At 57.9% G+C, this 55,388-nt stretch carries 59 protein-coding genes and 1 pseudogene (1 of these 60 running past the window's edge); 25 read left to right on the forward strand and 35 right to left on the reverse strand.

Annotated elements, in window-relative coordinates:
* Positions 1–70 precede the first annotated feature (70 nt).
* From B2590_RS07405 to hisF, 5 genes are all read left to right on the forward strand, one after another.
* Positions 71–532, forward strand: a complete 462-nt coding sequence (locus tag B2590_RS07405; protein ID WP_075194381.1) for an SRPBCC family protein — start codon at positions 71–73, stop codon at positions 530–532.
* A gap of 113 nt (positions 533–645) precedes the next feature.
* Positions 646–1,239 carry an imidazoleglycerol-phosphate dehydratase HisB gene (gene hisB, locus B2590_RS07410; RefSeq protein WP_007153401.1) on the forward strand — a complete coding sequence of 198 codons (594 nt, stop codon included), beginning with the start codon at positions 646–648 and terminating at the stop codon, positions 1,237–1,239.
* Positions 1,240–1,290: 51 nt separating this feature from the next.
* Positions 1,291–1,932, forward strand: a complete 642-nt coding sequence (hisH, locus tag B2590_RS07415) for an imidazole glycerol phosphate synthase subunit HisH (protein ID WP_075194383.1) — start codon at positions 1,291–1,293, stop codon at positions 1,930–1,932.
* Positions 1,926–2,663, forward strand: a complete 738-nt coding sequence (hisA, locus tag B2590_RS07420; RefSeq protein WP_075194384.1) for a 1-(5-phosphoribosyl)-5-[(5-phosphoribosylamino)methylideneamino]imidazole-4-carboxamide isomerase — start codon at positions 1,926–1,928, stop codon at positions 2,661–2,663. Before hisH ends, hisA begins: the two co-directional genes overlap by 7 nt.
* A gap of 8 nt (positions 2,664–2,671) precedes the next feature.
* Complete coding sequence (gene hisF / locus B2590_RS07425; protein WP_036208768.1) at positions 2,672–3,445, forward strand: imidazole glycerol phosphate synthase subunit HisF; 774 nt, start codon at positions 2,672–2,674, stop codon at positions 3,443–3,445.
* 9 nt (positions 3,446–3,454) lie between these two features.
* Here hisF and B2590_RS07430 read toward each other — a convergent pair whose 3' ends face one another.
* From B2590_RS07430 to gpmM, 4 genes are all read right to left on the reverse strand, one after another.
* Positions 3,455–4,264, reverse strand: coding sequence for a divergent polysaccharide deacetylase family protein (locus tag B2590_RS07430; protein WP_075194386.1), 810 nt, complete (start codon positions 4,262–4,264; stop codon positions 3,455–3,457).
* Complete coding sequence (locus B2590_RS07435) at positions 4,261–5,661, reverse strand: S41 family peptidase (RefSeq protein WP_036208773.1); 1,401 nt, start codon at positions 5,659–5,661, stop codon at positions 4,261–4,263. Before B2590_RS07435 ends, B2590_RS07430 begins: the two co-directional genes overlap by 4 nt.
* A gap of 104 nt (positions 5,662–5,765) precedes the next feature.
* Positions 5,766–6,872, reverse strand: coding sequence for a murein hydrolase activator EnvC family protein (locus tag B2590_RS07440; RefSeq protein ID WP_286847917.1), 1,107 nt, complete (start codon positions 6,870–6,872; stop codon positions 5,766–5,768).
* Positions 6,873–6,898: 26 nt separating this feature from the next.
* Positions 6,899–8,446: a 2,3-bisphosphoglycerate-independent phosphoglycerate mutase gene (gene gpmM / locus B2590_RS07445; RefSeq protein WP_286811511.1), complete on the reverse strand. Its 1,548-nt coding sequence runs from the start codon at positions 8,444–8,446 to the stop codon at positions 6,899–6,901.
* A gap of 161 nt (positions 8,447–8,607) precedes the next feature.
* Between gpmM and B2590_RS07450 the strand changes: the two genes are divergently transcribed.
* Together B2590_RS07450 and secB are read left to right on the forward strand one after the other, a co-directional pair.
* The gene (locus B2590_RS07450; RefSeq protein WP_007153393.1) at positions 8,608–9,024 is read left to right on the forward strand and encodes a rhodanese-like domain-containing protein; all 417 of its coding nucleotides are present in this window, start codon (positions 8,608–8,610) and stop codon (positions 9,022–9,024) included.
* Between the two features lie 142 nt (positions 9,025–9,166).
* On the forward strand, positions 9,167–9,667 hold the full coding sequence (secB, locus tag B2590_RS07455) for a protein-export chaperone SecB (protein WP_007153391.1): 501 nt from the start codon (positions 9,167–9,169) through the stop codon (positions 9,665–9,667).
* 55 nt (positions 9,668–9,722) lie between these two features.
* Here secB and B2590_RS07460 read toward each other — a convergent pair whose 3' ends face one another.
* The 6 genes from B2590_RS07460 to B2590_RS07485 form a co-directional block, all read right to left on the reverse strand.
* The gene (locus B2590_RS07460) at positions 9,723–10,469 is read right to left on the reverse strand and encodes a substrate-binding periplasmic protein (RefSeq protein ID WP_286811510.1); all 747 of its coding nucleotides are present in this window, start codon (positions 10,467–10,469) and stop codon (positions 9,723–9,725) included.
* On the reverse strand, positions 10,447–10,911 hold the full coding sequence (trmL, locus tag B2590_RS07465; protein ID WP_286811509.1) for a tRNA (uridine(34)/cytosine(34)/5-carboxymethylaminomethyluridine(34)-2'-O)-methyltransferase TrmL: 465 nt from the start codon (positions 10,909–10,911) through the stop codon (positions 10,447–10,449). Before trmL ends, B2590_RS07460 begins: the two co-directional genes overlap by 23 nt.
* A 7-nt stretch (positions 10,912–10,918) precedes the next feature.
* On the reverse strand, positions 10,919–12,097 hold the full coding sequence (locus B2590_RS07470; RefSeq protein WP_286811508.1) for an acetyl-CoA C-acetyltransferase: 1,179 nt from the start codon (positions 12,095–12,097) through the stop codon (positions 10,919–10,921).
* A 107-nt stretch (positions 12,098–12,204) separates the two neighbouring features.
* Positions 12,205–12,750: an SDR family oxidoreductase gene (locus B2590_RS07475; RefSeq protein WP_286811507.1), complete on the reverse strand. Its 546-nt coding sequence runs from the start codon at positions 12,748–12,750 to the stop codon at positions 12,205–12,207.
* Between the two features lie 8 nt (positions 12,751–12,758).
* Positions 12,759–13,868, reverse strand: a complete 1,110-nt coding sequence (locus B2590_RS07480) for a multifunctional CCA tRNA nucleotidyl transferase/2'3'-cyclic phosphodiesterase/2'nucleotidase/phosphatase (RefSeq protein WP_286811506.1) — start codon at positions 13,866–13,868, stop codon at positions 12,759–12,761.
* Positions 13,869–14,001: 133 nt separating this feature from the next.
* Complete coding sequence (locus B2590_RS07485; RefSeq protein WP_286811505.1) at positions 14,002–15,261, reverse strand: conjugal transfer protein TraF; 1,260 nt, start codon at positions 15,259–15,261, stop codon at positions 14,002–14,004.
* A 255-nt stretch (positions 15,262–15,516) separates the two neighbouring features.
* Between B2590_RS07485 and B2590_RS07490 the strand changes: the two genes are divergently transcribed.
* Both B2590_RS07490 and B2590_RS07495 read left to right on the forward strand, forming a co-directional pair.
* Entirely contained in the window at positions 15,517–16,059 is a 543-nt protein-coding gene (locus B2590_RS07490) for an LPP20 family lipoprotein (protein WP_286811504.1), read from the forward strand.
* Positions 16,060–16,073: 14 nt separating this feature from the next.
* A complete protein-coding gene (locus tag B2590_RS07495) occupies positions 16,074–17,270 on the forward strand; it encodes a flagella assembly protein FlgT (RefSeq protein ID WP_286847915.1) in 1,197 nt (398 codons plus the stop codon).
* An 11-nt stretch (positions 17,271–17,281) separates the two neighbouring features.
* Here the strand turns inward: B2590_RS07495 and B2590_RS07500 are convergent, their stop codons facing one another.
* Genes B2590_RS07500 through sufB form a run of 7 tightly spaced genes read right to left on the reverse strand, consistent with a single transcriptional unit; the run spans position 17,282 to position 23,534 of the window.
* Entirely contained in the window at positions 17,282–17,743 is a 462-nt protein-coding gene (locus tag B2590_RS07500; protein ID WP_007153381.1) for a SufE family protein, read from the reverse strand.
* Positions 17,743–18,285, reverse strand: a complete 543-nt coding sequence (sufT, locus tag B2590_RS07505) for a putative Fe-S cluster assembly protein SufT (RefSeq protein WP_007153380.1) — start codon at positions 18,283–18,285, stop codon at positions 17,743–17,745. Before sufT ends, B2590_RS07500 begins: the two co-directional genes overlap by 1 nt.
* Before the next feature lie 40 nt (positions 18,286–18,325).
* Positions 18,326–18,679, reverse strand: coding sequence for a HesB/IscA family protein (locus B2590_RS07510; protein ID WP_075194396.1), 354 nt, complete (start codon positions 18,677–18,679; stop codon positions 18,326–18,328).
* 13 nt (positions 18,680–18,692) lie between these two features.
* Positions 18,693–19,946, reverse strand: a complete 1,254-nt coding sequence (locus B2590_RS07515; RefSeq protein WP_286811502.1) for an aminotransferase class V-fold PLP-dependent enzyme — start codon at positions 19,944–19,946, stop codon at positions 18,693–18,695.
* Positions 19,947–19,952: 6 nt separating this feature from the next.
* Complete coding sequence (gene sufD, locus B2590_RS07520; RefSeq protein ID WP_091642885.1) at positions 19,953–21,239, reverse strand: Fe-S cluster assembly protein SufD; 1,287 nt, start codon at positions 21,237–21,239, stop codon at positions 19,953–19,955.
* Positions 21,240–21,251: 12 nt separating this feature from the next.
* A complete protein-coding gene (gene sufC, locus B2590_RS07525; RefSeq protein ID WP_286811501.1) occupies positions 21,252–22,025 on the reverse strand; it encodes a Fe-S cluster assembly ATPase SufC in 774 nt (257 codons plus the stop codon).
* 60 nt (positions 22,026–22,085) lie between these two features.
* Complete coding sequence (sufB, locus tag B2590_RS07530) at positions 22,086–23,534, reverse strand: Fe-S cluster assembly protein SufB (protein ID WP_075194399.1); 1,449 nt, start codon at positions 23,532–23,534, stop codon at positions 22,086–22,088.
* Positions 23,535–23,987: 453 nt separating this feature from the next.
* Between sufB and B2590_RS07535 the strand changes: the two genes are divergently transcribed.
* Positions 23,988–24,341, forward strand: coding sequence for a helix-turn-helix transcriptional regulator (locus B2590_RS07535; protein WP_041334002.1), 354 nt, complete (start codon positions 23,988–23,990; stop codon positions 24,339–24,341).
* A gap of 62 nt (positions 24,342–24,403) precedes the next feature.
* Here the strand turns inward: B2590_RS07535 and fabB are convergent, their stop codons facing one another.
* The 6 genes from fabB to B2590_RS07565 all read right to left on the reverse strand — a co-directional run bounded on the left by fabB (position 24,404) and on the right by B2590_RS07565 (position 29,231).
* Positions 24,404–25,615, reverse strand: coding sequence for a beta-ketoacyl-ACP synthase I (fabB, locus tag B2590_RS07540; RefSeq protein WP_085679192.1), 1,212 nt, complete (start codon positions 25,613–25,615; stop codon positions 24,404–24,406).
* Between the two features lie 10 nt (positions 25,616–25,625).
* Complete coding sequence (gene fabA, locus B2590_RS07545) at positions 25,626–26,135, reverse strand: bifunctional 3-hydroxydecanoyl-ACP dehydratase/trans-2-decenoyl-ACP isomerase (protein WP_007153372.1); 510 nt, start codon at positions 26,133–26,135, stop codon at positions 25,626–25,628.
* 159 nt (positions 26,136–26,294) lie between these two features.
* Complete coding sequence (locus B2590_RS07550) at positions 26,295–27,125, reverse strand: ion transporter (protein ID WP_036208834.1); 831 nt, start codon at positions 27,123–27,125, stop codon at positions 26,295–26,297.
* 79 nt (positions 27,126–27,204) lie between these two features.
* Positions 27,205–27,660 (reverse strand): EVE domain-containing protein, encoded by a 456-nt coding sequence (locus B2590_RS07555; protein WP_286811500.1) that lies wholly within the window; start codon positions 27,658–27,660, stop codon positions 27,205–27,207.
* Positions 27,661–27,739: 79 nt separating this feature from the next.
* On the reverse strand, positions 27,740–28,429 hold the full coding sequence (trhA, locus tag B2590_RS07560) for a PAQR family membrane homeostasis protein TrhA (RefSeq protein ID WP_081899296.1): 690 nt from the start codon (positions 28,427–28,429) through the stop codon (positions 27,740–27,742).
* A 91-nt stretch (positions 28,430–28,520) separates the two neighbouring features.
* The gene (locus B2590_RS07565; RefSeq protein ID WP_085679204.1) at positions 28,521–29,231 is read right to left on the reverse strand and encodes a Crp/Fnr family transcriptional regulator; all 711 of its coding nucleotides are present in this window, start codon (positions 29,229–29,231) and stop codon (positions 28,521–28,523) included.
* A gap of 147 nt (positions 29,232–29,378) precedes the next feature.
* Here B2590_RS07565 and B2590_RS07570 point away from each other — a divergent pair, with 147 nt between their 5' ends.
* Positions 29,379–30,299, forward strand: a complete 921-nt coding sequence (locus tag B2590_RS07570; protein WP_127401853.1) for an AEC family transporter — start codon at positions 29,379–29,381, stop codon at positions 30,297–30,299.
* On the opposite strand, the gene rrtA is transcribed toward B2590_RS07570, so the two are convergent.
* On the reverse strand, positions 30,289–30,876 hold the full coding sequence (rrtA, locus tag B2590_RS07575; RefSeq protein ID WP_127401852.1) for a rhombosortase: 588 nt from the start codon (positions 30,874–30,876) through the stop codon (positions 30,289–30,291). The genes B2590_RS07570 and rrtA overlap by 11 nt on opposite strands.
* A 93-nt stretch (positions 30,877–30,969) precedes the next feature.
* Here rrtA and B2590_RS07580 point away from each other — a divergent pair, with 93 nt between their 5' ends.
* On the forward strand, positions 30,970–32,631 hold the full coding sequence (locus B2590_RS07580) for a M12 family metallo-peptidase (protein ID WP_127401851.1): 1,662 nt from the start codon (positions 30,970–30,972) through the stop codon (positions 32,629–32,631).
* Here the strand turns inward: B2590_RS07580 and B2590_RS07585 are convergent.
* From B2590_RS07585 to thpD, 3 genes and pseudogenes are all read right to left on the reverse strand, one after another.
* A complete protein-coding gene (locus B2590_RS07585; protein WP_041334016.1) occupies positions 32,603–33,253 on the reverse strand; it encodes a cation transporter in 651 nt (216 codons plus the stop codon). The genes B2590_RS07580 and B2590_RS07585 overlap by 29 nt on opposite strands.
* Before the next feature lie 80 nt (positions 33,254–33,333).
* On the reverse strand, positions 33,334–33,786 hold the full coding sequence (gene cadR / locus B2590_RS07590) for a Cd(II)/Pb(II)-responsive transcriptional regulator (RefSeq protein WP_085679212.1): 453 nt from the start codon (positions 33,784–33,786) through the stop codon (positions 33,334–33,336).
* 33 nt (positions 33,787–33,819) lie between these two features.
* A pseudogene (gene thpD, locus B2590_RS07595) lies at positions 33,820–34,733 on the reverse strand (ectoine hydroxylase).
* Positions 34,734–35,015: 282 nt separating this feature from the next.
* On the opposite strand from thpD, the gene B2590_RS07600 reads away from it, so the two are divergent.
* Positions 35,016–35,609: a DUF2845 domain-containing protein gene (locus tag B2590_RS07600; RefSeq protein ID WP_036208860.1), complete on the forward strand. Its 594-nt coding sequence runs from the start codon at positions 35,016–35,018 to the stop codon at positions 35,607–35,609.
* Positions 35,610–35,611: 2 nt separating this feature from the next.
* Positions 35,612–37,300, forward strand: a complete 1,689-nt coding sequence (locus tag B2590_RS07605; RefSeq protein ID WP_286811497.1) for an HAD family hydrolase — start codon at positions 35,612–35,614, stop codon at positions 37,298–37,300.
* A gap of 2 nt (positions 37,301–37,302) precedes the next feature.
* Here B2590_RS07605 and B2590_RS07610 read toward each other — a convergent pair whose 3' ends face one another.
* A complete protein-coding gene (locus B2590_RS07610; RefSeq protein WP_127401849.1) occupies positions 37,303–38,550 on the reverse strand; it encodes a substrate-binding periplasmic protein in 1,248 nt (415 codons plus the stop codon).
* 141 nt (positions 38,551–38,691) lie between these two features.
* Here B2590_RS07610 and B2590_RS07615 point away from each other — a divergent pair, with 141 nt between their 5' ends.
* From B2590_RS07615 to B2590_RS07650, 8 genes are all read left to right on the forward strand, one after another.
* Positions 38,692–39,408, forward strand: a complete 717-nt coding sequence (locus tag B2590_RS07615; RefSeq protein ID WP_091642905.1) for a response regulator — start codon at positions 38,692–38,694, stop codon at positions 39,406–39,408.
* Positions 39,395–40,864, forward strand: a complete 1,470-nt coding sequence (locus B2590_RS07620) for an ATP-binding protein (RefSeq protein WP_127401848.1) — start codon at positions 39,395–39,397, stop codon at positions 40,862–40,864. Before B2590_RS07615 ends, B2590_RS07620 begins: the two co-directional genes overlap by 14 nt.
* 109 nt (positions 40,865–40,973) lie before the next feature.
* A complete protein-coding gene (locus tag B2590_RS19250) occupies positions 40,974–41,480 on the forward strand; it encodes a carbohydrate porin (RefSeq protein ID WP_267285177.1) in 507 nt (168 codons plus the stop codon).
* 10 nt (positions 41,481–41,490) lie between these two features.
* Positions 41,491–41,838 (forward strand): carbohydrate porin, encoded by a 348-nt coding sequence (locus tag B2590_RS07630; RefSeq protein WP_267285176.1) that lies wholly within the window; start codon positions 41,491–41,493, stop codon positions 41,836–41,838.
* 41 nt (positions 41,839–41,879) lie between these two features.
* Positions 41,880–43,139, forward strand: a complete 1,260-nt coding sequence (locus tag B2590_RS07635) for an ABC transporter substrate-binding protein (protein WP_127401847.1) — start codon at positions 41,880–41,882, stop codon at positions 43,137–43,139.
* A 54-nt stretch (positions 43,140–43,193) separates the two neighbouring features.
* Positions 43,194–44,120 (forward strand): carbohydrate ABC transporter permease, encoded by a 927-nt coding sequence (locus B2590_RS07640; protein WP_036208877.1) that lies wholly within the window; start codon positions 43,194–43,196, stop codon positions 44,118–44,120.
* Positions 44,113–44,982, forward strand: coding sequence for a carbohydrate ABC transporter permease (locus B2590_RS07645; RefSeq protein ID WP_036208880.1), 870 nt, complete (start codon positions 44,113–44,115; stop codon positions 44,980–44,982). The genes B2590_RS07640 and B2590_RS07645 overlap by 8 nt, the downstream gene beginning before the upstream one ends.
* A gap of 6 nt (positions 44,983–44,988) precedes the next feature.
* Positions 44,989–46,104, forward strand: a complete 1,116-nt coding sequence (locus tag B2590_RS07650; protein WP_127401846.1) for an ABC transporter ATP-binding protein — start codon at positions 44,989–44,991, stop codon at positions 46,102–46,104.
* A 22-nt stretch (positions 46,105–46,126) separates the two neighbouring features.
* Here B2590_RS07650 and B2590_RS07655 read toward each other — a convergent pair whose 3' ends face one another.
* Together B2590_RS07655 and moaA are read right to left on the reverse strand one after the other, a co-directional pair.
* Complete coding sequence (locus B2590_RS07655) at positions 46,127–47,659, reverse strand: cryptochrome/photolyase family protein (RefSeq protein ID WP_127401845.1); 1,533 nt, start codon at positions 47,657–47,659, stop codon at positions 46,127–46,129.
* Between the two features lie 100 nt (positions 47,660–47,759).
* Positions 47,760–48,752 carry a GTP 3',8-cyclase MoaA gene (moaA, locus tag B2590_RS07660; RefSeq protein WP_127401844.1) on the reverse strand — a complete coding sequence of 331 codons (993 nt, stop codon included), beginning with the start codon at positions 48,750–48,752 and terminating at the stop codon, positions 47,760–47,762.
* Positions 48,753–48,937: 185 nt separating this feature from the next.
* Between moaA and B2590_RS07665 the strand changes: the two genes are divergently transcribed.
* Positions 48,938–49,375 (forward strand): RrF2 family transcriptional regulator, encoded by a 438-nt coding sequence (locus B2590_RS07665; RefSeq protein ID WP_127401843.1) that lies wholly within the window; start codon positions 48,938–48,940, stop codon positions 49,373–49,375.
* On the opposite strand, the gene B2590_RS07670 is transcribed toward B2590_RS07665, so the two are convergent.
* On the reverse strand, positions 49,372–50,466 hold the full coding sequence (locus B2590_RS07670; RefSeq protein WP_127401842.1) for a fatty acid desaturase family protein: 1,095 nt from the start codon (positions 50,464–50,466) through the stop codon (positions 49,372–49,374). The genes B2590_RS07665 and B2590_RS07670 overlap by 4 nt on opposite strands.
* 68 nt (positions 50,467–50,534) lie before the next feature.
* Entirely contained in the window at positions 50,535–51,638 is a 1,104-nt protein-coding gene (locus B2590_RS07675; RefSeq protein ID WP_127401841.1) for a ferredoxin reductase, read from the reverse strand.
* 182 nt (positions 51,639–51,820) lie between these two features.
* Between B2590_RS07675 and B2590_RS07680 the strand changes: the two genes are divergently transcribed.
* Positions 51,821–52,447 (forward strand): TetR family transcriptional regulator, encoded by a 627-nt coding sequence (locus tag B2590_RS07680; RefSeq protein ID WP_036208900.1) that lies wholly within the window; start codon positions 51,821–51,823, stop codon positions 52,445–52,447.
* Between the two features lie 19 nt (positions 52,448–52,466).
* Here B2590_RS07680 and B2590_RS07685 read toward each other — a convergent pair whose 3' ends face one another.
* Positions 52,467–53,060, reverse strand: coding sequence for an HD domain-containing protein (locus B2590_RS07685; RefSeq protein WP_127401840.1), 594 nt, complete (start codon positions 53,058–53,060; stop codon positions 52,467–52,469).
* 13 nt (positions 53,061–53,073) lie between these two features.
* On the reverse strand, positions 53,074–53,844 hold the full coding sequence (locus tag B2590_RS07690) for a class II aldolase/adducin family protein (RefSeq protein WP_007153342.1): 771 nt from the start codon (positions 53,842–53,844) through the stop codon (positions 53,074–53,076).
* 110 nt (positions 53,845–53,954) lie between these two features.
* Here B2590_RS07690 and B2590_RS07695 point away from each other — a divergent pair, with 110 nt between their 5' ends.
* Positions 53,955–54,647 carry a Crp/Fnr family transcriptional regulator gene (locus B2590_RS07695; RefSeq protein ID WP_007153341.1) on the forward strand — a complete coding sequence of 231 codons (693 nt, stop codon included), beginning with the start codon at positions 53,955–53,957 and terminating at the stop codon, positions 54,645–54,647.
* Positions 54,648–54,674: 27 nt separating this feature from the next.
* Here the strand turns inward: B2590_RS07695 and B2590_RS07700 are convergent, their stop codons facing one another.
* Positions 54,675–55,388, reverse strand: the final stretch of a protein-coding gene (locus tag B2590_RS07700; protein WP_286811492.1) for a WS/DGAT/MGAT family O-acyltransferase. 744 nt of this gene lie beyond the right edge of the window; 714 of the gene's 1,458 nt are visible here — the last part of the coding sequence; its start codon lies beyond the right edge, outside the window; its stop codon occupies positions 54,675–54,677.

Consider the following 55,388-nt stretch of genomic DNA (forward strand, 5'->3'; position numbering starts at 1 on the left):
GGTTTAGCGGGGGCAACTACACTACACAACGATATAAAGCGCGTCTTACAACGATAAAAAGGAGCAAACAGTGGCTATTACTGTCTCTATTGAGCTTAACCGGGAACTGGATCTGCCCGCCGGATATGACGAAGTATTCGAGCTGCTGGCGGACGTGCCCGCATCGGCAAGCCATTTTCCCAAGGTGCATAACCTGGTGGATCTGGGTGACAACGCCTATCGCTGGGAAATGGAAAAGGTGGGCGTGGACAAGCATGCCATCCAGTCTGTATACGCGTGCAAATACTTCGCGGACAAGGACAACGGCAGGATTACCTGGGAGCCGGTGAAAGGCGAGGGTAACGGTGTGGTAAAAGGCTCCTGGACCCTCAAGAAGAAAGACGACAGCACTACTTCGGTGAAATTCCAGACCAGCGCCGAGTTGACCGTTCCGCTGCCGAGCCTGTTGAAACTGGCCATCAGCCCCGTGATCAAGCACGAGTTCAATAGTCTGGTCGATACCTACATGAGTAACCTCAAGAAAGCGTTCTGATGGTCGTCGCTATCAAGGCTATAAAGGCCATTGCGGGACGCGGGGAATCATAAAAGGTATAATGCGCGCAGACACTTTTCCGGCATGTGCCGACTGATGACTTTGGAGTCCCCATGGCCGAACGCAAGGCTCGGGTAGAAAGAAATACCCTGGAAACACAGATCACCGTCGAGATCGATCTCGACGGCACCGGCAAGTCCAGCTTCGACACGGGCGTGCCTTTCCTTGAGCACATGATGGATCAGATTGCCCGCCACGGGCTGGTGGACCTGAACATTGTCTCGAAGGGCGATCTGCACATTGATGACCACCACACGGTGGAAGATATTGGTATCACCCTGGGCCAGGCTTTCAAGCAGGCGGTTGGCGACAAGAAGGGCATCCGTCGTTACGGCCATGCCTACGTGCCGCTTGACGAAGCACTGTCCCGCGTGGTGATTGACCTGTCTGGCCGTCCCGGCCTGATGATGGATGTGCCCTATACCCGTGGTGCTGTAGGAGGCTTCGACGTCGACCTGTTCGAGGAGTTCTTCCACGGCTTTGTGAACCACTCCATGGTCACCCTGCACATTGATAACCTGAAGGGTAAGAACACCCACCACCAGATCGAAACCGTGTTCAAGGCCTTCGGTCGTGCCCTGCGTATGGCCATTGAAATGGACGAGCGAATGGCGGGTATTACCCCGTCCACCAAGGGGTCGCTGTAAGCGGCCCTGGGCTCAACTAAAAGAACCACGATTCAGGAAGTTTCTCTTCGCATGAAAACCGTTGCCATTATCGACTACGGCATGGGTAACCTTCATTCCGTCAGCAAAGCGGTGGAGCACGTTGCACCGGATACCCGTGTTCTGGTCACCGACAACGCCGAGCTGATCCGCAGCGCGGACCGGGTGATCCTCCCTGGCGTGGGCGCCATCCGCGACTGCATGGCGGAAATCCGCCGCCTGGGAATTGATGAGTTGGTGCGGGAAGTCTCCGCTGACCGTCCGTTGCTCGGCATTTGCGTAGGCATGCAGGCGCTGATGTCCCGCAGCGAGGAAAACGGCTGGGTGGATTGTATCGACCTGTTCCAGTCGGAGGTGCGCTTCTTCGGTGACAATCTCACCGAGAACGGCGAACGCCTGAAAGTGCCTCATATGGGCTGGAACGAAGTGCGCCAGACCATGGATCACCCGCTTTGGCACGATATTCCCGACGGCGACCGCTTCTATTTCGTGCACAGCTACTACGCTGAAGCCGAGGGCAACCCGGATATTGCCGGCTGTACCCATTACGGCGTTGACCTGGCTGCAGCCGTGGCGAGAGACAACATCTTTGCGGTGCAGTTCCACCCTGAAAAAAGCGCTCGGGCGGGGCTGCAGTTACTGAAAAACTTTACCAACTGGACTGGAACATGCTGATCATCCCGGCCATAGATCTTAAAGACGGCAAATGCGTAAGACTGCGCCAGGGCCGTATGGACGACTCCACCGTTTTCGGTGACGATCCTGTTGATATGGCAACCCGCTGGGTGGATGCTGGCGCCCGCCGCCTGCATCTGGTGGACCTGAATGGCGCCTTCGCCGGTGAACCCGTCAACGGCGAAATCGTCCAGGCCATCGCTCGCAAATTCCCGGATTTACCCATCCAGATTGGCGGCGGTATTCGTTCGGCGGAAACCATCGAGGCCTATCTGAAAGCCGGCGTACAGTGGGTCATTATTGGTACCAAGGCGGTGAAAGAACCGGAATTCGTTACCGAGATGTGCAAGCGCTTTCCCGGCCACATTATCGTGGGCCTGGACGCCAAAGACGGCCGCGTTGCCACTGACGGCTGGGCGGAAGTGTCTGAAGTCATGGCGACCGATCTGGCGAAACGTTTTGCCAACGACGGCGTCGAGTCCATTGTTTACACCGACATCAGCCGCGACGGCATGATGCAGGGCGTGAACGTGGAAGCCACTGCTGCACTGGCGGAAGAAGGCGGCATTCCCGTGATCGCTTCTGGCGGCGTTACCAACATGGACGATCTCAAGCGCCTTGCTACCGTGGCTGACAAGGGCATCCTCGGTGCGATTACCGGCCGAGCCATCTATGAAGGCACCCTGGATGTGGCCGAGGCCCAGGCCTTCTGCGACAGCCTGAAGGGGTAACGCGAATTATGGCTCTGGCAAAACGCATTATTCCCTGCCTGGATGTCGATAAAGGCCGCGTTGTAAAAGGCGTGAACTTCGTCGATATCCGCGATGCTGGTGACCCGGTGGAAGTGGCCCGCAAGTACAACGAACAGGGCGCCGACGAAATCACCTTCCTGGACATCACCGCCAGTCACGAAAGCCGCGATACCACCTATGAAACTGTGGAGCGCATGGCGGCTGAAGTGTTTATCCCGCTGACGGTGGGTGGTGGTGTGCGCACCGTTGAGGACATCCGCAAGCTCCTGAATGCAGGCGCGGACAAGGTGTCAATCAATACTGCGGCGGTGTTCAATCCGGACTTCGTGCGCGAGGCTTCTGACCGTTTTGGTAGCCAGTGTATCGTTGTCGCCATTGATGCCAAGCGTGTCAGTGGTGAAGGAGAGGAGCCCCGATGGGAGATCTTCACCCACGGTGGGCGCAAGCCGACAGGGCTGGATGCCGTTGAATGGGCTCGCAAGATGACCGCGATGGGTGCCGGTGAGTTGCTGCTGACCAGCATGGACCGTGACGGCACCAAAATCGGATTCGACCTGGGGCTGACCCGCGCCATCAGCGACGCTGTATCAGTGCCGGTCATTGCTTCAGGGGGTGTGGGCGAGCTGCAGCATCTGGCAGACGGTGTGACCGAAGGTCGCGCGGATGCCGTGCTGGCGGCGTCCATCTTTCACTTCGGTCAGCATACGATTCCCGAAGCAAAGGCATTTATGAAGGCCCAGGGGATTGTGGTGCGGGATTGAGGTCGGGCCTCATTCCTGCTTCGCCAGCGCGGGCCGAATCGCCCGCTTTTCCCCTTCCGCAAACATTGGTCGGTTGCCATTCCTCATCGCCCATACGCCGCTGACGGTCGCTACGGCAATTCCCTGCTCGTCCAGCTCTGGCAGACGTTTCTCTAGATAATCCACCGTTACCTTGTGAGGATGGCCAATGCCGATGGCGCTGCCGTTTTCCTTTGCCCGCTTGATAAGAAGCTCGAACTGCTGATCCACGAATTCCTCGGTTTGCTCGTGATCCAGGAACACGTCGCGGGTGAGGGTGGGTATGCGGTAAGCGGCTGCGACTTCGCCCGCAATGGAGGAAGCGATGGTGCGGCTGTCCACGAAATAGACCGGGTAGTGATCGAGTTCAGACATCACCCAGTCCATCGGCTGAAGTTGTTGAGTTAGCAGGCTGCCCATATGGTTGTTCACGCCCTGCACATGGGGAATGGACTGGAGCGCTCGCCGCAAGGTAGTGGCTATGCTGTTCTGGTCCATGTCCGGGTTCAGGCCGCCGGGCCCAAGGCCGATGTTACGGGTATTGGCCATTGGCGCATGCAGCATGATTTCCTTGTGCTTTTGGTGGGCCAACTCCGCCAGTCTGGTGGTGTATCTGCGGTAGGGCAGGAAAGCCAGGGTGATGGGCTGATCCAGGGCGATCAGGCGCTCACCTTCCACCAGGTTATGCCCCATGTCATCGATGATGATGGCGATAGTGGGCGGGAGTTGCCCCTCATGCTCCCCGGCAACAACCGGGGAGGTGGCCAAAAGGGCGGCAATCAGTGTTGCTAGAACTTTCAATCCGCGCTTTCCTGTGTCGGCTTGTTACGCTTGTTGAGAATGCTCATGCCTTTCAGCAGGTTCAGTGCAGAGCGTAGCTGGAAGTCCTTGTTCGCCGGCGACGTGCTTTGTGCGTCCTCCTGCTTTTGCGGTTCTTCCTGCTGCCCCTCATCCTGCCCCTCAAGGTGGCCGCTGAGATCCGCCTCGGTAAAGAACGGCTGACTGTCGAGCTCAGTCAGCTGCGCCGGCTTCACTTCAATATCCGGTTTGATCCCCTTGGCCTGGATGGAGCGCCCATCCGGGGTGTAATAGCGGGCGGTGGTCATCTTGATGGCGTGAGTCTCATCCAGGGGGATGACAGTTTGCACGCTGCCTTTGCCGAACGACTGGGTGCCCATGACCACGGCACGCTGGTGATCCTGAAGCGCGCCCGCAAGAATCTCGGATGCAGAGGCGGAACCGCCGTTAATCAGAACAACAATGGGCGTATCCGGCATCACATCTCCGGGTTTGGCATTGAAGCGCAGGCGCGAGCTCTGGATGCGGCCTTCCGTGTAGACGATCAAGCCGCTATCCAGCAGGGCATCGGCCGCTTCAACCGCCGCCTGGAGAATGCCGCCGGGGTTGTTGCGCAGGTCAATCACCAGGCCGTCCAGGTCGCTGCCATGTTCCTTCTCCAGGGCTTCCAGTGCCTTGGTGAACTGCGTGCCGGTATCCGCCTGGAACTGAGTTATGCGGACGTAGCCATAGCCGTTCTCGATGATGCGGGATTTGATGCTGGTGACCTTGATGATGTCGCGTTTCACATCAATCTCGATCGGCGCTGATTCTCCCTCACGCATAATGGTCAGGGTGAGGACGGTTCCTGGCTTGCCGCGCATCAGTTTAACGGCTTCTTCCAGCGACATGCCTTTCACCGGCTGGTCACCCAGTTTGATGATCAGGTCGCCCGCCTGTACACCGGCCTTCTGAGCAGGGGTGTCATCGATGGGAGAGATAACTTTTACGAAGCCATCTTCCATGCCTACTTCGATGCCCAGGCCGCCAAACTCGCCGGAGGTGCTCTCTTCGAGCTGTTCGTAGTCTTTCGGGGCCAGATAGGTGGAGTGCGGGTCCAGGTCAGATAACATGCCTTTGATCGCGCTTTCGAGGAGCTGGCGGTCGTCCACCTCTTCCACATAGGCATCCTTGATTCGGCCAAACACTTCAGCGAATTTGCGAAGGTCGTCCAGTGGCAGCTGTTCTTCCGGATCAGGCAGCTGTATTTCCACCTGCTCACCGTGCTGGATGCCTTCCAGCAGGCGTCGGGTTTCTTCATCGGCTTCCTGGGCATGAATAAGGCCGGGCAGAACGGTTAAGCAAGTGGCAAGGGCGAGTGCGCGTGTGCTGGCGTGGTGTAGACTTCTTACCCGTCTCATTCACATGTCCTGTGTTAATCCGATGACTGGTTGTTCCCAAGTATTGCCGGACAGTATGGCGTTACCGGGCTGATTTGTCAGCCTTTGGGGTAGCGTGAACCCGTTCAGCGGTTGCCGAGCCAGCGTCGGGGATTGTCCGGTTTTCCATTGTGGCGGACCTCAAAATACACCGCGGGGTCATTGGTCCCGCCGGTTCGGCCAGCCTGGGCAATTGCCTCGCCCGCTTCAACCCAGTCTCCGGGGCTGGTGAACAGACTACTGCTGTGGCCGTAGAGCGTCATGTAGCCGTCGCCGTGGTCGAGGATGGTGATCAGGCCAAACCCGCGCAGCCAGTTGGCGAAAACAACGCGGCCATAGTGAACGGCTTTTACGTCGCCTTCCTCGGCGGTGTTGATCAGCAGTCCGTTGTGCTTGAGTTTTCCGCTGGCGTAGCTGTCTCCGAAGTTGCGAACGATTTTGCCTTCCGCCGGCCACGGCAGTTTGTTCTTGAGTGATCCGAACGGATCTGACTCATTGGGCGTGGGGATGTTGGCGATGGCCTCTTCGACCTCCCGCAGCAGTTTTTCCAGGCGCTTGCGATCCTCTTCCAGTTCCTCGCGTTCGCTCAGTCGATTGCTGATGTCGGTTTTCAGGGCCGCCAGGGTCTGTTCCCGTTCCTTTTTGCTGCTGCTCAGCTTTTGTTGGCGGTCGGCGACATTCTCTTCCAGTTCTGCCAGCCGCATCCGCCCGGCCTTGACCTGCTTCTGCGTTTCTTTCAATTGCCGGAGATTGGCAGCGAACGCCTCGAGGCGGTCAATGGTGTCCCGGCTGAGGTACTCGTAGTAGGTCATCGTGCGGGCGACCTTGTCCGGGTCGATCTCGTTGAGCAGGACTTTGACGGCGGGCGCGTCGCCTTCCATCCAGGCGGCGCGGATCTGTTTCTTCAGGCTGTCGCGCTGGCTTTCCAGCACGCGGGTGAGTTCGGTCTCTTCCTTGCCGAGCTCGGTCAGGCGCAGTTGCTGTTCCCGTGCCTGCTGGCGGAGCTCCCGGCGTTCGCGGGTGAGCCGGCCTATTTCCTGTTCGAGCCCGGAGAGCTGTTGCTCCAGCGAGGAACGGTCTTCCTCGGCGTCGGCAAGCCACTCATCAATATTGGCAATCTCTTCCTTGAGATCTTCTATCTGGCCAGGTGTGACCTGTTGCTCCGCCAGTGCTGGCGTGACGACTGCAAGCATCGCCACCGCCAGCCAAAGACGCAGAATCAACCGATCTCCACCAGGCTGTGCCCGGTCATTTCAGCCGGTTGTTCCAGGCTCATCAGGCTCAGCAGGGTGGGCGCCACGTCGCTGAGGCTACCGTCGTCCCTGAGGTTGACCTTGCGTGGGCCAACGTAGATAAGCGGCACGGGGCCGATCGTGTGGGCCGTGTGTACCTGGCCGGAATTGGGGTCGGTCATCTGCTCGCAGTTGCCGTGGTCAGCGGTGATCAATGCTTCACCACCCACTTCCTGCAAGGCTTCGGTAATACGGGCTACGCACTGGTCGATGCATTCCGCGGCCTTGATGGCGGCATCCAGCTTGCCGGTGTGGCCCACCATGTCGCCATTGGCATAGTTACAGACAACCAGGTCGTATTTCCCGCTCTTGATTGCCTCGACCAGCTTGTCAGTGACCTCGGGCGCACTCATTTCCGGTTGCAGGTCGTAAGTCGCCACTTTGGGCGAAGGAACCAGGATTCGGTCCTCACCTTCAAACGGTGTTTCGAGACCGCCGTTAAAGAAGAAGGTAACGTGTGCGTACTTCTCGGTTTCGGAAATCCGCAGCTGGGTTTTGCCGAGGTTGGCCACATACTCGCCCAGACCATTGGTCAACTGCTCCGGAGGGTAAGCGCACGAGGTATTAATATCGGCTGCGTACTCGGTCAGCATGACGAAGTCAGCCAGTTCCGGATGTTTACGACGTTCAAAACCGTCGAAGTCCTTTTCCACGAAGCAGCGTGTCATCTCGCGGGCGCGGTCGGCACGGAAGTTCATGAATATAACGGTGTCGCCGTCACTGATGGTGCCCTCGTTTTCGCCGCTGGTCATGATACGGGTGGCTTTTACAAACTCGTCGTTCTCGCCGCGCTCGTAGGCTTGCTCCAGCGCGGACACCGGATCAGCTGAAGTGAACTCTGCTTCGCCCAGGGTCATAACGTTGTAGGCTTCTTCCACACGGTCCCAGCGATTGTCTCGGTCCATGGCGTAGTAGCGGCCAACAATGGAGGCCACCCGGCCCACGCCCAGGTGCTTGAGTTTGGTGGCGGCTTTTTCCAGTGACGCTTTTGCACTGCGGGGAGGCATGTCGCGGCCATCGAGGAAGGCGTGGATATAGACTTCCTTCGCGCCGCGCTTGGCTGCCATCTCAGCGGCCGCCAGTACGTGGTCTTCATGGCTGTGAACGCCGCCGGGGGAAAGCAGGCCCATCAGGTGCACAGCACGGTTGCTGCTGACGGCTTTATCAATGGCGGCGCAAAGTACGGAATTTTCCGTAAAACTACCTTCTTCTACATCTTTGTCGATGCGTGTCAGGCTCTGATAAACCACCCGGCCAGCGCCCAGGTTCATGTGCCCAACCTCGGAATTACCCATCTGTCCCTGGGGCAGGCCGACAAACATGCCGGAGGTGTTGATGAGTGTTTTCGGCTGATTTTCCCAGAGCTTATCCCAACACGGGGTGTTGGCATTGCTGATGGCGTTGTCTTCAGCCGGGTCACGGTGGCCCCAGCCATCAAGAATGATCAGTGCGGTAGGCTTACGCGTGGCAGTCATCACTTAATCCGATGGTAGTTTGGTAAATTTACTAAAAAGAACATTGATTCTAAACATTTTCGCACCCTCCGGCCAGTGGCGTCACCTTCGGCCTGGTCACCTTCTGTCCTTGGGGAAGGGTGTGTATAATCCCGCCACAAACTATTCAGCAAGGTGTTTTCATGGAAAGGGTGTTCGAGTTCGCGGTTAACCATTACATTCTGGTATCTCTGTTTGTCGCTTTCCTGCTGGCCATATTGGTGCTTGAGTCTCGCCGTGGCGGCAAGAAAATCTCTGCGCAGGGAGCCGTGAATCTGATTAACCGCGACGAAGCTGTCGTCGTCGATATCCGTGATCGCAAGGATTTTAACGAGGGCCGGATAACCGGTTCAATCAATATTCCCCTTAATAGTATCAAAAGTCGTGCGTCGGAACTGAAGAAGTTCAAGGACAAGCAGATTATTGTAGCTGACAAGATGGGCCAGCATTCCGCCATGGCGGTCAAGCAGTTGAATGCGGAAGGCTACGCCAATGTGGTTCGCCTCAATGGTGGCGTTGCGGACTGGAAAGGCAGCAATCTGCCGTTGGTGAAGAAGTAACGGCCCTGCCAGGCCTTGAACTGAACGGTAAACTGTCGCACTGTTTCACATCAGCCGGCGGAGCCAGGCATTACACTGTTCCGGCAGCACTGACATAGCAACGGGCCCTGGTTGCCCCTTATCGAGAATGAAAGGATTGAACATGGCTGAAAATGAGCAGGCCGCAGCAGGCAACGAAAACCAGAATCAACCACAGTTCGCGCTCCAGCGTATCTATGTGAAGGATCTGTCGTTCGAGTCGCCGAATTCCCCAACGGTTTTTCAGGACCAGTGGAAACCTCAGGTTAATCTGGATCTGAACACGTCCCACAACAAGATCAGCGATAACCAGTACGAAGTGGTCCTGTCTCTGACTGTGACCGCGAAAGTCGATGAAAAAGTGGCTTACATCGTCGAGATTCAGCAGGCAGGTGTTTTCCTGGTGAAAGGTATAGAAGGCCCACAGCTTGGCCAGATGCTGGGTGCCTATTGCCCCAACATCCTGTTCCCCTACGCTCGGGAAGCCATTGACGGTGTGGTTGGCCGGGGTAGCTTCCCGGCACTGATGCTGGCACCGGTTAACTTTGATGCCATCTATGCACAGGCATTGAAGCGCAAGCAGGAAGAGGCGTCAGGGGAAGCGAAGGAAGAGCAGACTCACTGATACGCTCTCGGCACAAGCGTCAGAAAACCCCGCCAACTCAGGTTCGCGGGGTTTTTTATTGGACGGTTTCCGGCTCGATACCGTCACTGATTATCTGGTCGATCTCACCGGACGTCTTCATGGACTCCAGCGCCTGGGACAGGCAGGGGATATCGTCTTTGCGGGATTCATGCACCCAGTGGTAGATGGGGGCTTCCAGCAGTGGCTCGCCAATAGCCAGTTTTGGGTTCTTGCGTTTGGCGGCCAGAGCGTCCCACTCCAGGGTCAGTGCCACGTCGATACGGTCTCGTTCGAGCAGATCGATCAATTGAAAGCTGTCACTGGTGGTTATCTGTGTCGCATCCTCGGGCAGGACTGCCGCGACCATTCGATAGCCATTGAGGAAGCCAATCCGTTTTCCCTTCAAAGACGCCTTTGAGTCACCGGTTTCGCCGTTGAGAGCCATCGAAACCAGGCGCGCGTCCAGGATCGGCGTAGCCAGGGGTAGCAGGGGTGCATTGTCTTTGACGGCCATCGGTATCCGTGCAAGCTCGCCGTCTGACTGGCCTTTCTCTGCCATGAGCACGGCTCGTGCAGCCGGGGCATCCAGATATCTTATGTCCAGCCCGCAGCTGTCATAGAGCTTTCGGATGATCTGTTTGCCCAGTACCACAGACACTTCTGAGGTTGTCGAGGGAGTGGTGATAACCCGGGTAGCCTGCGTATCGCTATTGGACCAGGCGTTGCTGGCGGTCAGTACGAGCGAAATGGCAAAAGTGGGCCACATATCCCGGATATGGCTATTGTGCCCCTTCGAATCCAAGTTGCCTCCACGCTTCATAAACCACCAGTGCTACCGTGTTGGATAGGTTAAGGCTCCGACTTTCTGGCCGCATGGGCACTCTCAGGCGATGCTGCTCCGGCATCGCATTGCGGATGTCCTGCGGTAGCCCGCGGGTTTCGGGGCCGAACATCAGATAGTCACCACTCTGGTATTCAACATCATGATAACCACGGCTACCTTTGGTAGTCAGCCCGAAGAGCCTTGAAGGTTGCTCATTTTCCAGAAAGGCCTGGTAGCCGGAGTGCACCGTTACCGTTGCGTATTCGCTATAGTCCAGGCCTGCCCTGCGCATCTGTTTGTCCTCGAGGGTAAAACCCAGGGGTTCAATCAGATGCAGCCGGCAGCCGGTGTTGGCGCAGAGCCGGATGATATTGCCGGTATTCGGCGGTATCTCCGGCTCGAACAGCACCACGTTCAACATCCTGTGATCAACGCTCCACGGCGAGGGCAACACCCATGCCGCCGCCAATGCACAGGGTGGCAAGGCCCTTCTTTGCATCCCGGCGAGCCATCTCGTGGAGCAGGCCGACCAGGATTCGGCAACCGGAAGCCCCGATTGGATGGCCCAGTGCGATGGCACCACCGTTCACATTGACCTTCGCGGTATCCCATCCCAGGTCCCGATTAACGGAAATAGCCTGGGCGGCGAAGGCTTCGTTCGCTTCCACCAGATCCAGATCGTCCACCGACCAACCGGCCAGTTTCAGGCAGCGCTGGCTAGCAGGGATCGGGCCGGTGCCCATAATGGCCGGGTCGACACCGGCATTGGCGTGAGCCCTGATGGTGGCCAGCGGCTCAAGACCAAGTTCTTTGGCCTTGTCGGCGCTGCATACGATGACGGCCGCCGCGCCGTCGTTAAGGGAAGACGCATTGCCGGCGGTGACGGTTCCATCCTTTTTGAAGGCGCCACGAAGCTTGCCCAGGCTGTCCGCGGTTACGCCAGCACGCGGGTTTTCGTCCGTGTCGACGATCAGCGGATCGCCCTTGCGCTGAGGAATAGTGATGGGGACAATCTGGCCCTCGAAGTAACCCGCGTCGATCGCGGCGGCCGCCTTCTGCTGGGACGCGGCAGCAAACTCATCCTGTTCTTCACGGGTGATGCCGTACTTCTCCACAATGTTTTCCGCGGTGACACCCATGTGGTAGTCATTGAAGGCGTCCCAAAGGCCATCGGAAATCATGGTGTCTACCATGTTCCAGTTACCCATGCGCTGGCCGTTGCGGCTGTTAGGCAGCACATGGGGAGCCTGGCTCATGCTCTCCTGGCCACCGGCAATCATCAACTCGGCGTCACCGCAGCGAATGGCCTGGACCGCCATGTGCACTGCCTTCAGTCCGGAACCACACACCTTGTTGATCGTCATTGCCGGTACCGATGCGGGGATGCCGGCGTTGATGGATGCCTGGCGTGCCGGATTCTGGCCGCAACCGGCCGTCAGAACCTGGCCAAGGACTACTTCGTTGACTTGATCGGCGGCGACGCCGGTCTCCTCAAGCAGGGCTTTGATAACGGCGCTGCCCAGCTTATCGGCACTCAGGCTGGACAGCCCGCCGCCGAAGCTGCCGACGGCGGTACGTTTGGCGGCTACGATAACTACATCACGCATGGAGTCTCTCCGGTTTGCACGCAGATTTTAAAAGTTGGCTTCATTGTATCGGAAAGCGAGAGTGGGCCAAAGCAGGCAGCTGCGATGGTCTTAAATATTGAGGGATCTTACATATTAAGGCTGCGTCCGCCATCCACCGCGAGGATCTGGCCGGTGATAAACGGGGCGTCGCACAGCAGGAAGGCGATGGCGCCAGCAATGTCCTCCGGTTTGCCGGTGCGGGCCAGGGGCGTCTTGGCCAGTATGCTCTGCTGGTAGGCATGGTCTATCACAGCATCACCCTCTGGCCAGAGGATGGCGCCTGGTGAAACCCCATTCACGCGTACCTCGGGTGCCAGGTCCTTCGCCCAGGACAGGGTCAGTGAAGCGAGTCCGGACTTGCTGGCGCAGTACAGTGGATGGTTGGCCAGCGGCCGTTGGCTGTAGATGTCGATAAGATTCACGATGGCGCCCCGTGACAGTTTCAACGCTGGCAGGCAGGCCTGGCCCAGAAAGAAAGGCGCCCGCAGGTTGGTGTTCATGTTCGCATCCGCCTCCCGCGAACGGTAATGAATGACCACGCTCCAGCCGCGCTGGTGGAGATGTCTGGCGGTATGGGAGCCAAGTCGATGCGCTGCGCCGGTAATGAGGGCTACAGGTGTTGATGATGCCATCGCGTGTCTTACTCTTTGTTGAGGAATGCGAGGATACGCCGTAACCGCTCATTGTGGATTGCTTCACCCAGTTCTTTTCCACGAAACCCCTGTTCCATCAGGGTTTTCGCCTGTACCCCGGTGGCGGCATGTTGCGCGGATTCCAGCCAATCCACCTTGTGCCGTTCTGGCTCCGGCAGCGCGCATCTCAGGGCAGCCAGTAGTCCGGAAAATCGGTCCGCCCGACGCCACACGTCTGCTCCATCCAGCATGTCCAATAACAGCTCGGCGTCGTGAGACGTCATAGTGCGGACCGTTGGTATCAAGTCGGTGGTGAGGCGGGTGAGATCCTGACAGTCGTTGGGGGCTTTCAGTGCCCTGGCTCGATTCCGGGCACCGGCCGGCGCCAGGGGGGAAAGCAGCGCCGCGAAGCGGACACTGGTGTCGTCGCTGCTTTCGTGGGCACGGCGCAAGGCGCCGATGGCGTCTGAAAATGCCTCGAGTGGCTCCAGTTCCGGTATAAGGACAGCCAGTGCACCGCATTCACGCAGGACCTCGAAAAAGGTACCGGGTTCCTGCTCACGCAACGCTCGCTGGATTTCCTGCCATACCCGCTCCGGTACCAGGTGGCTGACCTCGCCCTGGTCCACCATCTGCCGCATCATCGCCATGGTGGGTTCGGCAATGGTGAATCCCTGCGGCTGCAGGCGGGCAGCAAAGCGTGCGGTGCGCAGTATGCGCAGCGGGTCCTCGGCGAAGGCCTCGGAAACGTGGCGTAGTTTGTGATCTTGCAGGTCCTGGCGGCCGTGGAAGGGGTCGACAATTTCACCTGCGGTGGACTTTGCCATGGCGTTGATGGTCAGGTCACGGCGCTTCAGATCGTCCTCAAGGGGCACGTCCGGGGCGCTGTACACGGTAAAGCCGTGGTAGCCTCGCCCCTGCTTTCGTTCCGTTCGTGCCAATGCGTATTCCTCCCGGGTGTCTGGGTGAAGGAATACCGGAAAATCTGCGCCTACCTGCTTGAAGCCCTGTCGCAACATGTCGTCCGGCGTTGCACCGGTGACCACCCAGTCCCGGTCTTTGACCGGCAGACCAAGAAGTTCATCACGGACGGCTCCGCCCACCAGATAGGTTTTCATGGATCGGGTTCTGCTCCTTGAGGGATGTTGCTCTGGGGATTATCCCGGCAAGGCTGGCCACAGGCAAACCGGTTGGCCACAAAAAAGCCCGGTATCAAACCGGGCTTGGTGGAGTTGCTTCTAGGAAACGGGCTCAGAACGCAGCGCCGAGCTCAATCGCCGCGCCCAGATCGGCATCACTGATCAGGCCGCCGATGTCGAGGCGGGCACCGAAGGGTGACAGGCCGATACCGGCCGTAAACTGGGTGTCTTCCTCGATACCGTCATTGTCGTCATTGCTGGCCAGGTTCTGGCGCACGCCGAAGCGAAGTTGCGCGTAGCGGAAAGCGTCGAATTCCGCGCCGAGGGCCACCCACTGGGTGTCATCTTCGTAGCCGAAGGCTTTCTTTTCCGTCAGGTCCACTTCTGCCGTCAGCACATGGAATTCGCCTTTGTGGGCGATGCCAGCGGTTACCATCGGGTCGAGTTCCAGGGTGCGTTCCTCTTCATCAGGGTGGCTGGCCGCAGAATCCAGTTCCATGGGGATCAGGTTCTTGACCGCGATGCCGGCATTCCACTGGTTGCGAGAACCGAAGGCGTAGGCGGCGCCCACGTCGAGGTTAAACCCGCTCTTGTCGGTCTGGTACTCGTCGCTGTCGAACTCGTCGTCTTCAAACCCGGAGACGGTTTCGGTGTACTGGAAGGTGCGCAACTGGACGTATTTCGGGGAGACGCCCAACTGCAGCCTTGAACTGTCCTGAAGCTCTATGGAAGTGGCGATGGAAAGGCCTACTTCGGCGACAGCGGAGGCCAGGATGCGGCCACGGGATTCCAGGTCACGGTCGAGATCGGCGGCAATCAGTTCCGGGATGGTTGCATTCTCCAGGTCCGCCAGAAACTGCTCATCATCTTCGTCAAACTCCCCGCGGACGGTGGCGCGGATGTTGCCGTTGGTGAAGAAGCCGACGGCAAACGACTCCGAGGGCACCGCCAGGGCGAGACCCAGGCCACCGTCAATCCGGACGGTGTCGCGATCAAAGTCATTCAGCTGCCGTCTCAGGTCGCCGGCGGCTTGGCGGGCATCTTCCGGGTTCGACGTCTTGTCCAGTTCCTGAAAGCGATCAATGGTGTCCTGAATATCGTCGATCTGATCAACGGTTTCCTCTTCGTCCGCAAAGCGGGCGTTGACGGAGGGTAGCATCAGGCCAAAGTCGTTGGACCATTCATGGTGGTCCGCAGCCATCATCGCTGGGTTAGTGGCACCGGCCGCCGCCGGGTGGGCGACGGCGACACCGGTGCCGCCCATGGCAAACGAGCGTGATGACATGAACGCTTGCGCGCTCGCGATGGCGGAGGTGGTGGCGATGGAAAGGCCGATGGCCAGTGATAGCTTGGTCAGACGCTGTGGGGTCATGATGTGTCCTGATGAAGCGATGATGCTGCTAAGTTAAAGGTGACATGCAGTTCAGGTTAATCCAGTTGCTGCCGTGACTCACCGGTGATGCGGTAACGGTTTGTTTTTCTACTGTAAATAGCGGTAGTTTTTTGCCGCATGGATTCTGTGTGGCGGGCAGTGTGAGAAATGAAATTATGGAATTCAGTCGGTTACAAAGGTTGGCGTGAATTTTTCATAAGGGCAGTGAACAGATGTTTTTTGCGGAGAACCAACATGACCCTGCGGCGGATACTGATACCTGCGCTGGTGCTAACAATGATCGGCTGCGCCCCCGTTGGCCAGCACCGGAACGCCGGTGCCGACCGGCAGCAGACCGAACTGGACCCGATTACCGTGCGGGTTAGCGGCTTCGGGACCTATGAGGAAGTGTCGAAAGATCGCCTGAACACGCGCAAGCGCCTGCTTGCCCGGCGTGCGTCCCAGTTGGATGCCTATCGCAATCTGGCGGAACGGGTCTATGGGACCGTGATCTACGGCAGCTCAACGGTGAACGATTTCGTATTGCAGAACGATATGTTCCGCACCTACGTTGATAGCTACATCCGTGGTGCCAAGATGGTTGCCGTGAATGAACACAGTGACGGAGTTGTGGAAACCGTTATGGAGCTCAAGCTGGAGCCCAGGTTCCGTGCCTGTGTTTCCCGCGTAACCGATCGGGAAGTGCAGGACCTGTGTCCAATCCCTATGCCCAGAGGCAATGACAGCACCGGAGATTTCCAGAGCCGGGGCGTTGATTCCCTCTACTACCTCGAATAAGGGAACGATTTCCCATGAAATTGGCTATTTCCGTTGTCACAGCGCTGTTGGTGTTTGCGTGTGGCGGTGCCCAGGCAGAGGTGCTAGAGGGCGTCGGCCACGCCACCATCTATAACGATGATGTTGACAGCGCACGGCAGGAAGCGAAGAAGGCGGCGTTAAGGGATGTTTCCCTGCAGTACGAAGCCAGGATCAGTAGCCGCGACACCATGGAAAACGGTGTGGTGACGGAATCCCGCCTGCAGGTAGCTTCGTCGGCGCGGGCAAAGTCCGTTGAAGTGGTGGACGAGTACCGGCGGGGGAATCTGTTACGTGTCACGGTTCGTGCCGATATGTCGGCCAGCGGCCAGTGCCAGGCCGGCGATGCCGCGGAGTTGAGAAAACGCGTGGCCGTGACAGGCTTCCCCATGGTGTATCCGGATCAGGCCCGGATAGGGCGCATAGGGGATGCCGGCGAAGTCTTGCCGCAATTGCTGCAGGCGGATCTCCGGCGCGGCGGCAATCTCCAGGTCTTCGGCGCAACCACCCAGCGCCTGTTTGATGACCTGCTTAATGCTCCGACGCATCAGAAATTCAACAATCGATTGAGCAACGTGATTCAGGTCGCTCGCGAGCTTGGGGTGCAGTTTGTGGTTACCGGTGTGATCCGTGATGTTGGCGTGTCTGACCCGGACGCCTGGGGAAGTTCTGTTATCGACCGCCTGCAACGGGGCATTGGTGCGGCGAACCAGAACCGGCGGTTTGTGGTGGACATGATGGTTTATGACGGCTTCAGCGGCGCACCTGTCTATCAGGAGCGGTTTTCGGCGGAGGCACGTTGGAATGCTGGGCCGGGGTCTTCTGATGGGTTCGGGTCGGCGGGTTTCCGGGAAACCGAGTACGGACAGGCTGTTGCGGGATTGATGAACAACATGGTGTCCGCGGTCAATGATGCGCTGGCTTGTCAGCCATTCATCACGCGGGTGACGAGAGTCGACGGCAACAAGGTCACGCTGGATTCCGGAGCCACGGCAGGCTTGCGCCCGGGGGATGAGCTGAAGCTCTATCGCAGTGCCAGCTTCTTCGATTCACCCGGGGCGACCCCGGAACTGGTGGACAGCCGCGCCACCATGACAGTGAACAACGTTCACCCGGATTTCAGTAACGGCAGCATTCCTGTCTTTGGCGGGCTGATCAATATACAGCGGGATGACGTGGCCATCGTCTGGTAGGGACTGGTCAATCAGGCTGCGGCAGTTTCCGCCGCCACGTCCCGGATCTTGCCAACCATGGCCCTCAGGCCGTTGCCCCGTGTGGGCGAGATGTGGCGGAACAGATCCAGTTGTTCGAACAGTTCGTCGATGTCCGTAGCCAGCAGGTCCCTGGGGGACTTGCCATTCAGCGCCACCAGGATAATGGCGGCAAGACCGCGAACGATGATGGCGTCGGAGTCAATCAGCAGGTACAGCTTGCCACTTTGCTCATCGTAATGATGGATCAGCCACACCTGGCTCTGGCAGCCGTGGACGTAATTCTCTTCCCTGCGCTCGTCGTCCGGAAATGCCGGTAGCTGCTTGCCAAGGTCGATAATGAACGCGTAACGCTCTTCCCAGTCGTCCAGAAATTCAAAGCCATCCAGGACGTCTTCGAGGGTGGTATCTTTCCCGAGCGGGTTGTTCAAAAATTCCTGTTCAGCGGCAGTCATCACAGCATCCCCAGTTCAAGCTTGGCTTCGTCGGTGAGCATGTCATTGTTCCAGGGCGGATCGAAGGTCAGTTCGACGGTCACCTTGTCCACATTGGGTACATGCTCAAGCTTGGTCTTGACGTCTTCAGTGATCACCGGGCCCATGCCACAGCCGGCGGCCGTCAGTGTCATCTTGACGTACACATGGTTGCCGTCTTCCGTGCCATTCTGTATTTCACACTCGTAGATCAGCCCCAGTTCCACCACGTTGACCGGAATTTCCGGGTCGTAGCAGTTGCGCATCGCTTCCCACACCTGGTTTTCGTTCACTGTACCGTCTTCGGGGGTGTCGAAGCTGCTTTCAAGGGGCTTCTTGCCCAGGGCATCGGCATTGTGGCCTTCAATACGAGCGAGGTTGCCGTTCACCGCCACGGTGAAGCTACCACCGAGTGACTGTGTGATGGTGACGAAGGTGTCCGACGGAATCATGATTTCGGTTCCGGCGGGCACCAGGCGTGCCTCTACTTCGCGTTTGGTCAGGACCACTTCCCGTTCTTGCATGCCTTAATGGGCCTCGTATTCTCTATCTGGTTTGTCGGGTTCAGGCGACTGTAAAGCTCTCGCCACAACCGCACTCTGCCGTCGCGTTCGGATTCCGGAACTGGAACAGGGAGTTAACCCCTTCAGTCACGAAATCAATTTCAATGCCGTTCACCAGAGGCAGATGCTCTTCCTTCACGTATACGTCCACGCCATCAATGTGAAACACCTTGTCGTCCGACGCGGCTTCTTCCACCCACTGGGTTTCATACTTGAAGCCGGAACAGCCGCTTTTCTTGATGGCCAGGCGAATACCTTTCGCCTCAGGCTTCTTGTCCAGTTGTTTGCGAACGTGTTTTACCGCTGTCGGGGTCATGGTGACCGCCACGGTTGGTGTGAAGACTTCGGCTGTCATATTTCCACCTCCATCAGGCAAACAGACGCTGGATTTTCTGCAGGGCAGTGAATAACTGTTCCACTTCCTCCAGCGTATTGTAAAACGCAAAGGATGCCCGGGCTGTACCGGGAACCCCGTAAAAGTCCATCAACGGCATGGCGCAGTGGTGGCCAGTGCGGATCGCAATGCCCTGCTGATCCAGCAGTGTTCCTATATCACTGGGGTGCAGGCCGGCGATTTTAAAGGACATGACTGGCACCTTTTGGCTGGCCGTACCGATGATTTCCATGCCCGGGACTGACTCGACGAGTTCGTTGGCGCGGGTGAGAAGCGCGTTTTCCGCCGCTTCCATGCCATTGCGATCGAGGTCGCCCAGATAATCAATGGCTGCGCCCAGGCCAACGGCCTCGGCAACCGGTGGTGTGCCGGCCTCAAACTTGTAAGGCAGCACGTTCCAGGTGGTGCGCTCGAACGACACCCGCTCGATCATCTCACCGCCCCCCTGGAAAGGAGGCATCTCTTCCAGCAACTGGGCCTTGCCGTACAGTACGCCAACGCCGGTTGGTCCGAACAATTTGTGGGATGAGAACACGTAGAAATCACAGCCCAGCGCCTGTACGTCCGGCTGGAAGTGCGGCACCGCCTGGGCACCATCGATAACGGTGATCACGCCGTGAGCCTTGGCCTGCTCAATCAACGGTGCAATCGGGTTCACGGTGCCCAGGACGTTGGACACATGCGTCAGTGCCAGTACCCGGGTGCGCTCGCCCAGCAAGCTGTTGAACGAGTCCAGATCCAATTCACCCTGTGGAGTGATCTGGATGGGAACCACCTTCGCGCCCGTGCGCTCGGCCACCATCTGCCAGGGCACGATGTTGGCGTGATGTTCCATATGGCTGACGAGAATTTCGTCATCAGGCTTGAGGCGGCCGGCCAGGCCATTGGCCACCACGTTGATGGCCTCGGTGGTGCCACGGGTCCAGATAATCTCGCGGGTGCTGCCAGCGTTCAGGAACGCGCGAACCTTCTCCCGGGCGCCCTCGAAGGCGCTGGTGGCGCGGTCGCCAAGCGTGTGGGCGCCGCGATGGACGTTGGAATGCATTTCCCGGTAATAGCGATCCATGGCGTCCAGAACGGCGATGGGCTTCTGTGACGAAGCGCCGTTGTCCAGATACACGAGGGGCTTGCCGTTGATCTGCTGATCAAGAATCGGAAAGTCCCGGCGGATCGCCTCGACGTCGAACGCCGCAGTGCCCGCCTTTTTGGCCATGGAAAGGTCTGTCATAACCGGTCAGGCCTCCTGAAACGTCTGATCGAAAAATTCATTCAGCCGGAGCTGGGCAGCGTCTTTGACCGCCTGAACCGGAATCTGTTCAACAAGTTCGTTAATGAAGGCCATTGTCAAAAGGGTATTGGCCTCGCGACGCCCGATGCCGCGGGATACCAGGTAGAACAGGGAAATCCTGTCAAGCTGGCCGATGGTGGCACCATGGGCACATTTGACGTCGTCCGCGTAAATCTCCAGCTCGGGCTTGGTATCGATCTCAGCACCGGTGGAGAGCAACAGGTTCTTGTTGTTCATGTTCGCGTTGGACTTCTGGGCATCCTCATGGATATGGATGCGGCCATTGAACACGGCGTGGGATTCGTCCGCAGCGATGTTGCGATAGGTTTCCTCGCTGTCGCAGTGGGCGGCCACGTGTTCAATAGAGGTATGGTTGTCGTAGTGCTGCTTGCCCTGGGTGACAACCACGCCGTTCAGCTTGCACTCACCGCCTTCGCCTTCCAGCCGAACCTGCAGGTCATGGCGACGCAGTGGCCCACCGAAGCCCACGCAGTGACTCTCGAAACGGGAGTTGGCGGCCTGGCGAACACCGGTAGCCCCGATGTGCTGTACATTTTCGCCTTCCATGACCAGCCGCACATTCGTGACCTGGGCCCCGTCTGCCAATACAAACTCGGTGACGGTATCCACCATGACCGGCTCCTCGCCGCTGGAGAGATATTCCTCTACCACCGTAATCTGACTGTGACGTGCGGCATCCACATAAATACGCGGGTACGCCGAGCCTGAAGCCGTGCCGGTTACTTCGTGCACGATGAACAGGGGCTGATCAAGAACCGCTTCCTTGTCCAACTGGATGTACAGGCCGTCTTCAAAGCGGGCGGAGTTCAGTCGCGCCATCTGTACGGCACGAGTGTCCAGTGTGTTGTCCAGGCGCTCGGCCAGGCCCGCGGCCTCGTCATCGTCCAGATCGGCGAAACGTTGAATGCGGATGCCGTCCAGGTCCGGAAAGTCCGAGGCTTCTGGAATCATCACGCCGTTATGGAACACCACGCGATAACCGGGAATCGACAAGCTATAGCCATCCTTGCCGGTCGCGGGCAGGGTGTTGGCCAGTTCGTCGGTCAGCTTCAGGTGCCGGCTGGAGTATTTCCAGTTTTCGGTTTTGCGGGTGGGCAATGGCATATCCACCAGTGCCGTACCCCGTTGTTTGCGCAGCTCAAGCAACGGCTCGGGCAGCGAATGCCCGCCCGGCTCGAGGAAGGCGCTGGAAATGGTTGGTGCTGGTTTCATTCCACGGCCTCCTTAGCTGGCTGCACTGGGGGTGGCTTCTTCGTCTTTCACGCCGAGCCAGCCGTAGCCACGCTCTTCGAGCTCGAGGGCCAGCTCTCGACCCCCGGATTTGACGATCCTGCCACCGGCCAGTACGTGAACATGGTCTGGCACAATGTGGTTCAGCAGGCGCTGGTAGTGAGTCACCATCAGAATGGCACGGTCTTCGGCGCGCAGGGCGTTCACGCCCTTGGAAACTACCTGCAGGGCGTCAATATCGAGCCCTGAGTCTGTCTCATCCAGAATGGCCAGTTTTGGCTGCAGCAACAGCGCTTGAAGAATCTCATTGCGCTTCTTCTCGCCACCGGAGAAGCCTTCGTTGACGCCACGTTTGAGGAATGCCGGGTCCAGATCCACCTGTTTGGAAACCTCTTTGGCCAGCTTCATGAACTCCGCGGCGTTCATTTCCGGCTCGCCACGGTGTGTGCGCATGGCGTTGACGGCGGTGCGCAGGAACTGCAGGTTGCTGACGCCGGGAATCTCCACCGGATACTGGAATGCCAGGAAAATACCTTCACGAGCCCGCTCTTCGGTTTCAAGGTCCAGCAGGTTCTCGCCGTTCAGGCTGATTTCGCCCTGGGTTACCGCAAACGTCTCATTGCCCGCCAGCACCTGGGACAGGGTACTCTTGCCTGAGCCGTTCGGGCCCATGATGGCGTGAACTTCCCCGGCCTTGATCTCCAGGTTGATGCCCTTGAGGATCTCTTCACCCTCAACGGATGCGTGCAGGTTCTTGATGCTTAGCATTTCTGGCGTCTCTCTATAATCTGAAAACTGGTATCTGAAAATTTGTATATGAGCCTGGGCTTAACCAACGGACCCTTCAAGGCTGACTTCAAGCAACTTGCCAGCTTCCACGGCAAACTCCATCGGCAGCTCCTTGAACACCTCTTTACAGAAGCCGTTCACAATCATGGAAACCGCCTGCTCCGGGTCGATGCCACGCTGGCGGCAGAGGAACATCTGCTCGTCGCTGACCTTGGAGGTGGTTGCCTCGTGCTCAACGATGGCCGACTTGTTCTTGCTCTCGATGTACGGGAAGGTGTGGGCGCCACAGCGGTCGCCGATCAGCAGCGAATCACACTGGGTATAGTTACGTGCACCTTCCGCACCCGGGCCGAACTTCACCAGCCCGCGATAGGCGTTGGAGCTCTTGCCGGCGGAAATGCCCTTGGAAATGATGGTGCTGGACGTGTTCTTGCCCAGATGAATCATCTTGGTACCGGTATCCGCCTGCTGGTAATTGTTGGTCAGTGCCACCGAGTAGAATTCGCCCACGCTGTTGTCACCACGCAGCACGCAACTCGGATACTTCCAGGTCACCGCGGAACCGGTTTCGACCTGGGTCCAGGAAATCTTGGAGTTCTTGCCAATAGCGGCGCCTCGCTTGGTGACGAAGTTGAAGATGCCGCCTTTGCCATTCTCATCGCCCGGGTACCAGTTCTGCACCGTGGAATATTTGATCTGTGCATCGTCCAGGGCCACCAGTTCAACAACGGCAGCGTGAAGCTGGTTTTCGTCGCGCATCGGCGCGGTGCAGCCTTCCAGATAACTGACGTAGCTGCTGTCCTCGGCGATGATCAGGGTGCGCTCGAACTGCCCGGTATTGGCCGCGTTAATGCGGAAGTAAGTGGACAGTTCCATGGGGCAACGAACACCCTTGGGTACGTACACGAACGTGCCATCTGAAAACACGGCGGAGTTCAGGCCCGCGAAAAAGTTGTCGCCTGCAGGAACCACAGAGCCCAGATACTTTTTCACCAGTTCCGGGTAGTCCTGAATGGCCTCCGAAATGGAGCAGAAGATTACGCCAGCCTTGGCCAGCGGCTCCTTGAAGGTGGTCGCCACGGAAACGGAGTCGAATACGGCGTCAACAGCTACGCCGGCGAGCTTTTCACGCTCGTGTAGGGGAATGCCCAGTTTCTCGTAGGTCTTGAGCAGCTCAGGGTCGACTTCGTCGAGGCTCTGGGGCATGTCTTCCTTGCGCTTGGGCGCGGAGTAATAGGAAATCGAGTTGTAGTCGATTTTCGGATAACCCACGTGTGCCCAGTCCGGCTCGTCCATTTCCAGCCAGCGACGGTAGGCCTTCAGGCGCCATTCCAGCATCCATTCCGGCTCTTTCTTAATGGCGGAAAGGCGGGCAATGACGTCTTCGTTCAGGCCGGGCTCGAACGTGTCGGCTTCGATGTCTGTTACGAAACCGTGTTCGTATTCCCGTTTGATCAGCTCGTTCACCTCTTTATCGGTGGTCGCCATGATCGTCGCTCCGTATTCTCTCATCTCGGGCCTTGCAGCCCCTGGTGTCGCCGGTAGTCTCGTGTTCAGGGCTGCCGGGCGGATGTCATAAATTCATGCGTCGCAGTGATCGCCCCAGATCTGGGTGCGCCCTGCAATCGGTTTTTGGATGACGGATTGGGTGCGGCCCTGTTGAAAATCAAGGGCAATATCCGTTTCTTCTGGTGAGTGAGTATACAATACCAGAGTAAAATAGTCAGGTATTAAATTGCGCGTGTCGTGATTATACCTTAATCGACCCTTGTGGCACTAAGGGTGCGGTAATCGGGTCGATAGCCCGGCTCTTTGTGCTATTAGGCGGAGTGTGTCTTCCTGTCTGCGACTAAAGCCCAATATGGTTATTTTCGGCTAACATGTGTACGCTGACCAGCGCAGGTAAAGCGTGCCTGCAGGGAATGATCAGGAGACCGTGACATGCACTCAGAACCGATGAAGCCCCGCGCGGCTATGGCACCGTTCAGTGCGCGAGTGACTTCGTTGATTGCCGGGCATCTGGAGCGAGGTCGGGTAGGGGTGGAGGCTGTTGCCTCTCAACTGCACATGAGCCGGCACACGCTCCATAAAAGATTGAAAGAAGAAAACCTGACCTTTGCTGCGTTGCTTGAGGACATCCGGCGTGAACGGGCGCTGGCCTACCTGAAGGATCGCAGTAAGCCCCTGGTGGAAATCGCTGAACAGCTCGGGTTCTCCGAACTCAGTGCTTTCAGCCGTGCGTTCAAACGCTGGATGGGTAAATCGCCAGGAGCCTACCGCTCGCGGGTTGCTTAAGGAATATTGAAAACGCCGGGGCCGCAAATTTGTGCGTGCCCCGGCGGCTTGCTGCTGGGTGGTCAGGCTTTCTTGAAGATCAGCGTGCCATTGGTGCCGCCGAAGCCAAAGCTGTTGCTCATCACCAGGGGCAGATCCACGTTGTCCTGCCGTTCCCGCACGATGGGGTAGCCTTCGGCGCCCTCATCCAGGTTCTCGATATTGGCTGACGGAGCAATAAAGTTCCCCCGCTGCATGATCAGGCTGTAGATGGCCTCGTGCACACCGGCTGCGCCCAGAGCATGGCCGCAAAGTGGCTTGGTTGAGCTCAGTGGCGGTATCTTGTCGCCAAAGGTTTCCTTCAGGGCTTTGAGTTCGGTGACATCCCCCGCTGGCGTGCTGGTGCCGTGGGTGTTGATGTAGCTGATCTCGCCATCGATGTTTTTCATCGCCTGCTGCATGCAGCGAATGGCGCCCTCACCGCTGGGCGCCACCATATCGGCGCCGTCAGAGGTTGCGCCGAAGCCCACCAACTCGGCCAGGATGTTGGCTCCGCGAGCTTCCGCATGCTCCAGGGCTTCCAGTACCAGGATGCCGCCGCCGCCAGAGATGACGAAACCGTCCCGGTCCCGATCGTAGGTGCGGGAGGCTTTTCCGGGGGTGTCGTTGTATTTGGTGGAGAGCGCACCCATGGCGTCGAACATCAGGCTCAACGTCCAGTGGATGTCTTCACCGCCACCGGCAAACATCACGTCCTGGCGGCCCAGGGCAATCATATCGGCGGCATGGCCAATGGAATGGGCGCTGGTGGCGCAGGCTGAGGTGATGCCGTAGTTGATGCCGGTAATGCCAAATGCCGTGGCAAGAGAGGCGTTGATAGCGCTGCCCATGGTGCGGGGCACACGATAAGGTCCTACCCGGCGGATGCCTTTCTCACGGTGGGTGTCGATGGCGTCCATCAGCTCCACCGTTGATGCACCGCCAGCGCCGGTAATGACGCCGGTAGAGTTGGCGCGGATATGCTCTTCTGTCAGCCCGGCTTGTTCAATGGCTTCTTTCATCGCCAGGTAGGTGTAGCCGGAGGCCGGGCACATGAAGCGCATCAGTTTGCGGTCGATCAGTTCCGGCAGATTCAGGTCAATCTGTCCGCATACATGGCTGCGCAGACCGTTGTCCTTGGCTTCCTGGCTAAAGCCAATGCCAGGAATTGAATCCCGCAGGGACCGGGTTACTTCGTCTTGATTGGTTCCGAGGCTGGAGACGATTCCCATGCCTGTAATAACAACACGACGCATTTAATGGCTCCTAGAAGTCATCCGTAGAATTGAACATGCCGACCTTCAGGTCTTTGGCGGTGTATATTTCCCGGCCATCCACTTCCATACGGGCATCGGCAATGGCCATGGTGAGCTTGCGGCGGATGACCCGTTTGATGTCGAGGTGATACCGAACGAGTTTGTTCGTGGGTAGCACCTGGCCGGAAAACTTCACCTCACCGCTTCCAAGCGCGCGCCCCTTGCCTTCACCTCCGGTGGCTGCCAGGAAAAAACCCACCAACTGCCACATGGCGTCCAGGCCCAGACAGCCGGGCATGACCGGATCGTCCACAAAATGAACCTTGAAGAACCAGAGGTCCGGGTTGATGTCCAGCTCCGCAACGATGCTGCCTTTGCCATAGAGCCCGTCGGTTTCGCTGAAATGGGTAACGCGGTCCATCATCAGCATTTCATTGATGGGCAGTCGCATCTTGCCGGGGAAGAGCGTGCCTTGTCCGCAGGCTTCCAGATCGGCTTTGGTAAAGTGATCAGGGGTCATAATGCCAGTGTTCCTGTTACAAAATGGTTTCTTATACTTTAGCTGGTATTACCGCTAAGGCTATTGACCATTGGTTGCAGTTTGCAGTCGGGCACAAATTTTCTGAGACGATTCCCCACTTCGCCATGGCGACGCCACCCTGGCCAACGACTCCGGAGGTCAGCGCCCCCCGGATTTCTCAGATACCTGCTTAGTCAGTTCCTGCAACTGTTGCTGAACCGCCTTTAACTGGCGTGCGATCTCGTCCCGTTCATCGTGGGCTTTTTGGGCCTGCTCCGCATTCTGTTCCTCACTCATGACTTCCAGGATAGCCCCGATCATCATGTTGAGGAATACGAAGGCCGTCAGGAATATGAACGTCAGGTAGTAGAGCCAACTGAGCGGGTAGGATTCCATCGTGGCATACATCACATCCGTCCAGTCCTCGAAGGTTGCCACCCGGAACAGAGTAAGCATGGCTATGGCGACATCGCCCCAAAGGGTCTCGTCCACGTCGGCAAAGAACATTGAGCCCATGGCCGCATAAATGTAGAAAATGATAAACATCAACAGGGCGATGTAGCCCATGCGCGGGATGGCTTTCAGAAGAGAGTTGATCAGGAAGCGCAGCTCGGGCACCACAGAGACCAGGCGCAACACCCGGAACACTCGCAACAATCGGCCAAGCAGCACGGCGTCGGAGTTGTCCAGTGGAATAAGGCTGCCAACCACGACCAGTGTGTCGAACAGGTTCCAGCCGTCCATCAGAAAGCGTTTCTTGTTGGGGCAGGCAGCAAAACGGAACAGGATTTCTATCAGGAAAAACAAGGTGATGGCGTTGTCCATCACGCTAAGGGAAGCCTCCACCAGTGGCGGAAGCTCATAGGTCTTTGCGCCAATGGTGAGCGCCGACAGGATGATGATGCCGATAACCACGCTCTGGAAGATCCGGCTGGACTCAATGCGGCGCAGTTGTTCGAATCCGGTTGTGGGGCTTGGTTGGTCGGACATGGGAAAACAGCAACTCCATAACGATCGCGGAGCCTGAATTCTAAAGGGAGTGGGCCGGATTGGGTAGCGGGAACTGCGCTCAGGCGTTGGCGAGTATGATCCGCCACTGCTCTTCAGTAACGGGCATCACCGACAGGCGGTTGCCTCGCCTGATCAATGCCAGACCCTCAAGCCCTGGCAGGGACTTGATTTCATCCAGTGGGATCAGTCGCGGGAGCTTTTTCTCAAAGGCCATATCCACGGCCTGCCAGCGCGGTTTTTCCGGTGTGCTTTTGGGGTCGTAGTAGGGCGAATCTTCCCGGAACTGGGTCGGGTCCGGATAGGCGGAAGTCACGACGCGGACAATCCCCGCCACGCCAATGTGTTTGCAGCTGGAGTGGTAAACAAACACGTCGTCCCCCTCGGCCATTTCCCGCAGGAAATTTCGCGCCTGATAGTTGCGCACTCCGTCCCAGGGGATGGTCTGATCCTTCGCGTTCTCAAAGTCATCGATGCTGCATTCGGTCGGTTCGGTCTTGACCAGCCACTTTGCCATTGTTCGGCTCCCGACATGGTGAGGTTATACAGTATAACCAAAATCCGGCTCGTCTGGCCGTTATGGCACGGTCACGCTGTCACAGGGTATGGGGCAGGACGCCGTAGTAGATTGCGCTGAAGTGCAGGGCGCTGCCGCCGATGACGAACAGGTGCCATACCGCATGCATGTAGGGAATGCGGTCCGCAAGGTAGAAGCCGACGCCGGCTGTATAGACCACGCCACCCGCGATGGTCAGGTAGAGGGCTGTCTCGCTGATGCTCGCTACCAGGTCCGATGAGGCGAAGGTGATCAGCCAACCCATGGCAATGTAGATACCTACACGTGCCAGTTTGAAGCGGTTCTGGAAGATGACTTTCAGAACCACGCCGGTAGCCGCCAGGGACCAGATGATGGCAAACAGGGTCCAGCCGCTGGTACCGCGCATGTTGACCAGCAGGAAAGGGGTGTAGGTGCCGGCGATCAGCACGAAGATGGCGCAGTGATCCAGGGTCTTGAACAGCGCTCGCATCCGGGGATGGCGAGCACCATGGTAAAGCGCCGATGCCAGGTAAAGCATGATCAGGGACGCGCCAAAAATGCTGAAGCTTACAACCTTCCAGACATCACCCAGTTGGCTGGCCGCGACGATCAATGCAACCGTGCCGATCACGCTAAGAAGGGCGCCGAGGCCGTGGGTGGCACTGTTCAGCCATTCCTCGATACGGTGATGGACGGATTCTTCGGGGTTCTCGCGAGCTTTCATGGGTACCTGGTTCGGTTCTGTCATGCCGCTACGGTACTTCAGCGTACAGGTGTACGCAATAGACGAAGTGTGACGTGTTGTTCAGCTCGAACCTGTAATGACACTGTTCGATGGATTATCCCGAGCTGCGGCCGTTGCCGGACGCCTTTTTCAGCCTTGAGAAGGTTGCCGGCACCACGCCCAGCCACGACGCCAGCTGGTTGTCCGGCACCCGCTTGATCAGCTCGGGATACTCGTCCAGCAACAGCCGGTAACGCTCCTGGGCCGGCATGGTTTGCTTGCGGAACTCCCTCATGCTGGTCAGCTCGGCGACTTCCTCCGTCAGCACAATGGCGAACTTTTCCCAGGCGCCATCCCCCTGTGCCTGGACTGCTGCCCGGAACGCGGAAAAATCGGCCACCCAGAGTGTTGCGGGGGTAACGGCTGTGAGGCACAGGGTGTTGCGGGAAGTTCGGCTTCTGCCAAAGACAGGCCAGATCAGATCCCCTTCCGTGAAAAAATGGTGGATGGCCACCTTTCCCGCCAGTGATTCCCGGAACAGTCGAAGCACACCGTGCTGGATCAGGTACACGTTACCCCAGGGGCGGTTGTGTCGCTCCAGATCGGTTTCAGCGTCCACCCGGCATTTCTGGAACAGTCCGCCCAGTTCACTGACGAAGCGCTGTTGGGGGTTGTCGCTGTCGTTGCTCAGATGAATGCCAAAGCAGTGGCTGAGCCCACTGAGTAACGCATGGGACTCCGGCGCGGGCTCATGCCAGATAATATCCCGGTGTCGCTCTGCCAGCATGCAGGGGGGCGATGAGCTGGCAATCGGTTCCTGTTTCATGGGAGCACCTTGGCTGAGTCGGTTGTCGGAGTTTGGCATCTGGATAGGTACATTCAAAATAAATTAAACCAGTTTGTCTTAGCGGCTGAATCAATATTCCTGCTGGTGTTAAACTCGGTGCCTTTCTTGCCCTGTACCGGAGTCAGCATGGCCGCGGCCCTCGCACTGTTCTACAAACTGCTCCCCCTGTATATCACGGTTGCCCTGGGTTGGGTTGCCGGGCGTTATCTTCAGGCCAGCGGTAAACACATCGCCGGTATCATGCTCTACATTGTAACGCCCTCTGTGGTGTTTTCCGGCGTTATGGCGGCACCGCTCTCGACGGAAGTGATCCTGTTGCCACTACTGGTTTTTACGCTGTGTTCGGTGCTCGGTTTTGCGCACATGAGGATTGCCCGCGGAATAATCTCGGACGGCAGTGCCAGTCTTATTCCGTTGTCGGTGGGCACGGGCAATACCGGTTATTTTGGCATACCGGTGGCATTGCTGCTGTTTGGTCAGGAAGGACTGGCGCTTTATATCGTGTGCATGCTGGGTACGACGCTGTTCGAGAATTCCGTGGGCTTCTATCTGGCCGCCCGGGGACGGTACAGCCTCAAGGATTCCCTCGTGAGGGTGGCGCGGCTGCCTTCGGTCTACGCCTTTATGTTGGCGGTTGTGCTGAACCTGAACGGATTTTCCATCCCGGATGTTTTCACGCCGCTTTTCGACAACCTTCGTGGGGCCTACAGCGTCCTCGGCATGATGATTATTGGCATGGGGATTCTCAGTTTTCGCGGGCTGGCGGGCAACCCGCGTTTTACCGGCCTGGCGTTCTTCGGCAAGTTCGTGTCCTGGCCGCTGGCAGCCATCCTGCTCTGGTGGCTGGATGCCCGTTTCTTCGGTATCTATAACCTGGCCGTCTACCAGGCGATTTTCCTGATTTCCATAACGCCCATTGCCGCCAATACGGTGGTCATAGCCACGCTGCTGGACACCGCGCCAAAACAGGCCGCCGGCACTGCCTTGCTGAGCACCTTGTTTGCCCTGGCGTTTATTCCGGTGATGGTGGCCCTGGTTATGCCGTAACCCGGGGAGCGGTGCGTAAGGTGAACAAGCCCGCTATCAGGCCGGTGAGCGCGCCAAGCCAGTGGGATTGGACGATGACATGGCCCCCAATCAATGGGTTTTCGCCAACCGCCGGGTATAGAAACACCTCCGTTGCCATCTTCAGCAGAATGAATGCCAGTATGGTGATGCTCCAGCGGGTATCCGTTTTGATATTGAACAAGGCCGTAAACACCAGAAGCCCATGAAGACAGCCTGAAAACCCCCGATACCAGTCAACCTCGGGCGCCGCCAGAAACAGGCCTGAAGAGATGGCGAGAGGGGAGAGAATCAGGTAGCTTATCCAGCTCGGCAGGGGGGGATGCCTTGTGAACAACAGGCCGGTTACCAGTAGCCCCGCCAGGTTGAGTAGCAGGTGGTTCGGGCCCAGGTGGGTCCAGTGGCCGGTGAGCAGCCGCCAGTACTCGCCGCCAGGAATACCCTCACGAGACCATTCCAGAGCGCTTGCCGGCCACAGGAATGCAGCCGCCAGCAGCGCTGCCAGTACCGTGAATCTCGGCCAGTAAGGGAACAGTTGTGGTGATCGTGTGTGTGTCATAAATACACGGCGTTACGCAAAACGCCTGGTGCCCTGTTTGCGAAGTGATTAGATTTTGTGCACCCCCTTTAAACAACAAAACAGGGATGTTCAATGCAGTTCAAGTTTATACAGGTTGTTGCGGCCATAATCACCCTCATGCTCCTTGCTGTAACCCCTGTGGTTGCGGACACCAGCACGGCTCGTGATATCTGGATCGACGGCCATGATTACGCAGCGGTGTTGGAGGAGAACTTGCGGGTGGACAACACCCGGGATTCCGACCTTGCCGGCACTCACTATAAAGGGCACTTCCCGGAAGACCCGGACAGTTGGGTGAGGGTTTCCCGCCTGGACAGCGGTTGGGAAGGCTTGGCGTACGTTTTCGGGCGTATGCATGCCATCGGCGATGCCCCTCGTGCCAGTCGCGTGACCAGTTTTAGTACCAGCCAGTTGGAGGCGCCGCAGTGCGGTCTTGATCATCTCCATGGCCGAACATTCATCACTCCGCAAAGCTTGACCGGTCGTGCCATGGCGCAGGCGGTCTCCGCCAGTTACGACACACTCTGCGCAAACAAGGTAGACGGCGCCTGCTTGATGCTGGAACTTGAGCTGGCATTTGACCAGCAGTTCCAGGATCGCTTCCCGGGCGACTTCCAGGGCCGTGCAGGAGCCATACTGAATATGGTGGAGGGCTTCTACGCCGATCAGTTCGGGATTGTGTTCGATACCTTATCGCTGACGTTCACCGGGCCGGGGACGTTCGACAGCACCACGGATGCGGGAACCCTGCTGGACGACGTAACTGCCCGGAGAGGCAGCCGAATTTTACCGTTCCTGGAAAGCGAACGGTCGATATTTCACCTGATCAGTGGTCGCGATTTTGCTGGCTCCACGGCAGGTCTGGCGTGGGTTGGTACGGTGTGTTACTCGCAAGGCTATGCCTCCGGTATTACCAATGCTTATAACTCTAACGCAACCACTGCGGTTGTGATCGCCCACGAGATTGGCCATAACCTGGGGGCAAGCCACGACTCGCCAGATAATGGGTGCGATGAAGGCGTAAATATCATGAGCCCTTATGTGGTGTCCTCGGCCACGCAGTTTTCCCAGTGCTCCGACGATGCCATTACCAACAGGATTTCCCAGCTAAATTCGGTCGAACAATGTTTTAACTTCCCGGCGGATGCGGGGCTCACCGCCGTCTCCGGAAACCCGAGTGAGGTTCAGGCTCAGTCGTCGTTTCAGGCGCATTTCGACATTGCGTATCGCCGGGCTGCCGAGCCAGCAGACGGCCTTGTCGTTGCAGGGGCTATCGGTGATCAGGAGGGGCGCTTGCTTGGCGTCAGTGTAGGTGGCGCAGCCTGTACCTTGCTGGGCACCGATGCCTATGACTGTGGTGAAATACAGGCTAGAACGGGGCTTCAGCTCAGCGTTCACGCGGTTGCCGGCGATCGCCCGACTTTCAGTTTGCTGCAGAATGTGAGTCTGGCCAGCAACAGCGGTGACGTTAAGGATATCCGGCCGATAAACGATTCGATACTGACGGAAATTGCGGTTACCGACAATGAGTCTGGGACGACGGGAGATCCGGACGACGCTGAACCGACATCAGGCACGCCGGAAGCCACCGGCTCGGATTCCGGAGGCGGTGGTGGCGGTGGTTCCGTTTCCTGGTGGTGGCTTGTGGCCGCAGTATTCGCGGCAGGCCTTCGTGGTCAGGGCCGTGTGGGCCAGCCAGTACGAGTTATCGGACTTCCGGGCTGGCGGAACTGACTGACGCCTGTTTGGCGCCTTCAATATCCTTCCGGGCATGACGCACTACGCTGACACCCGCGGTAATAGCCAAGCCGCCCATGATGGTCGCCACGGCCAGGTCAGGCCACGCGGTGCCAGTACCAAATACCCCCAGGGCGGCCACCATGACAGCGACATTGCCGATAGCATCGTTGCGACTGCACAGCCACACCGAGCGCATGTCAGAATCACCGTCCCGATAGCGGAACAGTATCAGTGCCACAACGACGTTTGCCACCAGTGCCATAAGGCCCACGACCCCCATGGTCAGCGGCTCCGGTGTGATGCCGCTCTGAAGTACCCAGATGGCCCGGGCGAGTACGATGACACCGAAAACGGCCATCGTAATACCTTTCACCAGGGCGGCCCGGCCGCGCCAAAGCATACCCATGGAAAGTACGGTCAGGGACAGCACGTAGTTGGCGCTGTCGCCAAAGAAGTCGATGGCATCGGCCATCAACGACACCGACCCGGATTGAAGGCTTGCGATGCCTTCCACCAGAAACATTGCAAGGTTGACCCAAAGCGCAATCCACAATGCCTTTCGAAAGCCTGGAGCGGGGGATTTTGGGTTGGGGGCGGAGCAGCTACTGCAGGCCATGAATACCTCCTTATGTGAGACTGTATTCATTAAAAACCCTGTAGCTACTACAGAGTCAAACCCCGTCGCGAAAATGGTGTTCAACGAGAGCCGTGAGTGCCGGGAATATGGTTGTGGTTGCCGGAGGACGCTTCGTGGGCCGGCTCCGAAGTCAGTCCGCCGAGGATGCCGCACTCGCTGACTGTACGGCCTTCGGAGCAGGCATGCTGCAGTTGTTCAAGGGTATCTTCCAGGCTTTCAAGCTCCTGCAAACGCTCGCGTACATGGCTGAGGTGCCGAGCCAGAAGGGCATCCACCTCACTGCAATCAGAGTCCGGCTGGTCGGCCAGGCGTATGAGCTCCCGGATTTCGTCCTGTGCCATATCCAGGTTACGGCAACGTTTGATGAACAGCAGACGATCAAGGTGGCTTTGCCGGTATTGGCGATAGCCACTGGCCAGGCGGTCGGGTGCCGGCACCAGCCCGATTTTTTCGTAGTAGCGAATGGTTTCTACCGGAATGCCTGTGGTTTTCGAAATTTCGCCAATTTTCATGGTTGTTCGCCTGCCGTTTGTCCGCCAAGACCGTTATGGGTTCCTGACCGGCTTCAATGGTTCCAGATTTTTCCGGTTGGCCAGAAATTCAGGCCGTGGTTTATTGCCACAATAAGGCTCTTCCAGAGTATTGTGAACGCTGTTGTAAACGAAAAACAGGTTGCTTCGCGGCCAGCACGACATATTCACGTTGGAACCATGCAGCGTGTTGCACTCGAAGATGATCAACGACCCCGGTGGGCCCTTCGGTGCCTCAATGGCGTTCTCGTCCATCAACCGGGTCAGACTGGCGGCGTCCGGCACCCCGAGATCCTGGCTCTTGAGGGATTCCTTGTAGTTGTCCTCCGGCGTGCGACCGACGCAGGGGATAAAATACTTCTGGGAACCCGGAATCAGCATCAACGGGCCGTTGAACTCGTTGTTGTCGGTCATCACGATGGAACAACTGAGGCTGCGCATGCGCGGCATGCCATCCTCGCTGTGCCAGGTTTCGAAATCGGAATGCCAGTTGAACCCCTTGCCTTTGAAACCGGGCTTGTAGTTGATCCGCGACTGGTGAATGTAGACCTCGCTGTCCAGCAACTGACGCACGATGTTGAGAAGGTGAGCATCACGGGTCAGCCGGTCAAAGCGCTCCGAAATGTCATGAATGCCGAAGATGGATCGAATCTCCTCCTTTCCGGGCTCAAGAATGGTGCCCTCAGACAGCTTGAGGTCGTCATCGTCCTCGTAGTCTTTAAGCTCTTTGATAAACCCGTCCATCTCGTCCTTGGAGAAGAAGGAATCAAAAAACAGAAACCCCTCTCGTCGAACTCTCGCACCTGCTTGGCGGACAGTGGGCCGTCTGACAGGCGCTCCGAAGGGGTGTGTACCACAGGATCCAGTCGCTCAAACATGCCCAGTTTGCGTTCGAGGCGTGTCGGAAACAGGTCTTGTGGGCGTGCCATATGTGTCCTCCTTATTGCGTAGGTAACCTGATTCGTTGGGGTCTTAAGATGTATTTCAACCGTTGATATGGAGGAGACCCTTGAAACATCTTCGAGCGAGGCCGCAGTTTGAAAAGTCCACTACCAACCCAACCGGCCATGAGTCGTGGTCCTTTGAACAGTGAACGTTGATTGCCGAGGATCAGACGGTGGTTGTTTACGTGTTTTTTACGATTTACGGGTGCCCAACTCCTTTTCATGCTTCTACTATGGAAGGTTAGGAGCGTTCAGGGGAGGAAAGGTATGCGGTTGCCGTTATCAATCAGAGTGTTGTTACTTTTGGTTCTTCCGGGGTTGGCTGCCTTGCCGGGTGCCGCCAATGGTGCTTTTCGCTGTGGCTCGTCACTGGTGGACGTCGGCGACTGGCCAGTGGAGGTTGAAGAGCGCTGCGGTGCGCCGGATTACGTAGCGACCTACCCAACGGCCACCGTTCCCGGAATAGGTGTTGTGGGCGAAGTCGAGCATTGGTACTACAACCCCGGCCCACAGGGATTTATTCGCCGCCTTGAATTCAGGAATGGCAAGCTCCGGCATGAGCACAGCCTGGGCTATGGCTTCGCCGGCGACAGTGCCGGTGACTGCTCTCCGGCGCGGCTGCAAAGCGGGCTCAGCGAATTCGAAATGGTGGCCTATTGCGGCGAGCCGCTTTCCCGGCGGGTCACCTGGGAACCCGTTGGCCGTGGATCAACGGTCGCCGGTCACTACCGTGCCGATCAACTGGTGCCTGTGGAAGAGTGGCTGTACGAGACTGGAAAGACCCAGTTCCGCCGCATCGTCAAGTTGCGTAATGGGCGGGTGGTTCACGTGGAGACCGCGAAGAAACCAACGGGAAACTGATTATGGCCCGATTCAGCGATGGACTGCCCGCACCCTCGGTATTGATGTTTGACTGGCATGGCACGCTGGTGGATACGCACGACGCCATGTTCAGCGCCATGGAAGAGGTGCTGCCGCAGCTGGAAGACCTGGGCCTGGTGGACCGGCTGCTGCCCGAGGACAAATGTCGCACCTCAGACGATGCTCGCCTGGTCCGTTACATACGGATCCTCAGGCGGCTGCACCCGCGCATTCTGGCGGAACGGCGGGTATCACGAACCGATATCTTCAACGCCATCTTTGGCGACGATAAAGACGCCAAGCTGATTGCCCATAAAGCCTACAATGATTGTTACCGGAAATACTTCGGCAAGGTGCGGCCCTTCCAGCAGGGCGCCTACGAGTACCTGACCGCCATGAAGGAAATGGGCATCCAGCTGGCGGTGTCCACCAACCGCAACCGGGAGTTCCTGGACAAGGAGCTGAGCATGGTGGACGAGGGGCGCTGGAGCAACCTGTTTGACGCTACGGTGTGCGCTGACGATGTCACCGAGTACAAGCCCGACCCGGAAGTGATTACCCGCGTGCTGGAGAAACTGGGGCTGCCAGTCGACGAACAGGCCTGGTATGTGGGCGATAGCTACGTGGATATGCTCACGGCCAACCGTGCCGGGGTATCGGGTGTTTTCTACAATGGCGCCTGTTGGGAGCCGGATCGAATTGACAGTTGGTTCAGTTATCGCGACGCTCCGGCCGCCATACTGGACAGCTTCGAAGACCTCATAGACCTGTTGGCGTTGCTGGAGCGACATCAGCCAAAGGCGTTTCGGGCCACTCCGGCGGAAGTCCGGCCACGGCCCTATCCTCGGCCGGAACCGCCACAGCCCCGCATTGAGCCGGATTGGCATCCTGCCGTTGTCAGCCTGATCCGCCCGTCGGTGGTGTTGTTCGACTGGCACGCCACGCTGGTGGATACCCTGGACGCCATGTATCACGCGGTGGATGATATGTTCCCGGAATTCGAGGAACTGGGCCTGGTCAGCCGTATGCTGGCGCCGGAAGACAGCAAGACACCGGAAGACGCTCGGCTGGTGGCTTACGTGCGGGAGTTTGCCAAGCTTCACCCCAAGGTTCGGGCCGACCGCAAGATTTCGCGCACCGATATTTTCGAGGTCTTGTTCGGGGAGGATCAGGAGGCCAAGCAGATCGCCCACAAAGCGTTCAATCGTCACTACCGCGAGCACTACGGCACGGTGAAAGCCTTTGAGCCGAAGGTGCGGGCCGTTCTTGAGGGACTTCGGCGGATCAATATTCAGGTGGGTGTTATTACCAATCGTGACCGGGAGTTCTTCGAGCATGAGTTGGCCGCCGTAGAGGACACCGGTTGGACGCATCTGTTTGATGTGGACGTCTGTGGAGACGACACGCCGCTGAGAAAACCTCATCCCGATCAGCTTTATCTTGCCGTGCAGAAGCTGGATTACCCGCCAGACCCGAGCGTCTGGTACGTAGGTGACAGCACCACAGACGTGATAGCCGCCAAACGCGCCGGCATGACGGCGGTGTTTTTCAACGGTGCGCAGTGGGATTTGCCCTGGCTGAACCGGATCTTTCCGGGCACTCACAAGCATCCGGATAAGCCGGATGTGGTGGTCAATGACTTTTCGGAATTCTGGGCGCTGGTGCTGGCCTGCGAAATCGGCCCGCCGTAATCTCAGTGAGGCCGGCTGTTCGCCAGCGCCTCTTCGATGTCGAGTCCAAGGGAGATAACGCCCTTTGGCAGCTTGTCGGTAACGGGCCCAACGGGGGCGCTGACCGTCACCTGAAAGCGGGACGTCGAGGCATCGTATCGAATGTCCGAAAGGTACATGGCCTCCAGCCCGGTTAAGCCGGAGCGGATGTTTGATACGACAGCGTTGAACTTTGGCTCATCCCCCTGCCAGTAATCCGAGGTAAGTTGGCTCATGGCGACCAGAGTGCCCATGTTATTGGAGAGCAATGCCTCGGTGACCAGTTCCGGGTGAGTAAGCGTCCAGGCATTCAGAGTTCGCGATCCCGGCAACTCAAGTATGGTAGTGGCAAGGTCGGTTGCCTTTTCCGGTGCCCGTGCCTGCCACATGCTGTCGAAGGTCAGTACGTCCGCCAGGGTTTCGAGGCGTGGGCCGGCATCAATGGCTTGTTGCAGGTCCAGCATGCTGTCGAGCTCGCTGAACAGCCGGTCCGCCAATTGCCTTATGCGCTTGTCCTCCTCTGCGGAGAGTGTAATCTGCCCCTCCATGCACCCGGGTAGATAGCGGTTAAAGCTTGAGATGAAGCCCGGGTTGTTGGCGGTGAAATTCTCGCTCATATACAGATACAGCGGCGCGTAGCGAAGAAAGTGTGCGTTCAACTCGTTGTAACCCGTACCCTCCATGTGTTGCAGGCCACTCATGGTTCGCTCATCCATCAGAGCGGCGTCAATTCGCCCGCGCCTGAGCAGGGCTGGCAATTGGCTTGGTGATGACACGCTCAGAAAAATGTTATAACCATTGGCTTCGAGCCAGGCTTTCTCGTTGCTGCCGTCGACAACGCCGATACGGGCGGTGTCTGGGATGGGGCCGGGTTCTGTGTTGAAAAGGTACCACTTCTCCAGCGATACCGGGTCACTTCTTTTTGCCGTGATATCCAGCTCTGTGGACGGATCTATGGCAAAGTATCCGTCAATGAGATTGCGGCTGAGTGAGTGCGCAGCCCGGTTCTGGGGAGCGAGCCGAATGTTCGTGGACCAGCCGGCCTGGTTGGCCGCGCAGGTCACGGTATCTACGGTTTCGCCAACCACATTCGCTACGCCATCCGCTGTCTGTGCAGGCATCTGGTAAGGCGGGGATTCAAATGTGTAGAGAGTGAGTGTGGGAGGCCCGGCGTGGCACACGGAAACAGCTAGGGTGCCGAGTACGCTCAGGGCCATAGGCCGAAGATCCATGATGACCGTGTCATCCCTTTTGTTGACAATGCTGACTGAAGACTAGCATTTGGATGTGGGTTTTGCGTTATTTTGTCTGACAGCGGCCCGACAAAGTTCAGGCATCTCCCCGCTCGAATGAATAACAATAAAGGCTTATGAATGTCTGATGTAAAAACATCGATTCTGGTTGTTGACGACGACCTGGCAATCCGTGAATTGTTGCATGAGCACCTGTCTCGTGTCGGCTACGATGTCATGACCGCGGCCGAGGGCGACAGTATGCGCCGCACTCTGTCAGAGGCACGGGTCGATCTGATTGTCCTTGATGTCATGTTGCCGGGCGACGATGGCTTCACGCTGTGCCGTGAGATTCGTGAGCACTCACAGGTGCCGATCATCATGCTGACCGCGAGCTCGGACGAAACCGACCGTGTGGTCGGCCTTGAAATCGGTGCCGACGACTACCTGGCCAAGCCCTTCAGCGCCCGGGAGTTGCAGGCCCGGGTCAAGGCACTGTTGCGACGCTCCGGGTTCAATCGTGCGGACAATCCCCGGTTCGTATGCTTTGATCGCTGGCGGCTGGACACCCAGGCCCATGAGCTTATCTCGGACCAGGGAGAGGCCACGCCGTTGTCCGGCGCGGATTTTTCGTTGTTGCAACTGTTCCTGGCACACCCCAATGAAGTCCTGGACCGTGACACCATTTCCGGCGTTACCCGGGGGCGGGAGTCCATGCCGCTGGACCGGGTGGTGGATGTGGCGGTCAGCCGCCTGCGCCAGCGCTTGGGAGATCAGGGGCGCAGCCCCAGGCTAATCAAGACGGTGCGAGGGGCAGGGTATCTGCTGGCGGCAACGGTGACCCATGGCGCGGAATAATGAGGGGGCCGTAGAAACCGGCCGCAAGGTCTGGCGTCTTGTGCCCTCGTCGCTTCTCGGACGCATCCTGTTGCTGACTCTGCTGGCAATGGGCGTTGCCCAGGTCGCCTCCAGTGTGATCTGGGTAGGCACATTCCGCGCCCAACAGGTGGAGGGCCTGGTGAACACCACCCGCAACCTGGCCTCATCAGCGGCGGCAACGACACAGTTCTTCAAGTCTCTGCCACTGGAATACCGGCATATCGTGCTGGACCAGCTGCGGGATATGGGAGGCTCCCGCTTTTTTGTCTCCCTCAACGACAAACACATCGATATGCGTGCGTTGCCTGACAGTGAACGCAAGCGCCTGGTGACAGACGAAGTCGTGGCGGTGTTGAAAAGCCGGTTGGGCAAATCGATCAATCTGCACGTGGAATTTGTTCACCCCGATGATCTGCGAATACTGAATACCCAGTTGCCATTGGATGCGTTGCCGAAATCCTGGGCTCACTATGCTTTGACACTGGAACCCATCAAACCACCTGTTCTGGTGACCCAGGTGGAGATTGCTACAGGAGAGTGGCTGTACCTGGCTTCGCTGTTGCCGGCGCCCTATGTCTCGCTGGATGATGAAAGCATCCCGGGCCAGCAGATCGTGTTTATCCTGGTGATGATAGGGGTTCTGTTCCCGGTGCTGGCCTGGCTGGTGCGTCGCCAGACCCGACCACTGCACAAGCTGGCCAGGGCAGCGCGGGACCTGCCACTGGATGAACACCGATCACCATTGAGAGAGCAGGGTAGTGCGGAAATTGTGGCGGTAACCCGTGGCTTCAATACCATGCATCGGCGGCTACAAAGTTACATCAGCGACAGGGATCAGCTGTTCCGCGCCATCTCCCATGATCTGAAAACCCCGATAACCCGGCTTCGCCTGCGCGCCGACCTGATTGACGATGCCGACATTCGCGAGCGATTCGAGAGCGACCTTCAGGAGCTGGAATTGCTGGTGAAGGGGGCCTTGCAGGGGATGAAGGACACCGACATCCATGAAAACGTGGAGTTGGTTGATATTGACGGCATGTTACGGCGAATGGCGGAAGCGTATGGAGGAGAGAGCCCGCGGGTAGTCGTGGAAGGAAACTGCGCGGCTTATCGCGGCAAACCACTGGCGCTCAAACGATGCCTGGGTAACCTGGTGGACAACGCTGTCAAGTATGGGGACTCTGCGACCATCTGTGTGGAGGACTCTCCAGAGCAGTTGACGATCCACGTCAGGGATTACGGGCCGGGTATTCCGGAGGCCGAACTTGGACGGATTTTCGAGCCCTACTACCGCCTGGGCCAGGAACACCGGCGGGGGCATGGGCTTGGTCTCGGCATAGCCCGTAACATTGCCCAAAGCCATGGTGGCGACCTTGAAATCGCGAATTGGCCAGGCGGTGGCCTGGACGTCACCCTCACGCTGCCCCGACATTGAGGTGGCATGTAACAACCGTGTTACATCGGCCTTTCAGTTTGATACGTTCCTCCCCGAGGTATTGCCATAGACTCCGATATTGCTAATACAACAAAAACAAGGAGTCATTATGAATACCCATAAAACGTATCGTTCTGCCCTGATCCTGGGCGCCAGTCCCCTTCACAGACTGACAGCCGCCGTAGGCGTGGCGTCGTTGGGGTTGTTTGCCGTCCAGGCGCATGCCCAGGAGAGCGTGGAAGAACGCTTGTCCGCCCTGGAGCAACAATTGGCTGAGGTCGAACCCCATGCCAAGGGTGAGCAGGGCTTCTCCTTCAACACCTACGCCCGTTCGGGCCTGCTGCTCAACAGCGATGGTAAAAGTGCTCCCGGCGGCCCCTACCTGACCCCCGCTGGCTCTGTTGGTGGGGCCGTGGGTCGGCTGGGTAACGAGCCGGATACCTATCTCGAAGCCATCCTTACCGCCAATAATTATTTCGGCAACGTGCAGTGGCTGATCAATGGTATGTCTGCTGCGGATAACGATGAGCGTGTCGTAGGGGGCGTTATGGAGGCCGCTGACTCAGGTGTGCAAACCATGCTGGCCTACCACGGCAATCCTGGCAGAAACCAGTAAGGACCGCTACGTGGAAGGGGCCGAGTACCAATGGCTGACCTTCAACACCCGCCTGGCCAACGAACTGGGCGCCAACTTTGAAATGCAGTACGAAGCCTCCTGGCAGGTGATGGACCTGCAAACCGAAGGCTACGAAGGCCGTGGTGATGTGGATGGCGACTACGCCCGCTTTACCATTGCACCGACTTTCAAGCCTCAGGTAGGCGGCTTCTGGAACCGCCCGGAAATTCGGGTTTTTGCTACCTACTCCACCTGGGACGACGAGCTTAACCGCTACGACGGCGGCGATGCCCTGGGGCAGGAAGACTTTGGTGGCAGCCAATGGACCTTTGGTACCCAGATGGAAGTCTGGTTCTGAGCCTGACAAACGTCTCCACGACAAGAATAAGGAGTCATGATATGAAATCGTTCAAGCGTCATCTTACAGCTCTGGCGGTCTCTGCCGCCCTGATGCCAACAGCGGCCGTTCAGGCCGGAGAAGTCGAGGTTCTGCACTGGTGGACCGCCGGCGGTGAAGCGCGTGCTGCGGCCGCTCTCAAGAAAATGATGGAAGAGCAGGGCCACACCTGGAAAGACTTTGCCGTAGCCGGCGGTGGTGGTGAAGCCGCCATGACCGTCCTGAAAACCCGCGCCGTTTCTGGCAATCCTCCTGCTGCCGCCCAGATCAAGGGCCTGGATATTCGTGAATGGGCGGAGCTGGGTTTTCTGACCAGCCTCGACGGCGTCGCTGAGGCGGAGAACTGGGATCAGCTCATACCGCCAATGATTTCCGACGTTATGAAATACGAAGGCGAGTACGTGGCTGTGCCCGTGAACGTCCACCGGGTGAACTGGTTGTGGGTGAACCCGGAGGTCATGAAAGATGTTGGTGTTGAGGTTCCCACTACGCTGGACGAGTTCTTTGAAGTGGCCGATAAGCTGAAGGCTGAAGGCTATATTCCGCTCGCGCACGGTGGCCAGCCCTGGCAGGACGCAACGGTATTCGATGCCGTGGCGCTGGCTGAGCTGGGCCCCGATGATTACCGCAAGGCGTTTGTCGAGCACGACATGGACGTGATCAACAGCGCCAAAATGGAAGAGGTCTTCGCACAGTTCGCCAAGGTCATGAGCTACGTGGATGACGATGCCGCGGGCCGTGACTGGAATACGGCGACGGGCATGGTGATTCGCGGTGAGGCGGCCATGCAGATCATGGGCGACTGGGCCAAGGGCGAATTCACCGCGGCCGGCCTGACACCGGGAGAGGATTACCTGTGCGCACCGGCGCCGGGCACCGCAGGCCAGTTCACCTTTAACGTGGATTCCTTCGCGATGTTCACGCTGTCCGAGGAGGAGGACATCAAGGCCCAGAAGGATCTCGCCCGAACCATCCTGGAACCGGAATTCCAGACCCTGTTCAACCAGAACAAGGGCTCAATCCCGGTTCGTACCGACATGGACATGAGTGATTTCGATACCTGTGCCCAGGCGTCGATGGATACCTTCAAATCCAGCGCGGATGACGGCGGTCTGGTGCCAAGCTTCTCCCACGGCCTGGCGACCACCAGCTACATCCAGGGCCAGATCTTCGATGTGGTCACCAACTTCGTAAACTCCAACAACCCGGACCCGGCAAAAACCACGGACCAGCTGGCAGCCGCCATCCAGTCCGCCATGTAATGCCGTATCAGGCCGCCCGGTGGGCGGCCTTCGGGTTTCTTCAGGGGATTCCTCATGGAACACACTCAACGTCGCGCCACCGGGGTGGCCAGGGCATCGTCTGGCCTGATGGATGGCCTGCAGCGCTGGTTGCCCAAACTGGTGGTGGCCCCGACCTTCCTGCTGGTTGGCATCGGGATCTATGGCTACATGCTATGGACGGGCGTGCTGTCATTTACCAATTCCAGCTTCCTGCCCAGTTACAATTTCGTCGGCCTTGAGCAATACGCCAAGCTGATGGAGAGCGAGCGCTGGATCGTCGCTTCATGGAATCTGGCGATATTTGGCGGGCTCTTTATCGGCATCTGCCTGTTGATCGGCGTGGTGCTGGCGATCTTTCTGGACCAGCGCATCCGCCAGGAAGGCGCGATCCGGACTATTTATCTCTATCCCATGGCGCTGTCCATGATTGTCACCGGCACCGTCTGGCGCTGGATTCTTAACCCGCGCCTGGGCCTGGAAAAACTGATGCACGACTGGGGCTGGACGTCCTTCAGCTTCGACTGGCTGGTGAACTCCGACTTCGCCATCTACACCATTGTGATGGCCGCTGTCTGGCAGGCCTCCGGCTTTGTGATGGCGCTGTTTCTGGCCGGGCTGCGGGGCGTCGACTCATCCATTATCCGTGCTGCCCGAGTGGATGGTGCCAGCCTGCCGGTGATCTACTGGAAAATCATCCTGCCGTCCTTGCGGCCGGTGTTCTTCAGCTCCGTGATGGTGCTGGCCCACATTGCTATCAAGAGTTTTGACCTGGTGATGGCGATGACGGCGGGTGGCCCGGGCTATTCCACCGACCTGCCGGCGGTGTTCATGTACGCCCATACCTTTACCCGTGGCCAGATGGGGCTGGGCTCTGCCAGCGCCATGCTGATGCTGGGTGCGATTCTGGCATTGCTGGTGCCTTACCTGTATTCCGAACTGAGGGAGAAACGCCATGACTGATATGGTTCGTACCGGCTTTCGCCCCAGCCGCATTGCCATCTATGGCGTGCTGCTTCTGGCCTGCCTGGTGTACCTGATTCCGCTGATCGTGATGTTGATCACCAGTTTCAAGACGCCCATGGATATCCGCTCTGGCAACCTGTTGGCACTGCCCACCGACTGGACAACCATCGGTTGGACCAAGGCCTGGTCCGAGGCCTGCACCGGTGTGCAGTGTGAGGGCGTGAAAGGGTATTTCTGGAACTCGTTCAAGATGACGGTGCCAGCGGTGATGATTTCCACCCTGCTGGGTGCCTTTAACGGCTACGTGCTGTCGAAGTGGAAATTCAAGGGCTCGGATCTGTTGTTCGGGATGTTGCTGTTCGGCTGTTTTGTGCCCTTCCAGGTGGTGCTGCTGCCCATGGCGGCCACCCTTGGCAAGCTGGGCATGGCCAACACCACCGCTGGATTGGTGCTGGTCCACGTGATCTACGGGGTGGCCTTTACCACGCTGTTTTTCCGCAACTATTACGTGGCCATTCCCGACGCTTTGGTGAAGGCGGCCCGGCTCGACGGCGCCGGCTTTTTCACCATCTTCTTCCGCATCCTTCTGCCCATGTCCACGCCTATCTTCATGGTGTCGCTGATCTGGCAGTTCACTCAGATCTGGAACGACTTCCTCTTCGGCGTGGTGTTCGCCAGTGGCGACAGCCAGCCCATCACCGTGGCCCTGAATAACCTGGTGAACACCAGCACCGGGGTGAAGGAATACAACGTGGATATGGCCGCCGCCATGATTGCCGCCCTGCCAACGCTGGTGGTGTACATCGTGGCCGGCAAGTACTTTATACGCGGCCTGACGGCCGGCTCCGTTAAAGGGTAAAACAACATGTCACAACTTGAACTGCGGGACATCCGCAAGACATACCCGGGGGCCCTCGATGAGACCCTCAAGGGCATCAACATCGACATTGCATCCGGTGAGTTCCTGACCCTCGTTGGGCCGTCCGGCTGCGGCAAGTCGACCCTGATGAACAGCATCGCCGGCCTGGAAACCATTACCGGCGGCTCAATCGTGGTGGATGGCAACGACATCTCCAACATGGAGCCCAAGGACCGGGACATCGCCATGGTGTTCCAGTCCTACGCGCTGTACCCCACCATGTCGGTGCGCGAGAACATTGCCTTCGGCCTGAAAATCCGCGGCATGCCGAAAGACGAGATCCAGCAGGAAGTGGAGCGGGTGGCCGACCTGTTGCAGATTTCCGCATTGCTGGACAAAAAACCAGCCCGGCTTTCAGGCGGTCAGCAGCAGCGAGTCGCCATGGGGCGCGCCCTGGCTCGCAGGCCGAAGATCTATCTGTTCGATGAGCCGTTGTCCAACCTGGACGCCAAGCTGCGGGTGGAAATGCGCACCGAAATCAAGAAGCTGCACCAGCGCCTGAAAACCACCATTGTGTACGTGACCCACGACCAGATCGAAGCCATGACGCTGGCGGACCGGATCGCGGTGCTCAAAGACGGCGAACTGCAGCAACTGGGCACGCCGAAGGAAGTGTACGACACGCCGGAGAACCTGTTTGTGGCGGGCTTTATGGGCTCGCCGTCCATGAGTTTTATCAATGTGACGGTAGAGCAGGCTGGATCAGGCCTGGTGGTCAACGTTGAGGGTAGCGATGGCCGGAAACTTGCCCTGCCAGTGCCGGATTACCTGAAGGGCTGGGCCGGTAAACAGGTGGTACTCGGCATCCGACCGGAGCACATAAGCCAGCCAGATGAACAGAAAAGGGATAGCCAGATGGTGGCCGAGAGCCGGTTTACGGTGGAGGTGACCGAACCCACCGGGCCGGACATCCTCGCCGTGATTCGCCTTAACAATGTTGATGTGCAGTGCCGGCTGGATGCGGAACACCCGGTGAACTGGGGTGAAGAAGCGGAGCTGATGTTCGACATGAGAAAGGTCGTGTTTTTCGACCCGGACAGCGAGAAGCGCATCCGCCCATAGTCGCGCCAGCCCCTCTCCGTTTTCAGAGTTGCTCCAGGTGTGCCAGCAAGTTGTCGGCACGCTGGAGCAGCGCCTCCCTCCTTTCTGGTTTCTGCTTGTCCCAGTTGCGGTACATCATGCCCATGCGCGGATTGCTGGCAAAGTCTGCCCGATGACGATTGATGAAATGCCAATAGAGCGCATTGAACGGGCAGGCGTCGTCTTCCGTGGCCTTGTTGACCTTGTAGTGGCAGTTGCTGCAGTGGTCCGACATGCGCTGGATGTATTTGCCGCTGGCGGCATAGGGTTTCGATCCCAGATAGCCACCGTCTGCGTGCATCACCATGCCCAGCACGTTGGGTAGCTCCACCCAGTCGTAGGCATCGGCATACACGGCCAGGTACCAGTCACAGATCTCCTCCGGCTTGACGCCGGCCAGCAGCGCAAAATTACCGGTCACCATCAGCCGCTGGATATGATGTGCATAGGCGTTGCGACGAGTGGCATCAATGGCCTTGTGCATGCAGCGCATCCTGGTGTTCCCGGTCCAGTAGAACCAGGGCAGGGAACGGGTATTACCGAGCCGGTTTTCCTGTGCGTACCCTGGCATATGCAACCAGTAGATACCCCGCACAAACTCACGCCATCCCAGGATCTGGCGGATAAAGCCCTCCACTGCGTTAATCGGCGCACGCCCCGAATACCAGGCCTGTGCGGCGGCCTCGCAGACGGCCAGTGGATCCAGCAAGCCGCAATTGATGTAGGGCGACAGGATGGAGTGGAACAGCCAGTCTTCATTGTCGGACATGGCATCCTGAAAGTCGCCGAAACAGGGCAGGGCGAAATCGATGAAGTACTCCAATGCCTGCTCTGCGTCCTCGTGGGTGACGGCAAAGTGAAAATCCTCTGTGGTGCCGAAGTGTTCGGTAAAGTGTTGCTCTACCAACTCAATCACCTCCCGAGTCACCTTGTCGGGCTCAACGCGGTAGGGAGCCGGAGCCGCCGGTTTTCCCGTCCACTTACGGCGGTTGTCGGCGTCGAAATTCCATTCGCCGCCCTCAGGCTTGCCATCTGGCGTCATCAACAAACCGGTTTTTCGTCGCATTTCCCGGTAGAAGAATTCCATTCGCAGCTGTTTACGCCCCTCTGCCCAGTCCGAAAACGCCTGCTTGCTGGCGATAAAACGCGTATCCGGCCGGATCTCGACCGGCACACCCAGGCGCTTATGCCAATGGCTAACCTGCTCGTGCAATCGCCACTCGCCGCACTCTGTCGTGATCACCCTGTCAGCGCCGGTTTCCTTGAGCTGATTGGCGATGACAGACTCGAGATTTCGGGTTTCGTTATCGGGGTGGTAAGTCTGGTAGTGAACCTGCCAGCCATCATCCTCCAGCCGCTGTGCGAAATGGCGCATGGCGCTGAACAGCAGAACCAGTTTTTTCTTGTGGTGATTGGTGTAGCTGGCCTCGTCGTGGACCTCTGCCATCACGATTCTGTCTCGTTTTCTGTCAGCGTTGTCGAGTGCGCTGATGGCGGTGGTCAGCTGGTCACCGAGTATCAGAATCAGATTGGACATAGCGGGAAACGACCTCCATACCTGGGGCAGCAATCACCCATGATCGCCACGATGTGGTACGAAGGATACGCCAGCGGCGCAAGGCTGGTTCAGCTGGAAGCTAGCCGCCGGTCATATTCATAAACCGAAGAATCTGAACGTCACCCTCGCTGGAAAAGTGATGGCGCTCCGGTTTCAGGTCCATGGCGTTGATGATGGTTTCACGGAGTTTGTCATCGGTTTCCGGGTGGCCGCGCAGCACGCGGCGCAGATCAACGGAATGCTCGTTGCCCAGGCATAGCAGCAGACGGCCTTCCACCGTGACCCGAACGCGGTTGCAGGTAGAGCAGAAATTGTGGGAATGGGGCGAGATGAAACCGACCCGAATGTCGCTGTCCGGCATGCGGTAGTAGCGGGCGGGGCCGCCGGAATCTTCCGGTGTGGGAACCAGCTCATGGCGCTGGCTGATGATATCGCGCACTTCGTCGCTGGTGCACAGCACCTGACCACGATCATGATCGGAAATTTCACCCAGTGGCATTTCCTCAATGAAGGTAATGTCCACTTTCTTTTTGCGGGCAAACTCAACCAGCTCTGGTACTTCCTGGTCGTTGCCACCTTTCATGACAACGGTATTGAGTTTGATGCCCTCAAACCCCGCCTCTTTTGCAGCGTCTATACCATCAAGAACCTGGGCAAGCCGGCCGGTGCGGGTGATGCGGCTGAATTTCTCGGCATCCAGGGAATCCAGGCTGATATTCAATCGTTTGAGCCCGGCCTTGCGCAGTGGCTCTGCCATGGTGGGCAACTGGCTGCCATTGGTGGTCATGGCGAAGTCCCGTAGGCCAAATGTGCCGATTTCCTTGACCAGTTCCAGAATGCCCCGTCTGACAAGCGGCTCTCCCCCGGTCAACCGAATCTTTTCGGTGCCCAGGGATACGAAGGTCTTTGCCACCTGGGCAATCTCTTCAAGCGTCAGCACCTGCTGCCGTGGCAGGAAGGTCATCTCCTCGGCCATGCAGTACACGCACCGGAAATCGCAGCGGTCTGTGACGGACAGACGCACATAGTTGACGGTGCGACCAAAACGGTCTGTCAGCGCGGCGTTGGGCATGGGTAAGTTCCCCGTCTGGCTTTGTATACAACAAGCATAACCAATGTGTGGCGAATAACCCAACCCAATATCGACAAAAGAACCATTCGGGCATAAGAACCGGTTTCATGAATCCTGCGTATACAAGTATCGGTTTAGCCACTTTCGGTGTGAACCTGATATCGATGACTTATTGGAGTTGATGAATGCACATCACCCGTTACACCGATTACTCCCTGCGTGTTCTGGTTTACCTGGCGGTCCAGGGTGAAGAGCTGGCGACCATTCAACAGATCGCCGACAGCTATGAGATCTCCAAGAATCACCTGATGAAAGTCGTTCATCAACTCAACAAGAAGGGCTACATCGAAACCGTCCGTGGCAAGAAAGGAGGGATGCGCCTGCAAATGGCGCCGGAGGACATTAATGTTGGCATCCTGGTCAGGGAAACCGAACAGGATCTCAGTGTTGTGGAGTGCTTTTCCTCCAGGAATGCCTGCCGCATCACGCCGGTCTGTGGGTTGAAATCAATGTTTGGCGAGGCCTTGACGGCATTCCTGGAAGTGCTGGACCGATACACGCTGGCCGATATTATTCACGACCAGCATCGCCCTCAGTTGCTACGACTTTTGCAGATCGCTTAACTCAAGGCCCGGTTGCTGAATTCCGGTAGCAGCCGGTTGCGCATCCGGTCCGGCAGTGAATAGCCGAAAATGCGTTTCAGCACGGTTGAATACTGTTTGGCGAAGGTGCCAGTGTTGTAGGGAATGCCGTGCTTTTTACACACCGCTTGAACTTTCTCCGACATTTCGGGGTAGCGGTGGGCCGGCAAGTCCGGGAACACATGGTGTTCAATCTGATAGCTCAGATGGCCGCTCAGCAGGTGCACCCACTTACTGCCGGTAAAGTTGCTGGAGCCTGTCAGTTGGCGCAGGTACCAGTGCCCCTTGCTTTCTCCTTCGCACTCTTGTTCGGTGAACGTCTCCGCATCCTGGGTAAAGTGGCCACAGAAAATGACCGTGGACGACCACAGGTTACGGATCAGGTTGGCGCCAATGTTGCCTGCCAGTACCACCGGAGCCACCGGAAAGGTGATCAGCGGGAAGAACACATAGTCCTTGAAGGCCTGACGGCCGCCCTTGCGGAAGAAGTCCTTCAGGAACGGAATCTTTTCCCGTACCGAGATTTCCCGGCGGCGGATTCGTTCAGACTCCAGCTCATGCAGCCCCACGCCCCACTGGAAGAACACGCTCAGCAGGATATAGTTGATGAGCTGCAAGCTATGGGCCGGCTTCCATTTGTCGTCGTCGCTCAGGCGCAGCAGCGCATAGCCATAGTCCCGGTCCTTGCCAATAATATTGGTGTAGGTGTGGTGCTCGTAGTTGTGGGTGCGGCGCCAGGAATCGCCAGTGCACACCGTATCCCATTCATAGGTCTGCGAGTGGAGCGACGGGTCGTTCATCCAGTCGTACTGGCCGTGCATGACGTTGTGGCCGATCTCCATGTTTTCGATAATCTTGGAGATACCCAGCGCCGTGGTGGCGGCCAGGAACACGGGTGGGATAAACCCGAAGGGCATCAGCACCCGGCCACCGATTTCCAGGGATCGGTGAAGCCGAACGATCCTGCGGATGTAACGTGCATCCCGTTCGCCAAGATCGGAGATCACCTGATCACGAATGGTGTCCAGGTCGTTTTCAAGCTCTTTCAGTTGTGTTTCGTTCATCGTTTTCATGGTGACTCCTTGCAGAATGGTCGAACCATGTCTGCCAATAATGGGTTCAGGCGTTGTGGTGCGGCCGGTCAGAGTTCAACAGACACCGGCCCGCTCGGAACAGACACACAAAGCTGAATGGTTTCCTCGCCCGGGCCGGAGGCTTTCCCGGTCAGGCGGTTGATCACAGTGCCGCTGGTCTTGCGGCAACTGCACTGGTGACAGATGCCCATGCGGCAGCCGTAGCGTGGCGAGAGTTTCGCGGCCTCGGCAATGTCCAGCAGCACCGCATCGCCTTCGGACGAGACATCCAGGTTGCTGCGTTGGAAATGCACCGCTCCTCCGAGGGACTCGGTGTCGAGATTTGCGGACGGTGCGGAGAAGAAGGTGCTGTGAATGCGGTCTTCGCCAATCCCCCGCCGATACAGGAGATCGTTGGCCAGATCCATGAGCCCTTTCGGCCCGCAGAGATAGCACCGCCGGGCCGCAATGCCGGGAACCTCATCCAGGTGTTGCTCGCTGAGGAACTGGGGCGGGTGGGTGTCGCTGGTGGCAAACACCTTCAGGGTGAAGGCCGGCCAGCGACTGGCCAGCGCGTGCAGCTTTTCAGCAGCAATCACATCGGCCTGGGTGCGCACGAAATACAGCAGGGTCACCGGTGCCCGATAGTCTGATGCCGCCATGGTTTCCAGCTGGCTCAGCACCGGGGTGATGCCGCTGCCACCGGCGATGTACAGGGCTGGCTCCTGCGGATCGGGAATCTGGAAGTCGCCGAACGCCTCGCCCAGCCCGATGACAGCGCCTGGCTCCAGGTGGTCGTGCATCCAGTTGGTCACCAGGCCACCGGGAAGCCGTTTGATGGTCAGGGTGACGGTGCCGTCTGCGCGCCATTGAATGGGCGAACTGGAGAGGCTGAAGGTTCGGTTGCGACGCACGCCGTCGACATTGATGCCAATATTGACGTGCTGGCCGGCGGCAAAGCCTTTCCAGCGGCCGGCCGGCGCCAGGACAAAGGTTTTGGTGTCGGCGGTTTCGTTGTAGATGGCCTTCACCCTGGCCGGCGTGTATTGCCGTACCCACATCGGGTTGATGCGCTCCAGCAGGGGATCAAAAAAGGCAGCCGGGTCGTCCCGGTTAAAAAGCTGCCTGCCCAGCCAGTGCAGGGTCGGTGACTTTTCCAGTACAGATATCATGATTGCTCTCCTTTGTACTGATGTGTACAAGTGTTCACTAATGTGTACGACTGTACACACCGAGGTGTTAGGCGGCAATCAAGCCACTAACATTGTCCTGTAATGACAAGTTCGGGTTATTTTTAGTGTGGGCCTGTGTACACTTGTTGGCTTGTGATCAACCGATGAGCTAGTTCCAGGCGATGGCAGAAAAACAACGACGTAAGCCGGGTGAAACCCGCGAGAAACTGATGAACGCGGCATTGGCCCTGGTGGGAAAGGGGCGGCATTTTGCCAGCCTGGGCATCCGCGAAGTCACCCGACAGGCAGGCGTGGTGCCGACGTCTTTTTACCGGCACTTCCGCAACATGGATGACCTTGGGCTGCAGTTGGTGGACGAATTGGGGCTGGTGCTTCGACGGATGATGCGCGAGGCGCGGGCGAACGTATTGCAGGCGGACAAACTGATCGACGAATCAGTCGGTATTTTTATCTCCCATGCCCGCAATAATCGCAGCTTTTTCATGTTTATGGCCCAGGGGCTGGCGGGGGAGAGCCGGGCGGTACAGGAAGGCATCCGCAGCGAAATGCGTTATTTTGCCAGCGAACTGGCCAATGATCTTCGGCGTCTGAAAGTGGCGGATCACCTGAGCGATGCCGACCTGGATATGACCTGCGACCTGGTGGTGCGCAGTGTGGCCTTCAGCCTGACGGACATCCTGGGGATTTCTCCCGACGACGACTATCAGGAAGAACAGGTGCGGCAGCGAACCGCACGCTTTCTACAGCTGATATTTGTGGGCGCAGCCAACTGGAAGAGTCAGTCCTGAGCCCACGTTGTGTTCCGGGTCACATGACGCTTTCGGCCTCCTTGTAGAGGGATCGCACAGGCTGAGCGAACACCCGTTGCACCATGGGCTCGAAGTAGGAAAGCGGTAGCGTTTCCGCATCAGGGTCGAACGCGGGTGAGTCATACTTGTGAACAAACTCGATGGTGCGTTCGAAGTGTGGATGGTCCCGGTACTGGTCTCTCATATCCCGGTTCATACCGAGATAGTGAAAGAAAAAGTAGCCCTGAAAGATGGCGTGGTGTTTTACCATCCAGTAATTAGCGTCGCTGACGAACGGTTCCAGTAGCACTGCGGCGACATCCGCATGGTTGTAGGTGCCCAGGGTGTCACCGATGTCGTGTAGCAGAGCGCAAACCACATACTCGTCGTCCTTCCCGTCCCGGTGTGCCAGGGTAGCCGTTTGCAGGCAGTGCGTCAGCCGGTCAACCGGAAAACCACCAAAGTCGCCCTCCAGCATTTTGAGGTGCGATAGAATTCGATCTGGCAGGCCTTTGGCGAATTCCCCGAAAGACGACGCGATGACCTGCCAGTCTTCGGCCTTGCCGTCTTTCATATGAGTAAACGTGGCCTGGTTCTTTGTCGGTTGGTTCATACTGTTCTCCCCCTTATTCCCGGAAACTGGCATCAATGCGGTCGAGCTTGCGTAGCAGGCCCGGCCAGGCCAGCTTGCCGCCCAGGCCTTTGGTCACCTGATCCGCCTGTTGCCGGATGGTATCCACAATGCCGGCAGGAATTGGCGTCAGTGGGCGATCGCCCGACAGTGCCCTGATCTGAATCTGACAGGACGTTTGCAGTATGTACATGGCCAGGAAGGCATCGGGAATACTGGAGCCGGTGGTCAGCAGGCCGTGGTTGCGAAGAATCATGAAATTGGTATTACCGAGATCCTTTTGCAGGCGGGCCTTCTCGTCTTCCCTTAGCGCCACACCTTCATAGTCGTGATACGACAGGCTCGCCAGTGCAAACAGGCTCTGCTGGGATAGCGGCAGCAGGCCCTCCTGTTGGGCGGATACAGCAATACCGTCGGTGGTGTGCAAATGCATGACGCAGGCGGCATCGTCCCTGACCTGGTGGATGGCGCTATGGATGGTAAAACCCGCGGGATTGATATCGAAGTCGTCGGGGTTGATCTTGTTGGCGTCCTGATCCACTCGCACCAGGCTGGAGGCTGTAATTTCCTCGAACATCATACCGTATGGATTAATAAGAAAGTGGTGCTCGTCACCGGGTATCCGTGCGGAGATATGGGTGAATACCAGATCGTCCCAGCCGTACAGGGCGACCAGACGATAGGCCGCGGCGAGGTCGACTCGGAGCTGCCATTCTTCCTTGCTGACCTGATCTCTTTTTGACGGAATTGAAAGTTGTTCGGACATGGTGCGGCCTCTCAAATCGGGTGTTCTTGTTGTGGTGAGTGTTTAGCCATTCATTGAGTGTAGGTGCGAGTGATCGGCGAAGACTGTCAAATCGTTTACAATTCCTTCCCATGAAGAATATCAAGACTGTCCTTGCCCGCTGCCCTTTATTCTCCGGCTTTTCAGAGTCGGCGATTGATGACCTGGAAGGTATCGCACGGATTCGCCGTTTTGAGGCTAACGAACTCATCTACAGTAAAGGTTCGGCAATATCGACCCTCAACATCATTGCCAGCGGGGTGGTTCGCATCAGTTCTGTGAACCCTGCAGGTCGGGAAGCCACCCTGATCATGTTCAGCGCGGGTACCTGGTTCGGAGATTCAGTGTTTTCTCCTGGGATGCGACGGGTATACGGCGCTACTGCCCACGAGGCCGTAACGCTGATAGAAATACCGGGCGAGGCATTTCGCGAACTCATGGCGACATACCCGGAAGGCTACCCGGTTATTCTTGATATGGTCAGCCGACGGCTATGGGCCGCTATGTCCATTATTGAGGATGATGCACTACGAGGTGTTGCCGCCAGGATAGGGCGACGACTGTTGTTTCTGGCGGAAATCCAGGGCAATGGCGACGTCGGCACTGACCCGGTCACGATCTGGATCACCCGCGAGCACATTGCCAATATGATGGGCATGACCCGCCAGGGCGTGCATAAGTGGATTAAAGACTTTGAGCGTTCAGGGCTGCTGGAGCTGGCTTACGGCCGGATTGTATTACCGGATCCGACCGCATTGCAGCGACACCTGGAGACCATTGAGTAACTCAGCCCCACGGGCATCGGAGCCCTGTTAGCTCTTTTCCGCAGTCTTTTTGCGAGGCGCCTTTCGAGCGTTGGATTTGGTCTGATTCGGTGGTGGCGAAACCAGGCTTTCCAGTTCATCCAAAGCCTCACCGGTGTAGACCGCCAGCTTCTGCATACTGGGCAACGTATCGCGGCAGCCCGTGAAACCGAAGTTGAGCGAGCCGGCGTAGCTCAGGCAAGTAATGTTGAGCGCACCGCCGTGGGCAATAAGCGAAACCGGGTACATCGCCTCCAGTCGTGCTCCTTCATAGTAGAGGGTTTCCCCTGGCCCTGGCACGTTGGAGATGGTCACGTTGAACACCGGGCGCATTCGCCCGCCCAGGCCTGACATCAACTGCAGGATGTAGGGCGACATCAGCAGCATGGTGTATTGGGTCAGGGCTTTACGCGGCAGTTTCTGAAGGTGTTGTTTGGCCCTGCGGGTAGAGTGTTTGATGCTCTTCAGTCGCTCGAGGGGGTCGGCTTCGTCGGTCGCCAGTGAGGCAATCATGAAGCTGATCTGGGTACCCGTGCCCTGGTCGTCGGAGGGGCGGATATTCACCGGAATTCCGGCGGTGAGTGGCGTATCCGGCAAACCATCCTGTTCAACAAGAAAGCGGCGCAGGGCAGTGCCACAGAGGTAGAGCACAATGTCGTTCAGGGAACCGTTGGACGCCTGGGCGACCTGTTTGATCCGCTCGAGCTGGTAGTGCTGGGTGGC

Origin of the sequence: Marinobacter sp. UBA3604 (assembly GCF_002375325.1) — a bacterium.
GTDB classification, from domain to species: domain Bacteria; phylum Pseudomonadota; class Gammaproteobacteria; order Pseudomonadales; family Oleiphilaceae; genus Marinobacter; species Marinobacter salarius.

Bases quoted from the DNA above. Each gene is read 5' to 3' on its own strand.
- fabB (WP_085679192.1), bottom strand. From the start codon at position 25,615: ATGCGTCGTGTTGTTATTACAGGCATGGGAATCGTCTCCAGCCTCGGA.
- B2590_RS07450 (WP_007153393.1), top strand. From the start codon at position 8,608: ATGGAAAGGGTGTTCGAGTTCGCGGTTAACCATTACATTCTGGTATCT.
- sufB (WP_075194399.1), bottom strand. From the start codon at position 23,534: ATGGCGACCACCGATAAAGAGGTGAACGAGCTGATCAAACGGGAATAC.
- B2590_RS07555 (WP_286811500.1), bottom strand. From the start codon at position 27,660: ATGGCAAAGTGGCTGGTCAAGACCGAACCGACCGAATGCAGCATCGAT.
- gpmM (WP_286811511.1), bottom strand. From the start codon at position 8,446: ATGACTGCCACGCGTAAGCCTACCGCACTGATCATTCTTGATGGCTGG.
- B2590_RS07570 (WP_127401853.1), top strand. From the start codon at position 29,379: ATGGCCGCGGCCCTCGCACTGTTCTACAAACTGCTCCCCCTGTATATC.
- B2590_RS07490 (WP_286811504.1), top strand. From the start codon at position 15,517: ATGACCCTGCGGCGGATACTGATACCTGCGCTGGTGCTAACAATGATC.
- B2590_RS07475 (WP_286811507.1), bottom strand. From the start codon at position 12,750: ATGGCATCATCAACACCTGTAGCCCTCATTACCGGCGCAGCGCATCGA.
- sufD (WP_091642885.1), bottom strand. From the start codon at position 21,239: ATGAAACCAGCACCAACCATTTCCAGCGCCTTCCTCGAGCCGGGCGGG.
- B2590_RS07510 (WP_075194396.1), bottom strand. From the start codon at position 18,679: ATGACAGCCGAAGTCTTCACACCAACCGTGGCGGTCACCATGACCCCG.
- B2590_RS07615 (WP_091642905.1), top strand. From the start codon at position 38,692: ATGTCTGATGTAAAAACATCGATTCTGGTTGTTGACGACGACCTGGCA.
- B2590_RS07685 (WP_127401840.1), bottom strand. From the start codon at position 53,060: ATGAACCAACCGACAAAGAACCAGGCCACGTTTACTCATATGAAAGAC.
- B2590_RS07695 (WP_007153341.1), top strand. From the start codon at position 53,955: ATGAAGAATATCAAGACTGTCCTTGCCCGCTGCCCTTTATTCTCCGGC.
- hisF (WP_036208768.1), top strand. From the start codon at position 2,672: ATGGCTCTGGCAAAACGCATTATTCCCTGCCTGGATGTCGATAAAGGC.
- B2590_RS07635 (WP_127401847.1), top strand. From the start codon at position 41,880: ATGAAATCGTTCAAGCGTCATCTTACAGCTCTGGCGGTCTCTGCCGCC.
- B2590_RS19250 (WP_267285177.1), top strand. From the start codon at position 40,974: ATGAATACCCATAAAACGTATCGTTCTGCCCTGATCCTGGGCGCCAGT.
- B2590_RS07680 (WP_036208900.1), top strand. From the start codon at position 51,821: ATGGCAGAAAAACAACGACGTAAGCCGGGTGAAACCCGCGAGAAACTG.
- B2590_RS07495 (WP_286847915.1), top strand. From the start codon at position 16,074: ATGAAATTGGCTATTTCCGTTGTCACAGCGCTGTTGGTGTTTGCGTGT.
- secB (WP_007153391.1), top strand. From the start codon at position 9,167: ATGGCTGAAAATGAGCAGGCCGCAGCAGGCAACGAAAACCAGAATCAA.
- B2590_RS07435 (WP_036208773.1), bottom strand. From the start codon at position 5,661: ATGAGACGGGTAAGAAGTCTACACCACGCCAGCACACGCGCACTCGCC.
- B2590_RS07620 (WP_127401848.1), top strand. From the start codon at position 39,395: ATGGCGCGGAATAATGAGGGGGCCGTAGAAACCGGCCGCAAGGTCTGG.
- B2590_RS07500 (WP_007153381.1), bottom strand. From the start codon at position 17,743: ATGACTGCCGCTGAACAGGAATTTTTGAACAACCCGCTCGGGAAAGAT.
- B2590_RS07690 (WP_007153342.1), bottom strand. From the start codon at position 53,844: ATGTCCGAACAACTTTCAATTCCGTCAAAAAGAGATCAGGTCAGCAAG.
- B2590_RS07640 (WP_036208877.1), top strand. From the start codon at position 43,194: ATGGAACACACTCAACGTCGCGCCACCGGGGTGGCCAGGGCATCGTCT.
- fabA (WP_007153372.1), bottom strand. From the start codon at position 26,135: ATGACCCCTGATCACTTTACCAAAGCCGATCTGGAAGCCTGCGGACAA.
- hisB (WP_007153401.1), top strand. From the start codon at position 646: ATGGCCGAACGCAAGGCTCGGGTAGAAAGAAATACCCTGGAAACACAG.
- rrtA (WP_127401852.1), bottom strand. From the start codon at position 30,876: ATGACACACACACGATCACCACAACTGTTCCCTTACTGGCCGAGATTC.
- B2590_RS07600 (WP_036208860.1), top strand. From the start codon at position 35,016: ATGCGGTTGCCGTTATCAATCAGAGTGTTGTTACTTTTGGTTCTTCCG.
- B2590_RS07650 (WP_127401846.1), top strand. From the start codon at position 44,989: ATGTCACAACTTGAACTGCGGGACATCCGCAAGACATACCCGGGGGCC.
- B2590_RS07580 (WP_127401851.1), top strand. From the start codon at position 30,970: ATGCAGTTCAAGTTTATACAGGTTGTTGCGGCCATAATCACCCTCATG.
- B2590_RS07670 (WP_127401842.1), bottom strand. From the start codon at position 50,466: ATGAAAACGATGAACGAAACACAACTGAAAGAGCTTGAAAACGACCTG.
- sufT (WP_007153380.1), bottom strand. From the start codon at position 18,285: ATGCAAGAACGGGAAGTGGTCCTGACCAAACGCGAAGTAGAGGCACGC.
- hisH (WP_075194383.1), top strand. From the start codon at position 1,291: ATGAAAACCGTTGCCATTATCGACTACGGCATGGGTAACCTTCATTCC.
- B2590_RS07550 (WP_036208834.1), bottom strand. From the start codon at position 27,125: ATGTCCGACCAACCAAGCCCCACAACCGGATTCGAACAACTGCGCCGC.
- B2590_RS07645 (WP_036208880.1), top strand. From the start codon at position 44,113: ATGACTGATATGGTTCGTACCGGCTTTCGCCCCAGCCGCATTGCCATC.
- sufC (WP_286811501.1), bottom strand. From the start codon at position 22,025: ATGCTAAGCATCAAGAACCTGCACGCATCCGTTGAGGGTGAAGAGATC.
- B2590_RS07480 (WP_286811506.1), bottom strand. From the start codon at position 13,868: ATGAAAACCTATCTGGTGGGCGGAGCCGTCCGTGATGAACTTCTTGGT.
- B2590_RS07655 (WP_127401845.1), bottom strand. From the start codon at position 47,659: ATGTCCAATCTGATTCTGATACTCGGTGACCAGCTGACCACCGCCATC.
- moaA (WP_127401844.1), bottom strand. From the start codon at position 48,752: ATGCCCAACGCCGCGCTGACAGACCGTTTTGGTCGCACCGTCAACTAT.
- B2590_RS07470 (WP_286811508.1), bottom strand. From the start codon at position 12,097: ATGCGTGATGTAGTTATCGTAGCCGCCAAACGTACCGCCGTCGGCAGC.
- trmL (WP_286811509.1), bottom strand. From the start codon at position 10,911: ATGTTGAACGTGGTGCTGTTCGAGCCGGAGATACCGCCGAATACCGGC.
- B2590_RS07565 (WP_085679204.1), bottom strand. From the start codon at position 29,231: ATGAAACAGGAACCGATTGCCAGCTCATCGCCCCCCTGCATGCTGGCA.
- hisA (WP_075194384.1), top strand. From the start codon at position 1,926: ATGCTGATCATCCCGGCCATAGATCTTAAAGACGGCAAATGCGTAAGA.
- B2590_RS07485 (WP_286811505.1), bottom strand. From the start codon at position 15,261: ATGACCCCACAGCGTCTGACCAAGCTATCACTGGCCATCGGCCTTTCC.
- B2590_RS07585 (WP_041334016.1), bottom strand. From the start codon at position 33,253: ATGGCCTGCAGTAGCTGCTCCGCCCCCAACCCAAAATCCCCCGCTCCA.
- trhA (WP_081899296.1), bottom strand. From the start codon at position 28,429: ATGACAGAACCGAACCAGGTACCCATGAAAGCTCGCGAGAACCCCGAA.
- B2590_RS07535 (WP_041334002.1), top strand. From the start codon at position 23,988: ATGCACTCAGAACCGATGAAGCCCCGCGCGGCTATGGCACCGTTCAGT.
- B2590_RS07675 (WP_127401841.1), bottom strand. From the start codon at position 51,638: ATGATATCTGTACTGGAAAAGTCACCGACCCTGCACTGGCTGGGCAGG.
- cadR (WP_085679212.1), bottom strand. From the start codon at position 33,786: ATGAAAATTGGCGAAATTTCGAAAACCACAGGCATTCCGGTAGAAACC.
- B2590_RS07665 (WP_127401843.1), top strand. From the start codon at position 48,938: ATGCACATCACCCGTTACACCGATTACTCCCTGCGTGTTCTGGTTTAC.
- B2590_RS07440 (WP_286847917.1), bottom strand. From the start codon at position 6,872: ATGCTTGCAGTCGTCACGCCAGCACTGGCGGAGCAACAGGTCACACCT.
- B2590_RS07515 (WP_286811502.1), bottom strand. From the start codon at position 19,946: ATGACAGACCTTTCCATGGCCAAAAAGGCGGGCACTGCGGCGTTCGAC.
- B2590_RS07605 (WP_286811497.1), top strand. From the start codon at position 35,612: ATGGCCCGATTCAGCGATGGACTGCCCGCACCCTCGGTATTGATGTTT.
- B2590_RS07610 (WP_127401849.1), bottom strand. From the start codon at position 38,550: ATGGATCTTCGGCCTATGGCCCTGAGCGTACTCGGCACCCTAGCTGTT.